The following is a 57,671-nucleotide window of genomic DNA, read 5'->3' as shown; positions in this document are numbered from 1 at the left end:
AATTAGTAAAAGCAGGTGATGTTATAATTGAAGGTATTGATGGGGCTGAAGGTGGGGAATATATTTTGCCGCCAAGAGGAATAGTGATTGCAAATACGTTTTATGAAAAATCTATAAATGTAAAAGTTAGTGGTACTTCTTTAGAAAGAAGTGGAAGAAAAGATAGTGATATTTATATATCTATTTTTGGTAAGAAAATATACTTGAAAAAGGCTATAAAAGATTTTGAACAATATGATAAAATAGAAAAGAGTGGAAAAATATTTAATAAGGTGTTATATTATGAGAGAGTAGAGAAAGAAATTAATTTATCTCAAGATGAGGCAATTGAAAATTCGGTTAAAGAATTAGAAAACTCATTGTTAAATGATTTAAATAGAGATGCAAAGATAGTTGATAAATTAATAGATAATGAAATGCAGGATGAAGAGAATTTATTAGTAAAGGTAGTATTTGTTGTAGAGCAAAACATAGTTAGTGAAGAAACCGTAGGCTATTAAAATTAGGGGAAGATGAGAAGGTGAACTAAATGAAAGATAAAAGTGATGTTTTAAAAAAGGCGCATATGGATAAGTGGAAAAGAATATTTTTATTTACTATTACAGCTATTTTCATTTATTTTATAATGTTGACCGTTGTCACACCAAAGAGATATAAATTAAATGAAGGTGATATTGCAACAGTAGATATTAAAGCACCACGAGATATAATTGATGAAGAAGCTACTAAAGCTAAGGAACAAGAGGTTACGGCAAAGGTAGAAAAAAAATTTACACTTAAAAATGAAATTAAAATAGAAGCAAGTGAGAATATAAAAAGCTTTTTTGATAAGTTAATTAATTTGAAGAGTAATGATATAGACGAAAAAAGTAAGATAAGTGAGTTGAAAAAAATAGATGCATTTAAGCTTTCAGATGCAGAGTATAAAACTTTGCTAGATTTAAATGTAGATAAGGACACAGAATTACAATGGATAGCATTAACTGCTATAGATAAGGGTTATGAAAAGCAAATAGAAGAAGATAATAGCGAGGATATAGCAGAAGCAAAAACAATTGTTGATGATTATTTATCGAGTCAAGAGTTAGAGTCAAATATTGAAGTTATTTTAAGAGAAATGTGTGAAAGTCAAATTAAAGCTAATTATTTTTTTGATCAGTCTAAAACTGACGAAGCTGTAAAAGAAGCATTAAAAAGTGTTTCTAAGGTGATGATTAAAAAGAATCAAACTATTGTTAAAGAAGGAGAGCCGATTACTCAGCAACAAATAAATATTTTGGCAGAACTAGGCCTTGTAGGAGAGGATTTAAGTAAAGATTATATTTATACTTATATAATATTAGCCTTTTTTGTTTTATTTGTATTAGGAATGCAGTATATGTATCTAAAAAAAGAAAAGAAAGAAATCTTAATAGATACAAAATTAGTATTTTTAATTTTATTATTAAATTTATTATCAGTAATTTCGGCAAGAGTATTTACGTTTGTATCATTATTTATAATACCAATAGCTTGTGCTCCTATACTTATGACTGTATTTTTAGATTCAAAGATTTCTATTGTAATAAATTCTTTAAATTTATTGTTTGTAGCAGTTATTGTTGGATTTGATCCACAGGTGATTTTGATTGGGATTGTATCAACTATAGTATCGTCAACTACATTGAAGAAAGTTAGTCAAAGAAATGATATACTATATTCAACTGTTTATGTAGCAGCTGCTGTTGCTGTTGTAATTTTATCTAGTGGAATACTTTTATCTAATAATATAAAACAAATATTATTGGATGTGATATTAGCTGTATTTGGAGCATTTATTTCAGGAATTCTAGCAATGGGGTTATTACCATTTTTAGAATCAAGCTTTAGTTTAGTTACTAATATGAAGTTATTAGAATTGTCTAATCCTAATAATCCATTATTAAAGAGATTATTAATGGAAGCACCAGGAACATATCATCATAGTGTAATGGTAGCTAATTTGGCTGAAGTTGCAGCGGAAGAGGTAGGAGCTAATCCTATGTTAGTTAGGGTAGGAGCCTATTATCATGATGTAGGAAAAATCAAAAGGCCATTTTTCTTTGGAGAAAATCAATTAGGAGGTACAAATCCTCATGATAAAATTTCACCAACATTAAGTACTACAATAATAATTTCACATGTTAAGGATGGTTTAGAGTTAGCTAAGGAATATGATATTCCTAAGGTAGTAAGTGATATGATTGTTCAGCACCATGGAACTACATTAGTAAAGTATTTTTATTATACTTTAAAAAATAGTAGTGAGAATCCAGATGAGATAAGAGAGGAAGATTTTAGATATCCAGGACCAAAACCTCAAAGTAAAGAAGCTGCAATTATTATGATGGCAGACAGTGTTGAAGCTGCTGTAAGATCAATTCAAGAACCAACATTAGAGAAAATTGAAGATATGGTAAATAATATTGTTAAGGATAAAATGAACTCTAATCAATTAAATGAGTGTGATTTAACATTTAGAGAACTAGAAGTTATTAAAGCTTGTTTCTTAAGAGTTTTAAAAGGTATTTATCATCATAGGATAGAATATCCAACTGAAAAGGGGAAAGAGTAAAAAGGGAGGGAAACCTCCCTTTTTATATAAGTTGCGAAGTTCAAATAAAAGACGTATAATGAATAAACGCAAGCAATAATAGTACACATATTATATGATAAGTATAAGGAAGGGAGAAAGTATGTTATATACTGATAATAGACAAAATTCAATTGAGGTAACAGATGACTTAATTAATATTATTAATGAAGTGTGTGATGTGGCATTAAAAGATGAAGAAGTTACAATCCCATATCAAATTTCACTTTTGTTTGTAGATAATAATGAAATAAGAGAAATAAATAATGAAACGAGAGGGATAGATAAAGTAACGGATGTATTATCTTTTCCTATGCTAGATTATCCTGAAAATATGGTATTTAAAAATGTTTATAAAAATAAAAAATTTAATGAAATATATTTAGATGGAGAAGAATTAGTACTAGGTGATATGGTTTTATCATTAGAAAGAGCTAAAGAACAAAGTATAGAATATAATCATTCTTTTGAGAGAGAGGTTTGTTATTTAGTAGTACATTCAATACTTCATTTATTAGGATATGATCACATGAATGATGAAGATAAAGCTAAAATGAGAACTAGGGAAGAAGAGATATTAGGTAAATTAAATATAAAGAGATAGATATGGTAAGAGGGTGAATTTATGGAGATGAAAAAGTTGTTAGAGAGCTTTAATCATGCAATTAATGGGGTAATTGATGCTGTTAGAACACAAAGGAATATGAAAATACATATTGTAGCTTCAATAGGAGTACTTATAGCATGTTTTTTCTTTGATATTTCTAAGGCAGAATTTTTAGCATTAGCAATTACAATTACAATGGTAATTAGTGCTGAACTTGTAAATACAGCAGTAGAAGCTGCTGTAGATTTAAATACTAATTATTATCACCCATTAGCAAAGGTGGCTAAAAACACTGCGGCAGGAGCTGTATTGGTAACAGCAATAAATGCATTGTTAGTAGGATATATTGTGTTTTGGGATAAATTATCGAATTTTTCTTATGAGGTAGTATATAAGATTAAACATTCAGAGCCATATATGATTTTTATTGCGTTAGTAATAGTTATATTAGCAGTATTAATAATTAAGGCTATATTTGGTGAAGGTACACCCCTTAAAGGAGGAATGCCAAGTGGGCATAGTGCATTGGCATTTTCAATATCAACAGCTATTTCGCTTATAACTGAAAAACCTATTTGTATTATATTAGCTTATTTAATGGCATTTATTACAGCTCAAAGTAGGGTTGATTCAGAAGTTCATACTGTTTTTGAAGTAATTGTTGGTGGTGTGTTAGGAATTTTATTAACATTATTAATATTTACTATATTTAAATTATAAAGTTAGTTATAAATATTTAGTTTTTATGAGATATTAAAATTAATATATATGATATACTATTTAAATGGAGGAATAAGAATGGAATATAGAGAATTAATTTTAAGTGCATTAGAAGCAAGGGAAAAAGCTTATTGTCCATATTCAAATTTTAAGGTAGGTGCTGCTGTACTTTTTGAGGATGGAAAAATATATGATGGAAGTAATATTGAAAATGCTTCTTTTGGTGGAACAAATTGTGCTGAAAGAACAGCTATTTTTAAAGGTGTTCATGAAGGGAATAGAGAAATTCAGGCTATAGCAGTAGTTGGTGATATAAAAGCATATACTTATCCGTGTGGAATATGCAGACAGGTCATTGCTGAATTTGCTAAAGATGAAAAGATACCAGTAATAATTATAAAGAATGAAAATGACTATATAGTGAAAACTTTTGAAGAAATACTTCCAGGTGTTTTTTCGAAGAAGGACTTAAAAGGCTAGGAGGATAAAATGTTTAAATCAGGATTTGTAACAATAGTAGGAAGACCAAATGTAGGAAAATCTACATTATTAAATGAAATAATGGGGGAAAAATTATCAATAGTATCTAATAAACCTCAAACAACAAGAAATAATATTCAAACTATATTAACTGGGGATGATTATCAGTTAGTTTTCGTAGATACTCCAGGTATACATAAGCCTAAACATAAATTAGGTGAATATATGGTGAATTCAGCTAAAGATTCAATAAAAGAAGTAGATTTAGTATTGTTTTTAGTTAATCCATGTGAAGAAATTGGTAGAGGAGATAAGTTTATATTAGAAGCTTTAAAAGCTCAAAAGGCACCAGTTTTCTTAGTTGTAAATAAGGTTGATGAAAATTCACATGATAAGGTTGCAAAAACTTTAGAAATGTTTTCTAAGGAATATAATTTTGAAGAATTAATACCAATATCAGCACTAAAGGGGAAAAATGTTGATTCATTAGTAAAATTAATGGTTGATAAAATGCCAGAAGGACCACAATACTATCCAGAAGATATGATTACTGATGTTCAAGAAAGATTTATTGTAGCTGAAATTGTAAGAGAAAAAGCTTTAAAGAACTTAAGAGATGAGGTACCTCATGGAATAGCTGTTGATGTTATTCAAATGAAACAAAACGAGAAAGGTACATATCATATTGAGGTAGACTTGATTTGTGAAAAAGATTCACATAAAGGAATAATAATAGGTAAAAACGGAGCAAGTTTAAAGAAGATAGGTGAAACTTCAAGATATGAAATAGAAAGATTCCTTCGTGCTAAAATTAATTTAAAGATTTGGGTTAAGGTAAGAAAGGAATGGAGAGATAACGGACTTCTACTTAGAGAATTAGGATATAAAAAAAATAAGTAGATAGGAGTTGATTATTCTGTCTATTACAAAAACTAAAGGTGTAATAATTAAATCGATAGATTATAAAGAAAATGATAAGCTAATTTGGGCATATTGTGAAGAGTTAGGGAAAATAACATTCATAGCAAGAGGTGCTAAGAAAAGTAAAAGTAAAAACTTAGCACTTACATTACCATTATGTTTTGCAGATTATATATTTTTCAAGGGAAGAAATTTATATAATTTACAAGAAGGAAGAATTATAAATTCATTTCAAGGATTGTTAGATAATTTAGATAAATTAACATATTCATCATATATTTGTGAATTAATAGATATTTGTGTACAAGAAGGAGAAGTAAATAAAAACTTATTTAGAGATTTCATCACATGCATATATTTATTAAATACAGATGCTATGGAGTATGAATTATTAATAAGAGCTTTTGAACTAAGATTGCTTAATGCTACTGGATACGGTTTGCAATTTGATAAGTGTTCTATATGTAAAAAAGCAATTAATACAAGTGATTATATTTCTTTGTCATATTTTGGTGGAGTTTGTGATACATGTAATAAAGAACATGGAATATATATATCAAGGGCGGGATATAATGCTCTTAGATTTTTAAGTAATACACCAATGGATAAGATATATAGACTAAATGTTACAAAAGAGGTTAAGCAACAAATTGAAAAAGTAACAACGTTTATAATTAATTCAAATTACTCAAGAAAGCCTAAAAGTTTAGAAATGTTAAAATATATAAAGGAGTAGAGAGAGTATGGATATTACATTGGAAAAAGTTGATAAAGTAAAGGAAAGAACTGGAGTTAGCTATAGTGAAGCAAAGGAAGCATTAGAAATATCTAATGGAAGTGTTTTAGATGCAATAATATTTTTAGAAGAAAAATCTAAAAATAATGCAAATAATAATGAAAATATGGAATATAACAAGAAAACTGAAACTATAGATGAATTAAAGGTTTGGTTAAAAGATTTAATAAACAAAGGGAATGTTACTAGAATTAAAGTAAGTAAGGATGGGAAAAAGTTAGTTGATGTACCAGTAAATGCAGGAATAGCAGCAGGAGTTATTGCTATTGTTATTCCACCTATACTAGCATTTGTAGTTGTTGCAGCCGTAGTTACACAAGTAACTATAGAAATAACTAAAGCTGATGGAAGTGTTGAAGTAGTTAACAAATATATTTCTGCAGCTGTAAATGAGGCAAAAGATAAAGCAAGTGATTTTGCAGATAAGGTAAAAGAAAAAGTGCAAGATGTTAATATCGATAGTATTAAAATGCATGGAAAAGGTAATGCCAAAGAAGAGGATGATAGTAACACATTTACTTATACCGTAAATTTTGATGATGAAGATGATAAAAAATAGCAAATCGAAGAAAAACAAAGATATAATATAGATAATTAGAAAAGAATGGGAATATTCAAACGAAATGAAAGAATTTTCTTAAAATTAGGTATAGTAAAAAGATTATAAAATGTTATAATTATACTGTAAATAGAAAAAATTCTTAATTGTCTGAATATTCCTTTAATAGTCGAAAAGAGGGGTAGCATTGAAGTTTACAAACAGACAAGAGGAAATAATTAAAATAGTTAAAGCCGGTGAGCCGGTTACAAGTGAAGCGATAGCTGAAAAGCTAGGCGTAACAAGAGCAGCTTTAAGAGCTGATTTAGCGATACTTACAATGACTGGTACTTTAGATGCTAGACCAAAAGTAGGTTATGTTTATTTAGGTAAAAAGGTTGACGGGGACATATTAGAAAATATATCCAAAATAAGGGTGGGAGACATTATGTCAAAGCCTGTAACCGTTAACGATGCTACGACGGTTTATGATGCAATTGTTCATTTATTTTTACATGATGTAGGAACACTATTTGTTGAGAGTAATGGTAATTTGGTTGGTGCAGCTTCTAGAAAGGATTTCTTAAAGATTGCGATAGGGGGAACTGATATACATAAGGTCCCAGTTGGAGTAATCATGACTAGAATGCCTAATATAATTTATGGTTCACCAGATGATAGTGCTTATTCTTTAGCAAAGAAAATAATAGAACATGAAATTGATAGTATACCGATAGTAGAGAAATCTTGCGATTCAGACGATGGAAAGTTTAATTTAAAAATAGTGGGTAAAATTTCTAAGACTAACATAACTAAGTTATTTGTTAATCTAGGAGAGGCAAAGTAAATTAAAGGGTAACTACAAGATTATAATCTTGTTAGTATATATTTATTGTATGAACGGAGGAGTATTGAGATGGAGAATAAAAAGTATGTTTATCTTTTCAGTGAAGGTGACGGGTCAATGAGAAACCTTCTTGGAGGTAAAGGGGCAAATTTAGCAGAAATGACTAGAATAGGGATTCCAGTTCCTCAAGGATTTATAGTTACAACTGAAGCTTGTAACAAGTATTACGAGGATGGAAAACAAATTACAGATTCAATTGTAGAAGAGATCCATGCAAACATCAAAGAACTAGAAAGAATAACAGGAAAAGAATTTGGAAGCAACACTAATCCATTATTAGTTTCTGTAAGATCTGGTGCAAGGGTATCAATGCCAGGTATGATGGATACAATATTAAATTTAGGATTAAATGACGTTGCTGTAGAAGCTGTTGCAAAGTCAACAAATAATCCAAGATTTGCTTATGATTCATATAGAAGATTTATTCAAATGTTCTCTGATGTTGTTATGGGAATAGAAAAGAGACTATTTGAAAATTTAATAGATGAAGCTAAAGAAGCAAAAGGTGTTAAATATGACACTGAATTAGATGAAAATGATTTAAAAGAATTAGTTGTAAAGTATAAGGAATTATACAAGAAAGAAAAGGGTGAAGACTTCCCACAAAACCCAATAGATCAATTAACAGAAGCTATTACGGCTGTATTTAGATCATGGGATAATCCAAGAGCCATCGTTTATAGAAGATTAAATGATATTCCAGGTGAATGGGGAACTGCTGTTAATGTTCAACAAATGGTTTTTGGTAACAAGGGAGAAACTTCAGGTACTGGTGTTGCATTCTCAAGAAATGCTGCAACAGGTGAAAAAGAAATTTATGGTGAATATTTAATGAATGCACAAGGTGAAGACGTTGTTGCAGGTATTAGAACACCACTTCCAATATCTAAATTAGAAGAACAAAATCCAGCTATATATAAACAATTCATGGATATAGTTCATACTCTTGAAAATCATTATAGAGATATGCAAGATATGGAATTTACTATTGAAGAAGGTAAATTATACTTTTTACAAACAAGAAATGGTAAGAGAACAGCTCAAGCTGCATTAAAGATTGCAGTTGATTTAGTTGAAGAAGGTATGTTAACTAAAGAGGAAGCAATACTTAAAGTTGAACCTAAGCAATTAGACTCTTTATTACATCCAGCTTTTGATGCTAATGAATTGAAAAATGCAAATGCTATAGCTAAGGGCCTTCCAGCATCACCAGGAGCAGCTTGCGGTAAAATTGCATTTACTGCAGAAGAAGCTAAGGAAAGAGCTGAAAAAGGAGAAAAAGTAGTATTAGTAAGACTTGAAACTTCACCAGAAGATATTGAAGGTATGATTGCAGCTGAAGGTATTTTAACTGTAAGAGGTGGTATGACATCTCATGCAGCAGTTGTTGCAAGAGGTATGGGTACTTGCTGTGTTGCAGGTTGTGGAGACTTAAAAGTTAATGAAGAAGCTAGAACTTTAGAAGCTAACGGAAAAGTTTATACTGATGAAGATTATATTTCAATAGATGGATCTACAGGAAATGTATTTGGTGGAGCTATAAAAACAGTTACTCCAGAAATTTCAGGGCACTTTGCAACATTTATGGGATGGGCAGATGATATTAGAAAGCTTAAAGTTAGAACTAATGCAGATAACCCAAGAGATACAAAGCAAGCCGTTGAATTTGGAGCAGAAGGTATAGGACTTTGTAGAACAGAGCATATGTTCTTTGAAGAAGATAGAATTATGTCTATGAGAGAAATGATAGTAGCTAAGAATGAAGAGGAAAGAAGAGCTGCACTTGCTAAATTACTTCCAATGCAAAAGAAAGACTTTATTGGAATGTATGAAGCATTAAAGGGAATGCCAGCTACAATTAGATTTTTAGATCCACCACTACATGAATTCTTACCTCATACTGATGAAGAAATTGCAGATCTTGCAAAAACAATGGGATTAACATTTGATGAACTTAAGGGAACAGTAGAAAGTTTACATGAATTTAATCCTATGATGGGTCATAGAGGTTGTAGATTAGCTGTTTCTTATCCAGAAATTGCTGAAATGCAAACTAGAGCAGTTATTGAAGCTGCAATAGAAGTTAAGAACAATAAGGGATATGATATAGTTCCAGAAATAATGATTCCTTTAGTTGGTGAAGTAAAAGAATTAAAGTTTGTTAAGGATATAGTTGTTAGAACAGCAGAGGAAGTTATGAAAGAAAAGGGAGTTAAATTAGAATACCATGTTGGTACAATGATTGAAATTCCAAGAGCTGCTATAACTGCGGATGAAATAGCTAAGGAAGCTGAATTCTTCTCATTTGGAACAAATGATTTAACACAAATGACATTTGGTTTCTCAAGAGATGATGCTGCTAAATTCTTATCAGATTATTATGAAAGAAAAATATATGAACAAGATCCATTTGCTAAGCTTGATCAAAAAGGCGTTGGGCAATTAGTTAAGATTGCAGCTGAAAAAGGTAGAGCTTCAAGACCAAATATCAAATTAGGTATTTGTGGAGAACATGGAGGAGATCCATCATCAGTTGAATTCTGTCATGATATTGGATTAAATTATGTATCTTGTTCACCATTTAGAGTGCCTGTTGCAAGACTTGCAGCTGCACAAGCACAAGTTAAGAATCCAAGAAATTAAAAATTAAAATAAGAATAAAAATAAAGGAGTGTGAAAACACTCCTTTATTTTTATTCTTAAAATTTTATATCATAGTAACGTTTATATATGTCAATCATATTATTAATATAATCAAGTTGCGCTTCTGAATGATTTAACCCTTTGGTCAATAAAGAAATAAATGAATTTTTATTACACTTATCAATGTTTTTATAGTAATCTCTAGAAATTTTCCAGTATTTTTGAGGAAATGCTAAATAAGCTAAAATATACTTTAAATCTGATTTGCTCAAATTATTATACTTTCTATAAGTATTAAGAATATTAACAGTTAAAGCGGAATTCCAGTTAGTTGTGTTACGCTTAAGTAATCTTCTCAAAAAATAAGAAATATCATGAGCGGAATAATCTATTTTACATTTATCAAAGTCAATAATCCAAACATCATTATTAGATTTATTTATTAATATATTTTTATTTACATAATCACCATGACATAGGGATATACTTAAATCATTATTGTTTATTGATGAAGATATTTCAAGAGATAATTTTGCAAGTGCTAAGTTATTATCAAAGTTTTTTAAATATATTTTAGAAAATTTATCTTTATATGAAAAAGCTAAATTTGCATTTTCTAGGAGTTCATTAAAGTGTTTATTTACAGAAAGATAATAATCTTCTAATCCAATTCTTTTTTCACTACCATCAATTGGGCTGAAGTCTTTAGAACATTTATGTAATTTTGCAAGAGTTTCAATAGACAAATTTAAGTCACTTAGTGAATCAAAATCGCATTTTTCACCTTCAACCCAAGGAGTTAAAATAAAAAGCATACCTTCATAAATAATATATCTGCACTTATCATATGAAGGTAGCAATTTAGGGACCTTGATATTATTTCTATATAACCATTCCATTGCTGAATAAACAAATAGTAAATTCCTTTCATCATAATATACTTTTTTTAAACAATAATTCTTATTATTTGAGCTTATTTTAAATACCGCTCTTTGCTTGTCAGTATCTTTAAATTTAATCATAGTAATATCAGCATTATCTAAAAAAAATTTAGGAAGTATATTTTTCCTTATATTATCAATATCAATGACGTTATTTTCATTGTTCATTATAAATCTCCTTATTAAATTTTCTTATTATAATAATATTATGGAAAATATATAAATATACATAGCTAGGAGAGAGAATAAAATATAATAATGTGATACCTATTATAAAATAGAGGATTTATGAGAAAAATATAGAATAGATTATTTTGAGGTGAGTTATATGGAAATAAGAGAAAGAATAGAAAATAACGAAGACTTGACATTAATTCCAGAAGCTATTCATAGTAATAAAAGTATGGGGAGAGAGATAAAAGAAGAAGCTGATAATATTAGAACTTGTTTTATGGTGGATAGGGATAGAATTATACATTGTAAATCCTTTAGAAGATTGAAGCATAAGACACAAGTATACATACGAACTTTTGGGGATCACTATAGAACTAGACTTACTCACACTTTAGAAGTTGCACAAATAGGAAGAACTATAGGTGCAGGTATAGGATTAAATGAAATGCTTATTGAAGCAATTGCATTAGGCCATGATTTAGGACATGTTGCTTTTGCCCATAATGGTGAAGAGGTACTTAATGAATTTTTAGATGGTGGATTTAGGCATAATGAACAAAGTGTAAGAGTGGTAAAAAAGCTAGAGAAAGATGGAAAAGGATTAAATCTTACTGAAGAAGTTATAGATGGTATACTTAATCATAGTGGATTAGGACAAAAAGAAAATATAGCAAAAACATTAGAAGGTCGAATAGTAAAGTATAGTGATAAGATTGCATATTTAAATCATGATATTGATGATTCAATTAGGGCAGGATTATTACATGAAGAACAATTACCTAAGGAGATTATTAAAGTATTAGGGAAAAATCATTCGGAGAGAATACATGTACTTATTAATGATATGATAAATGAAACAACAGAAAATTTAAAAAATGGTAAATACGATATTAAGCAAAGTGATGAAGTTAAGGAAGCAATGATTGAATTAAGAAGATATATGTTTAAAAATATTTATTTAGCCGATGTTTTAAAGGAGGAGCGTGGTAAAGCAAAATTTATATTGACACATGTAATAGATTATTTTTATAAACATAGTGAAGAATTGCCTAATCTTTATAAAGAAATTGCAAATGAAGAAGGATTAAAAAGAGGCGTTGCAGATTATATAGCAGGAATGACAGATGATTATTGTATTTCAACATTTAATAAAATATATGTTCCAAAGTTTGTAATTTATTAGTAAAAAAGTTGTATAATACAAAAAAATTGGGAACAATAAATTTTGTAGAAGAAAAAGGATTTTAAGAATTGAGATAGAATTAATAATATTAGGGTAGAATAACAATAAAAATTCTATGAGTATGACATAATAAAATAAATTTAATTAAAAAAGTTAGAAGGAATTTATAATAATATGTCGAAATGTATAGAGTGGGAAAAAATATTAGGTAAGGAGGGATCTCCTTGCAGATTTCTGAAGAGATTTTAGAAAAAATAAAATCACAAAATGATATTGTAGATGTAATTTCTGAAAGGGTTAGACTAAAGAAGGCTGGTAGAAACTTCACGGGACTATGCCCTTTTCATAATGAAAAAACACCTTCTTTCTCAGTATCTCAAGAAAAGCAAATTTATAAGTGTTTTGGATGTGGAGAAGCTGGAAATGTCATTTCCTTTGTGATGAAAGATAAAAATTTACCTTTTATTGAAGCTGTTAAATATTTAGCTAATAGGGCGAATATTCCTTTGAAATTAGGAAATGGAGAACAAAGCCAAAGTAATAGAAAAAAAGAGTTGTTATATAAAGTAAATGTTGAGGCAGCAAAGTTCTTCTTTTCAAATCTTATGAATAACCAAAATGCAAAAGAATACTTTTTAAATAGGGGAATTAAAGAAGAAACAATTAAAAAGTTTGGCTTAGGATATGCCAATGATAGTTGGAATAGTTTAATGTTCTATTTAAGAAAAAAAGGCATTAATGATGGGTTATTAGAAGAAGCAGGTCTTATTTCTGTTAATAAAGAAAAAGGTAGAAAATATGATAGGTTTAGAAATAGGGTTATGTTCCCGGTGTTTGATTATCAAGGTAAGGTAATTGGATTTGGTGGAAGAGTATTAGATGATTCAAAGCCTAAGTATTTAAATTCACCTGAAACTTTAGTTTTCCAAAAAGGTACTAATTTATATGGATTAAATTTTGCTTTAAAGCATAATATGAGCGAGAGGTATTTTGTTATCGTAGAAGGATATATGGATTTAATATCATTGCATCAATATGGTATAACTAATGTCGTTGCATCTTTAGGAACTGCTTTAACAATTAATCAAGCAAGATTACTAAAGAGATATGCAGATAAGGTTGTAATTTCTTACGATGCTGATTTAGCAGGGCAGATGGCAACATTAAGAGGTCTTGAAATTTTAAGGACTGCAGGTTTTGATGTTAGGGTATTAAGTATCCCTCAAGGAAAAGACCCTGATGAATATGTCAGAAGTAATGGAAGAGAGGCATTTTTAAAATTAATAAATAATGCGGAGCCATTAATAGACTATAGAATTAAGAAGGCTGAAGAAGGAATTGATTTTAAAAATAGTCAATCCGTAATTTTATATTCAAAGAGAATAATGGATATAATTTCAGATTTGGATCCTATAGAAAAAGATGTTTATATTAAAAAGGCATCTGAAAATACTGGCATAAAAGAGCAGGCGTTGTATGATATCCTTAAAATTAAAATGAAAGATAATAGAGAAAATGATTTTAGGAATAATAAGGAAGAAGATAGGTCAAAATTATATGTAGAACCTGGATTTTTAAAAGCAGAAAGAACACTATTAAAAATGATGCTTGAAAATGAAGAGTATTTACAGTATATAGAGGAAAGAATATCAGAAAACGACTTTATTTTGCTAGAACATAAAGAAATTTTCACTGTTATTATATTGGGAAAAGGGGAAAATATAAATAACATAGAATCATTTATAGAATCAAGACTAAGCAATGCAAAAAGTATTGGAGAATTAGTTAAGATTAAAGAAGAGAATATATTCTTTGCTGATAATATAAAAGTACAAATTGATGATTTAATTAATGAAATACATTCGTATAAATTGAAGCAAAGAATCGATCAACTGAGAAAAGAGCAAAAAGAACTTGAGAATCAAGGTAAAATTGAAGAATCAATTAAATTAGCCATTGAATTAGCAAGTATTACAAAAAAGTTGAAAGAGAGTAAGAGAGTGTAGTTGGTCATATAACGAAAGGAGGTAGTCAGCTAGTGGAAGAAAAAACAAAAGTAAATAAGAATAAGCCTAAGGATGGTCAAGATAGAAATAATAGAATGAGTATCGTAAAGAATTTACTTGACAAAGGTAAAAAGAATGGGGTACTAACATATCAAGAAATATTAGATGAGGTAGAAAATATAGATTTAAGTCCAGAACAAATTGAAAAAATTTATGAGGTACTTGAATCAATGGGAATCGAAGTTCAAGGTGTAGCCAATGATGTTGACATTATTGAAGAGGAGATTGATTTATCAGTACCAGAGGGTATTGCAATTGATGACCCAGTAAGAATGTATTTAAAGGAAATAGGTAAAGTTCCACTATTATCATCTGAAGAAGAAATGGAGCTTGCTAAGCAAATTGAAGAAGGAAGTCAGTATGCTAAAAAGAAGCTTGCTGAAGCCAATCTAAGACTTGTTGTTAGTATAGCTAAAAGATATGTTGGTAGAGGAATGTTATTCTTAGACTTAATTCAAGAAGGAAACCTTGGATTAATTAAAGCGGTAGAAAAGTTTGACTTTAGAAAGGGATTTAAATTTTCTACTTATGCTACATGGTGGATAAGACAAGCGATTACTAGAGCCATAGCTGATCAAGCAAGAACAATAAGAATACCAGTTCATATGGTAGAAACTATTAACAAGTTAATAAGAGTTCAAAGACAATTATTACAAGAATTAGGTAGAGATCCTTTCCCTGAGGAAATTTCTAAAGTTATGGATCTTCCAGTAGAGAAGGTAAGAGAAATTCAAAAGATTGCTCAAGAGCCAGTTTCACTTGAAACACCTATTGGTGAAGAAGAAGATTCTCACTTAGGAGACTTTATACCTGATGATGATGCTCCTGCACCAGCTGAAGCAGCCGCATTTACTATGCTTAAAGAACAATTAATTAACGTTTTAGATACATTAACTCCTAGAGAAGAAAAAGTATTAAGATTAAGATTTGGATTAGATGATGGAAGAGCAAGAACACTTGAAGAAGTTGGTAAAGAGTTTAATGTTACAAGAGAAAGAATTAGACAAATAGAAGCAAAAGCATTAAGAAAGCTTAGACATCCATCTAGAAGTAAGAAGTTAAAAGATTACTTAGATTAGTTAATTAGCACCAGAGTTGGTGCTAATTTTTGCATTAAGTAGGTAAATTTAATTAAATAAAATTTTTAAAATAGCATAACTTAATAAAGTCAAGATAAACTGAATTTTTAGCTTTAGCATAGAGTGTTAACTCTATGTGAAGATTGAAATTTGTTATGTCCCAAGGAAACTAGTCTAGTGGCTTATCTGTTATTACATCCAACCTAAAAACAGGTAGAAGTGTTATAAGAGCTAGCCATAATATAAATAATAAGCTTGGATTTAAAAATAATATAAAATATTAGAGCAAATGATTAAATAATATATATAGAGGTAGTTAAAATGGAAGTTAGTAATAGAATAGAATTTATAATCGAAAATTTAGAAAATGTAGAAGTACTTGCAGATATAGGGACTGATCATGGATATGTTCCGTTAATAGCACTAGAAAGAGGAATATGTAATAAAGCTATTGCTTGTGATATTAATAAAGACCCATTAGATAAGGCGAGATTAAATGCAATACTTGAAGGTGCTGGAGACGAATTAGAATTTAGATTAGGTGGAGGGTTTGAGCCACTAGAAGTAAATGAAGCTAATGAAGTTGTAATAGCAGGTATGGGTGGTAATTTAATCAGAGATATATTAGAAGCTGATTTAGAAAAAGTAAAATCTGCTGAATATTTAATTTTAGTGCCAGCACAAAATCCAGAGGTATTAAGAGAGTATTTATATAAAAATAATTATGAGATTATAAAGGAAGACTTATGCCTTGATGAAGGAATATATTATGAATTATTTAAAGTAAGAAGTGCAGAAGGTCAAACAACTGAACTTGATAGTATATATTATGAAATAAGTCCAATATTATTAAGAAGTAAACATTCATTAATGAAAGATTTCTTACAAAATAAAATAGATGAATATAATAAAATTTTAGGATTTATAACTGAAGCAACTGTAAGTGCAAATAAGAGAAGAGAAGAAATAAAAGAGAAAATTAGTATTATAACTAGTATGTTAAATTATTTATAAGGTGATTTTATGATAAAAGTAAATAATGTTATTAAAGAAATGGAAACATTAGCACCAATATGCTTAAAAGAAGATTTCGATAATGTTGGTTTAATGGTTGGGGATAGAAATAAAGAAGTTAAAAAAGTGTTATTAGCATTAGATTGTACTTTAAAGGTAATTGAAGAAGCAAAAGACGAAAATGTTGATTTAATTATAACTCATCATCCTCTTATTTTTAGAAAGCCTAGTAGTATTACAACTGATACTTTGCAAGGTAAAAAAATAATAGAACTTATAAAAAATGATATTTCTCTTTATGCAAGCCATACCAATTTAGATTCAGTAGAAAATGGATTAAATCATACTATTGTTTCTATATTAGGATTTAATGACTCTATAATATTAGAAAAGAATAATAGAGATGATAGTGCTGGATTAGGGAGATTAGTATCTTTAGATGAAGAAATATCTTTAGAAGAGCTAGTAAGTAAAATTAAAGGTGCTTTAAATATATCTAATTTAAGAGTTGTTAAAGGTAAAGATAAAGTTTCTAAAATTGCAATAATAAATGGTAGTGGTCAAGATTTTATTGCTAAAGCAGTTTCAAAGGGAGCTGATTGTATTATTACTGGTGATACAACATATCATTTTGCTTCTGATTATAAGGAAATGGGAATAAACATATTAGATGTTGGACATTTCGCATCTGAGCAAGTTACTTTCTTTAACGTAATGGAAAGATTAAAGGAAAAGTTTTCTGATGTTGAATTCATAACTTCTAAAGTTGAAGAGGATCCATTTAGTTTTTATTAAAAATATAAGGTATAAGTTTTACTAAAATGTAAGACTTATACCTTTTTTCTTTATTTGAAATTAAATTGTCAGTTTTATAGTAAAAAAGAAAAAACACTAGACTCAAACCTAGTGTTTTTCATGATGCGAGATAATCCGTAAGCGGAGTTCTGTATTAAGCAATCATCTATCTAGGCTTACTGTTACCAGTAAGCTCAAGCGACACACCACATGGCGGGACGGGCAATCCCATAATGCCATTACTCGGTCTTGCTCCAGGTGGGGTTTACATAGCCATGATGTCACCACCATGCTGGTGAGCTCTTACCTCGCCTTTCCACCCTTACCAGTCATATAAAATGAACTCAGTTAAAAAACTTCTGGCGGTATATCTCTGTTGCACTATCCTTCAAGTCGCCTTGACTGGCCGTTAACCAGCACCCTGCCCTATGGAGCTCCGACTTTCCTCTCCTAGCTTAAAGCTAGCAGCGATTGCATGTATTACTCGCAGGATTTATAATAACATAAATTTTTTAATAATACAAATTTTTTTTTAGACAAAAGATAAAATAATAAACAACATGATTATTATTATCCAACTATAGATACCAATTCCAGAAAAAAGTAATGTAATTCCAATAAGTATTAAAATACATATTCGAGCTTTAGGATTTGGACAATTCGGTTGTTTAGGTTTTGAAGAAGGTGTTTTAATAGCACAAATTATATCATTAACAGTTTCCCTGACTACTTTACCCCAATCAGTTTTCTTTGACAATTATTTCAACTCCAGAAATTTATATTACTATAATATATGCATTTTTATTGTGACAATAACAAAAAATTATTAATACTTTATTACGTTAATAGAAATTTAATAGTAAATTAATATGAAATTATGAAAAGTTATTTTATAATAAATAAATGATAAGAAAGTTAATTCATATAAGAGGAGTGGATTATAAATAGTGAATAAAAATAAAAAATCCTATATAGCTATTTTTATTATTATAGCAATTGCATTGAGTATTATAGGGGTTAAAACTTTAGCTAGTAATTTAAATATAGATTTTAGTGTAGATTCTTTAAGGCAGTTGATTGATTCTATGAAATATTCAGAATTTATATTTGTAATATTATGGTGTATTAGATTAATTAGTCTTATTCCCGGTGTTACATTAATGATATTAGGAGGATTGATTTTTGAACCAGAAAAGGCAGTTATACTATCATTAGTGGGAGTTTTAATAAGTGATATAATAGTTTTTTTTGTTGCGAGAATTAATTTATTTAAAGGATTGAAAGAAAAAATCAGCGAAAAGCATCCAGAAATAATAGAACTTATTGATTCATACAATTATAAGATACTTGAAGTAGGTGTTTTGTGCCCTGTGGCGCCTACAGATATAATAGTGTTTGTATCATCATATATGGGGATTAGTTTTAAGAAATTTACCTTAATATTTACAGTGTCAAATATGCCTGCTATATTTTTATATAGTTATTTAGGGGAAAGTTTTGATGGCTCTATTATTAATACTGTAATGATAGTTATTACTTTGATAATAACAGGAGTTTTTTCTATAAAGTTATGGAATGAAATGAAATATAAATTAATAAAAGATAATTGATATAAAAGGCAAGTTAACCTTATAAAGATTAATTTGCCTTTTTCTATTCTATAGTTGTTAATGAATCCATTAGCTCTCTAACTTTCCATTCATTCTTTAAATCAGTCATAGTAAGAATCGTATCGCCAGCTTTAATAAGAGTATTTCCTTTTGGAACAATAGAAACTTCATCACGCTTAATTGAAACAATAAGAGTGTTTTCAGGTAGTTTAAGATTATTTAAGTATGTTTTTTCTATTTTGGAACCAAAGTGAACTACGTTAGTAATAATAATTTTTTTTGTACTTTTACTGTGATATTCATTAATATTATTTTTAAGTAAAAGTCTTTTAAGTAATGAGTCATATATAGGAGTACTTTTTAGTAAATCAGCAACTATATATGAAATTATAGATACCACTGAAAGTGATAATAAATGTGTAAATGACCCAGTCATTTCTGTAATAAGAATTATTCCTGTAATAGGAGCTCTAACTATTGCAGTAAAGTACCCAGCCATAGAAATTATAATAAAATTATTAAATAGTGTAGGACTTATTCCAAGATAATTAATTGCAATATAACCAAATACTGCACCAAAGGTTCCACCAATAATTAGAAGTGGAAAGAAAATACCACCAGGAGCACCAGAACCAAAGGATATAATAGAAAATAAAAATTTTGCTACAAGCATTAATAAAAGTAAGCTTAAAGTTGTTGTTAAAGACAATTCTTCAACTATTGCATGACCACCACATAAAACTATAGGAAATAATAAGCCTAAGATTCCTGCAAGTAAAAAAGGTATCATTAGCTTTATTGAAGTAGAACATTTTAATTTAGCATATAAATCTTGCGTCTTTAATGTTATCCAGTTATAAAAAGCACCGAAAATTCCTAAGCAAATTCCTAATATTAATAATATCCAATAATTATTTAAAGGAATAGCTTGAGAGGTTGAGAAGTTAAATACTGGATTTAATCCGAAAAACTGTTTTGAAATAAAATCAGCAACAACCGCAGCCGTGATTGTTGATATTAATACAAGAGGTGAAAAATATTTATAAATTTCCTCTAGAGAAAATAAGACACCTGATAATGGGGCATTAAATGCTGCAGCTAATCCAGCAGTAGCACCACTGCTTATAAGAAGTCTTCTTTCAAGTCTTGTACTTTTGAATTTTTTACTTACTATATCACCTACGCTGGAGCCAAGTTGTACAGAAGGACCTTCTCTTCCTAGAGATAAACCAGAGACAATACAAAGTGTGCCTCCAATAAATTTATTGATTATAATTGAGAGAGGTCTATTTTTTATATATCCTCCCATTACACCTTTAACTTGTGGAATACCACTTCCACTTATGTAGGGTTCTTTATCTATTAGTTTTCCTATAAAAAAGGCTAATAGTATTAAAATGATGAACCATATTGGTATAAGATATTTTTTATCTTTAATAAATGAATAAATAAAAAATGAAAAATCTTCTGCATAGGATAATGCAAATCTATATAATACAACTACAAAAGCAGCAATAATTCCAACGAGAAGACCTTTAAGGACTAGTTTAGAATGATGTTCTCTATCGTTAGTGATTATATCAAAGTTTTTCATTTTATTATCACCTCCAATTAAATTGATATAATACTAGTATAGCATTAGTAAAAGTTTTCATGAAAATATAAATAAAATAAATATAAGAGGAAATTATTAGAATATAAATTATTGCAACTTCAATAGTTTTATTATTATCAGTTATTGGATAAAGAAATACTATTAATAATAAAAAAGTTTTTTATATAAATAATAAAGGTTATAATAAAAATAAATGAAGTATAATTAGAATTTCTGAATAAAGGCCATTAATTAAGCAATAATTGAGGGGGAAGCAAATGAAAAAATTAAGTCATGGTTGTACATTAGATTGTGCAGATTGTTGTAAATTTAATGTATATATAGATAAAAATGAAGTAGTAAAAATAGAAGGAGATGAAGGACATCCTTATACTAAGGGATTTATATGTAAGAAAGGTTTAGCGCATTTAAAAAGAGTAAATCATGAGAAAAGATTATATAATCCTTTATTGAAAGTAAATGGAGAATGGAAAGAAATATCTTTTAAGGAGGCCATAGATATTATGGCAAAAAGATTAAAAGATTATAAAAATGAATTTGGAAGCAGATCTATTTTATATTATGAGCAATATGGAAATGGTTCATTATTAAAAAGTATAGGTGAAAAATTCTTTAATTTTTATGGTGGTGTTAGTTTAGCCAAGGGTGGACCTTGTTGGAGTGCAGGAATTGCGGCACAAAAATTAGATTTTGGAGATTCTAAAAGTCATTCATTAGAAGATATGATGAATAGTAATAATATTTTTGTATGGGGTAAAAACCCTGCTAATACAACAATACATACTATGCAAATGATAAGAAAAGCTAAAGCAAATGGAAGCAAAATAATAGTTATAGATCCAATAGAAACTGCAACTGCAACCTTAAGTGATAAATATATTAGAATTAAGCCAAATGGAGATTTAGCCCTAGCATTAGCAATAGGAAAGGTAATAATTGAAAATGAATTTTTTGATGAAAAGTATATAAAATCATATGTTAATGGATTTGAAGAATATAAAGAATATGTTTTATCTTTAAATATTGAAGAGTTAAGTCTTGAATGTGGAGTAGAAATTAATGAAATTAATGAATTAGTAAGATTATATTGTGAAAAGTATTCTACTATTTTATTAGGTTTTGGAATGCAGAAATATAAAAATGGCGGAATTACTATTAGAGCAATAGATGCTTTAGGCGCTATAACAGGACAAATAGGATTTAGTGGTGGGGGAGTAAATTATGCTAATAAAGTTTATCCTAAAATATTAAATAGTGATCCTTATAATAGTGAAAAAGCAGCTTCTAATAGATATTTTTATACTAGTGAGATTAATGAGTTTATAGAAAAATGTTCTTTAGGTAAAACATATTACAAGAATGATATTTTTATCTGTAATAAAGATAAGGAAAGTGATTATGACTTAAACATTCCAATAAAAATGGCTGTAATAACTAAAAGCAATTTAGTAAATCAGCTTCCAAATGTAAATAAATTGAAAAAGTCCCTATCTAAGATAGATTTTAAGGTGTGCTTTGATATGTTTATGACTGATACTGCAAAGGTATGCGATTTGATTATACCAACGAGTAGTCAACTTGAAAGTGAAGATTTATTATTTAGTTCAATGATGAATCCTTATTTAATATACAATGAGAAATTAATAGAACCTAGGGAAAAATTAATGGATGAATATTATTTCTTCATGGAATTAGCAAAGGAAATGAACTTAAATGATTATCCCTATGTAGAAAAGACAGATTATTTAGAAAAAGTAATAGAGCCATTAAAACATATTAATAGTAATATAAATTTAGAGTTTATAAAAAGTAACTATCTTACTTTACATAAAAATATTGCTTGGGAAGATAAAAAGTTTATGACTAAAAGTAGGAAATTTGAAATTATAAGATTATATGATCTTAATAATAAAGTTAAATGTAGTGAAAATAAAGCAAAGATAAGATTATTAACTAATCATGGAAGAGATAGTTTATCAAGTCAACATTTTATAGATGAAGAGGGAATGTCTATTGCATATATTAATGAAAATATGTCAAAAAGTTTAGATATAGATAATGATGAAATAGTATATTTAAAGTCAGAGAATGGACAAATAAAAGTAAGGATAAAAATAGATAGTTCAATTAGTGATAAAGTTGTAATGATGTTTGTTGGTTGGTGGGAAAAACATGGTAATCCTAATGTTTTAACTAATAGTGGTATTTCAGATATTGGTGGACAAATTACTTATAATGAAACTTTTGTGGATATAATTAAAATATAGTGATTAATTTATGAGTCAGCATTTTATGCTGACTTTTTCTTTTAAGTAAAGTTGCAAATTTATAATTTTGATAATTGAAATTACTAATATGGTTCAATATGATTATGAGCTTCTCTATGAAATCAATATAAAGCAACAATATAATAAACAAAAGATAAAAATATCTATAAAATAATAGACAAAAATAGAAAGTATCTATATAATAATTTTAAGAGCAAGAAAAGGAGTAAGAGAAAATGAGCAATGAAAATAAAAATGAGTTATGGGATTCAAAGATAGAAGATATAAAAAAGGGCTATATAGAAAGAGATGAGTATTATAAATGTTTAATTTGTAATGAAGTTTATACAAAGGGGAGGATTTATGAAGTTAATTCATATTTATATGAAGCTAAAAAAGCTATGGAACTGCATATAAAAGAATATCATAAGTCTATGTTAGATTATTTGTTAAATATGAATACAGCATATACAGGTATTACTGAAGTGCAGAGAGAGTTAATTGTTTTAATTGTACAAGGATTAAGTGATAAAGAAATAGCTAATAAACTTGGTGTAGCTGCATCTACAGTTAGAAATCATAGATATAAGCTAAGAGAAAAGGAAAAGCAAGCAAAATTATTCTTATCAATGATGGAATTATTAGCGTCTCATACAAGTAAAAATATTTGTAAAATGGATAATGAAGAAATATGTGATTCACATGCTGGTGCAACAACATTAGATGATAGGTATAACATTACAGATAAAGAAAAATTACAAACTGTTAAAAGTTATATGACAGAAGAAGGAGCACTTAAAAATTTCCCTGCAAAGGAAAAAAAGAAAATTATAATTTTAGAAGAAATAATGAAAAATTTTCGTAAGGGTAAAATCTATTCTGAAAAAGATATAAATAAAACATTAAAAAGAATATATGAAGATAATGCTACTATAAGAAGATATTTAATTGAATATGGATTTTTAGATAGATCAAAGGATTGTAGCAAGTATTGGGTAAAGGAATAAAGGATTAGGAAAAAACTTTTGGAAACTGCTATAAAATTTCTAGTTGATAAAAATGTTGATAAAATAGGACTAATAGTAATTGAGAAAAATAAGGTAGCTTATGAACTATATAAAAAGAGAGGATTTATAAAAGAAAATACCATAATTGAGTGGATAGAACTATAAATATAATAAAATCCAAAGATGTAATTAATATATCTTTGGATTTTGTTATTGAAATAATTAAATTACATACTATTGGGGAACTATATTAATGTAGCAAGTATTAATAAGTTTAAGGGAGGTGTAATTTATGCAAATAACATTTAATGGTGATCCTATTACTCTTGTTGGAAACATGCTTAAAGTAGGAGATGATGCACCTGATTTCTTAGTGGTAGATAACACTTTAAAAGATGTAAAGTTGAATGACACAAAAGGAAAAAGAATATTTGTAACTGTACCATCAATAGATACTTCTGTATGCGATATGGAGGTAAGAAAATTTAATGAAGAAGCTTCAAAATTAAATGATGTTACAGTATATGTAGTATCAATGGATTTACCATTTGCACAAGTAAGATGGTGTGGAAATGCTGGTGTTGATAGAGTAAAAACAGTATCAGATTTTAAACAAAAAAGCTTTGGTAAACAATATGGAACATTGATACAAGAGTTTGGATTTTTAACTAGGGCTATATTTGTAGTAGATGAAAATAATAAAATTACATATGTTGAATATTGTAATGATGTAATAAATGAACCCAATTATGAAAAGGTATTGGATGCTGTAAAATAATTTTTATAAAAGGAGATTTTATTATGAGTATAAAAGAATCAATCGAAGAAATGAAAATTCATCATGAAGAAAGAAAAGAAGAGAGACATGAAAGACATGAAGAGAAAAAATTTGCTCATGAAATAAAACATCAAATGAAAGAAGAGGAAAGAGAAGAAAAAAAGGCACAAAGAGAAAAACAACATGAATTAAAGAAGGAATTTAAAGAAGAAGAAAAAGGAGCTGAAAAGATAGCAAAGGATTTAGATAAAGAAATAAGAAAGTATGAAAAAGAAGAAAGAAAGGAACAAAAAGAATTTGCTCATGAATTAAAAAAGCAAATGGAAAAAGAAACTGAATAAAAGAAATTAGCATAAAGGCATATAGAGAGTTGTTTTCTATATGTCTTTTAGTTTATTATATATTATGTAAAAAATATCATTTTAATAATAGTTTTAGATAAATATACAAAATAAAGGTAACATATTTGTAAATATTGCATATGGATGAAAACAGTTACAGGTTGTACAATAAATATATCAAATGAAGTTAATAAATTTAGAAGTTGATTTATGGGAGGAATAAAAAATGGCAAATTTATCATTACAACATATTTATAAAATATATCCAGGGGATGTAACAGCAGTTAAAGATTTTAATTTAGAAATTGAAGACAAAGAGTTTATTGTATTCGTTGGACCATCAGGATGTGGTAAGTCAACAACTTTAAGAATGATTGCAGGGCTAGAAGATATTTCTAAAGGGGAATTATATATAGGGGACAAGCTAGTTAACGATGTTGAACCAAAGGAAAGAGATATAGCAATGGTTTTCCAAAACTACGCATTATATCCACACATGACAGTATTCGATAACATGGCATTTGCATTAAAATTAAGAAAAGTTCCAAAAGCTGAAATAGAACAAAAAGTAACTGAAGCAGCTAAAATATTAGATATTGAACACCTATTAAAGAGAAAGCCAAAAGCTTTATCAGGAGGTCAAAGACAAAGAGTTGCATTAGGAAGAGCTATCGTAAGACATCCAAAAGTATTCTTAATGGATGAGCCTTTATCAAACTTAGATGCTAAATTAAGAGTTCAAATGAGAACAGAAATAACTAAGTTATATAGAAAGTTACAAACTACATTTATATATGTAACACATGACCAAGTAGAAGCTATGACAATGGGTACTAGAATCGTTGTAATGAAGGATGGAGTTATTCAACAAGTCGATTCTCCAATAAATATTTACAATAATCCAGCTAACCTTTTTGTAGCTGGATTCATAGGAAGCCCTCAAATGAACTTCTTAGAAGGAAAAGTAGAAAAATATGGAAATGATGTTTGTGCGGTATTTGGTGAAAATAAAATAATATTACCAGCTGAAAAGGCTCAAATATTAACAAAATCTGGATATGTTGGTAAGTCAGTAACATTTGGTATTAGACCAGAACACTTGAGTGATGATGCAGATTTAATTGCAGCTAATCCAGGAAGCATTGTAAAAGGGCATGTAGAAGTTATTGAACTTATGGGTTCAGAAAGTTATATATATACAAAATGTGGAAATAATCCGCTGAACATTAAAATTGAAGGTAGTACAGAATTAAAGATTGGTGAAGTAGCAAGTCTTTACTTAAAGGCAGAAAAGTTACATGTATTTGATAAGGAAACAGAATTAAGAGTTGTATAATAATTAATTCGTTGGAGGAGATATTGTGAAATGTATTGAGAAACTGGTAAATGAAGTGTATAACAGTTGTAAAATACCTTTCCAATTAATAATGCACGATGTAGGGGAATATTCTACACCGCAATTTGAAATTGCTCAAAATGAAGTTAATAAGAGATTTATTTATAATAACACTGAGTGCTGCATCAAAATAAATGCAGCATTTAGTGTTACACTTGATTTATTACAACTTTATGTAGAAGAAAGGTTAAATAAAGTATTTTTAAGTAAAAAGAGTATTATTTCAGCATTGTTAGATGGTAAGGAAATTGAAGAAGAAATAATTAAAGCTAGTTGGCCAGTGCTAACAAAAGATTTTGATTTAATAAATATATATATTGATAATTATAAGGATGAAATAATATCATATCTTAAACAGGGATATTCATGTAGTAAAGTAGATATTATAAATTATAAAGGTCAAATCCTTATGTTTGGAAAATTTGAAGACATGCTAGAACATGCTAAAAGCATTAAGGATACTATACAAAGTGTAATTACTTGTAAGTGTTATATTAGTTATTGCAATGTTGAAAATTATTTAACATTAAAAAAACATTATGACGATACAAGATATAAAATTGATTTAGCATTTAAATATAATATTATTGATGGAATATTTGATGCAAACAAGATTATTTTAGAGGGTATAATAGACTCAGTTTCGGAAGAAATGAAAAAAGGTGTATATGATAGGTTTGAAAAAGGAATATCAAAGTTAGATAATGAAATGATAAGAACTATGGAAGTTTTCTTTAAATGTGGATTAAATTTAAGTGAAGCTGCAAAAGAATTATATATTCATAGAAATACATTAATTTATAGATTAGATAAGATTCAAAAGTATACAAATTATGATATAAGAGATTTTAATGATGCTGTACTATTAAAGATCATATTCTTTATTTGGAAAGAAAAAAAATCTTGAGAATATTTTGAAAATAGTATATAATAACATTGAAAACGATACCGAAACTGTAAATTTAAGGGTAATTAGAATCTCCTAATATTTCTACCAATTTATTTAATTGGTGGAAATATCCTTAAATTGAGTGGGAATTATTTATCAAAACACCAATAGTATATGGGGTATTAGGAGGAGATAGTTTGAGAAATATTGATACCTTAGTTAATGAAATATATAATAATTCACAAATACCATTTCAATTGAATATTGAAGGAATTGGTAAATATACTACACCAAAATTTAAAAATGCAAATAGTACTGTGGAAAAAGCTATTAAATATAAAGGTGTAGATTATAAGGTTATGGTAAATAATCAACACAATTTAGCAATTGATTTATTAATGTTTTGTTTACAAAGTGCACTTAAAAGCATAATTATTGAAAAAGAAAATTTAATTTCTATGCTCTTAGATGATAATGAGGTGGAAAAGTCAATAATATTAGATATATGGCCACGGTTAAATGGAACATTTCAATTAATGAATATATTTGTTGAAGGAGACACTAACAATATATTAGCATGTATTAAGAAAAGTTATATAAATACCGAAGTAGAAGTTGTATTATATAATGGAAATATAATAGTAATAGGTGATTTACAAGAGACTATTAATCATGCAAAAAAAATAAAAGAAATTATAAATACACAATTTAATAAAAAATGCTATATTAGTTATTGTGAAGTAAGTAATTACAAAAAGATAAGACAAGCATATATTGAAAATCTTAAAAAAATTCAAATAGCAATTAAGTATAAAGTTAATTGTGAAATTTTTGATGACAATGAATTAATATTAGAAGTGATAGTTGATTCAATTTCAGATGAGATGAAACTTAGAATGTATGACAAATTTGCATCGAAAATATCGAATTTAGATGGAGAAATGATAAGAACTATAGAAACGTATTTCAAGTGTGGTTTAAATACAAGTGAAGCAGCTAAAGAATTGTTTATTCATAGAAATACTTTGTTATATAGATTAGATAAGATACAAAAAATAACGTCCTATGATATAAGGGAATTTAACAATGCAATGTTAATGAGGATAATGTTTTTTTATTTAGGAATAAAAAAGCAATTTTAATATTGAAAATATTAAAATTATAAGATACAATTATATTTGGAAACGGTACCGAATGGAGGGTATTTAAAACAAATATATTTAGTGAAAGTATTATTTAATCATGTATAGACATAAGTGACTCATTGGTGTAATATTTAGTAAGATTAATGAATCACTCCAATATAAAAAATGTTTTTGGTGTGGTCCATATCGTATTTTTTTAGATTTTACAGGTAACGATACCATAAATATTTTTTTGAGGAGGTATATTGATGAATATAAGGGATATCGCGAAAATATCCGGGGTTGGAGTTAGTACTGTATCCCGTGTTTTAAATAATCATCCTGATGTTAAAGAAAGTACTCGTGAAAGAGTTTTAGCAGTTATTAGAGAAAGTAATTATGTACCCAATAATAGTGCTAGAATATTAAAACAAAATAATACTAAAAATATAGGTGTTTTAGTAAAAGGGGTTTTTAATCCATTTTTCTCTGAGCTTATTAATGTTATTGGAAGCAAAATTAACGAAAAAAATTATACAATGATTTTACAACAAAATGATTATGTGTTAGAGCATGAAGTAGAAAACATAATTTCATTTGTAAAAGAAAAGAGATTACAAGGGATAATTTGCCTTGGAGGTAACTTTATTGATTTAGATGAAGATAGTTTCAAGAATATTGATGTTCCAGTAGTCTTAACGTCAGTTAATACTGTATCACCTTTAGGTAGAGATAAATATTCTACTGTGGGGATAGATAATCTTCAAGCTTCCTATTCTGCTACAGAATATCTTATAAAAAAAGGCCATACAAACATAGCATTAATGATAGGTGAGGAAAATGACTTTTGTGTTAGTTGGTGGAGATATAAGGGATATATAAAGGCTTTACGGGAATATGATATTGAAGTAAATGATGATAATTTACTTATTGGAGATTATGACACTAAAAAAGCTTACGAAGAAACATTAAAGTTTTTAAAACGTAGAAAAGATATTACTGCAATTTTTGCAATTTCAGATTTTATGGCTATAGGTGCAGCTAGAGCAGTTGTAGATAGTGGATTAGTTGTAGGTAAGGATGTATCTATATTAGGGTTTGATGGTATGGATATTAGTTGTTATTATAACCCAGGAATTTCAACTATAAAGCAACCTAAAAAAGAAATGGCTGAGAAGAGTGTAGAGATATTATTCGAACTTTTAAAGGGCAACGGAGAGAATAAACATATTTTATTAGATACAGAACTTTTAGAGAGAGAATCAAGTTCTTGTATTAATAAAAAATAAAATATTTATTAACGTAAATATAATATAATCAATTAAAATTATCGTGATAAAAGGAGCAGAATTATATGGAAAGAAGTGCAGGGGTTATAATGCATATTGCATCTTTACCAGGGAAGTTTGGTATTGGTACTTTTGGTAAAGAAGCGTATGAATATGTTGAATTTTTATTTAAATCAGGGTTAAAATACTGGCAGATATTGCCTTTGGGACAAACTGGATATGGGGATTCACCTTATCAATCATTTTCAGCATTTGCTGGAAACCCATATTTCATAGACTTTGATATTTTAAATAAAGAAGGAATTCTTAATAAAGAAGATTATGTAAATGAAAATTATGGAGATAATGAAGAATATATTGATTATGGGCGTTTATATGAAGTTAAATATATAGTATTAAAAAGAGCTTATGAAAATTTTAAAAAGCTAAATAATATAGATTTAAAAGCCAAATTTGAAGAGTTTACAAAAGAAAATGATTCATGGTTAGATGATTACTCGCTTTATATGGCAGTTAAGGGTAGATTTGGACTAGTTAGTTGGCAAGAATGGGATGAAGATATCAAGAAGAGAGAACCAGAAGCAATTAATAGATACAAAGACGAATTGTCTGATGAAATAGGATTTTGGTCTTTTATTCAATTCCTATTCTTTAGACAATGGAATGAATTAAAGAGTTATGCTAATGAAAAAGGAATAAATATTATAGGTGATATTCCTATATATGTGGCAGAAGATAGTGCTGATGTATGGAGTAATCCAGAAGCATATTTAATATATGAAGATACGTTAAAACCAATATCAGTAGCTGGATGTCCACCAGATGCTTTTTCAGAAACAGGACAACTATGGGGGAATCCTCTTTACGATTGGAACTATATGGAGAAGACAGGCTATAAGTGGTGGATTAAAAGAGTAGAAGAAAGCTTAAAGCTTTATGATGTAGTTAGAATTGATCACTTTAGAGGTTTTGAAAGCTATTGGGAAATTCCTTATGGTGAAGATACTGCTATTAATGGTAAGTGGGTTAAAGGACCTGGAATTAAATTATTTAAGGCAATTAAAGAAACATTAGGTGAAATAAATGTTATTGCAGAAGATTTAGGGTATTTAACAGATGAGGTTATTGATTTCTTACAAGAAACAGGATTCCCAGGAATGAAAGTATTACAATTTGCTTTTGATGCAAGAGAAGAAAGTAATTATTTACCTCATACTTATACAAGAAATTGTATAGCATATACAGGAACACATGATAATGATACTTTTAGAGGATGGTTTGAGTTAACAGGAAGTAAGAGTGATGTTGAGTATTGTAAAGAGTATTTAGCATTATCAGAAGAAGAAGGATATAACTGGGGCTTTATAAGAGGAGCATGGAGTAGTGTTGCAAATGTTTCAGTAGCATTAATGCAAGACTTCTTAAATCTTGGAAATGAGACAAGGGTTAACTTCCCATCAACTTTAGGAAATAACTGGAAATGGAGAGCTAAAGAAGGTAGTTATAATACTGAATTAGCAGATAAAATTTACAAGTATACAAAAATGTATGGAAGATGTTAATTATAATAAAGGACTATTGCGTAAATGCAATAGTCCTTTGATTTTTTATTCATCATATATCAGTTACATATAACATAAATATAAATATATAAATTTATATTTTATGAGGCAAGGGTATGAATAAGAAATGTGTATATGATTTTTTTATAGGATTGCTTGCGCTTATGTTAACGTTAATGTTGATTATAGAAATTTTCATTAATATTCCCAAAGAGGTAAGTTGGACATTTTATTATATTGATAATATAGTCAGATTGATATTTATAGGTGATTACGTTACAAGACTTGCAATAAGTAAAGAAAAAAGGAAATTTATAAAAGAAAATTTAATAGATTTGTTTTCAATATTTTCTATAAGATTTTATGTTAGAGTTTTAGGTTTTACTATTATTCCTTCAAAAGTTAATTCTTCATATTGTATAAAAGCTATTAAATCTATTATGTTAATTATTTGTGCAATAAAATTTAAAATAAGAGTCAAGGATGAAATTAGAAAAAGTAGGTTAAATTTTTTATTAGTTGTTTCTACTATTTTTATAGTAATAGGGGCTGTATTAATATCTATAGTTGAAGGTATGTCAATAGGAGATGCTTTATGGTGGAGTTTTGTAACATTTACTACGGTTGGGTATGGTGATATTTTATTAAAAACTCAATTAGGTAAAGCAATTGCTGTTTTATTAATGATTATAGGTATAGGTGTTATAGGAGTTATAACAACTAGTATTACATTATACATAATAAATGGCGGTAAAAAGATAGAAAAAACATATGAGGAAAAAGTCATTGAAGATATTAAGAGTATGCTTGATAATTTTGATGATTTAAGTAATGAGGATTTAGACAATATTGTAAAGATACTAAAGGCTTTAAAGAAATAAATGGAAAAATATACTTGAAATTAATTTATTAATAACATAAAATTATATTATAGTTTTTAAATTTTGCGCAGGTGTGCTGGAATAGGCAGACAGGATAGATTGAGGGTCTATTGAGGGATTCCTCGTGTGGGTTCAAGTCCCACCATCTGCACCAATAATAGAACTGCATCAAAGGTATATGTGAATATATTTTTGATGTGGCTCTTTTTTTATAGAAATTTTCGGGAGGATTTATAAATGAAAAAAATAGTAATACTTGATGGTAAAACTTTAGGAGATATTAGTATAGAAAAACTTAATGAAATTGGAGAAGTGCAATATTATGAAGCTACAGATGAAAGTCAAGTAGTTGAAAGAATAAAGGATGCTAATATAATATTAACTAATAAAGTAGTGTTAAATAGAAATAACATGAAAGATGCAAAAAATCTTGAATTCATTGCAGAAACAGCTACAGGATTTAATAACATAGATATAGATTATGCTAAAGAGCATAAAATAGGGGTAGCTAATGTAGCTGGATATTCAACAAATGCTGTAGTTCAACATACATTTGCTAGTGCACTAGGACTATTAGATCAAGTAGTATATTATGATAGGTATGTAAAGGAGGGTGAATATTCAAAATCAGGATCTTTTACATGTTTAAATAAACCTTATTATGAAATTGAAAATAAAGTATGGGGAATTATAGGTCTAGGAGCAATAGGAAATAGGGTAGGAAAGATAGCAGAAGCTTTTGGTGCGGAGGTAATATATTATTCTACTTCTGGCAAAAACTCTTCTACTCAATTTAAAAAAGTATCTTTTGAAGAGTTATTAGAAAAAAGTGATATTATTTCTATACATGCTCCATTAAATGAAAATACAAAGGGATTAATTAATTATGAAGCATTAATTAAGATGAAGAGTAGTGCAATACTAGTAAATATGGGCAGAGGGCCTATTGTTGTAGAAAAGGATTTAGCTAGGGCTATTGAGGAAGAGCAAATAAGAGGGGCTGCGCTAGATGTCTATGAGACAGAGCCAGTTGGTGAAGATAATATTTTATTATCAATAAAAAATAAAGATAAGCTTCTTTTATCACCACATATTGCATGGGCAAGCATAGAGGCGCGTGAAAGATTATTTAATGAAGTTGTAGAAAATATTAAAGCTTTTTATAATGGAAAAGATAGAAATAGAGTTGATAAATAAAATAATTATGTTCATTGACAAATATAAAGCAATATAGTAATATTATAGAAAATAAAATAAATATTGCTAGGAATGAGAGTAGTAAAGAATCCATGGTTTTTCAGAGAGTAGACGGTTGCTGCGAGTCTATAAATTATATTTTTGAACTCGCTCATGAGCTATAAGGGTGAACTTTTAGTAGCTCTTATCGGTTAATACCGTTATTTTAATTAAGTATAAATTTTGGATGGTACCGCGTAAATACGCTCCAATGGAGGGTAATATTACGCGTTTTTTTTATTTATTACAATAATATGTTACTAATTTATTTTGTTTATATATAAGGGGGCATTTATACATGTTAAATTACAGTAAGTATAGGAGATTTGAAACAATCAGTTTGAAGGAAAGAACATGGCCAAATAATGTTATTGAAAAAGCACCAATTTGGTGTAGTGTTGATTTAAGAGATGGAAATCAAGCTCTTATAAATCCAATGAATATAGATGAAAAAGTAGAATTCTTTAATATGTTAGTTAAATTGGGGTTTAAAGAAATTGAAGTTGGTTTCCCTTCATCATCTCAGATTGAATTTGATTTTTTAAGAAGATTAGTAGAGGATAATTGTATTCCTGATGATGTAGTAGTACAAGTATTAACTCAGGCAAGGCCACATTTAATAGAAAGAACTTTTGAAGCTTTACAAGGAGTAAAACAAGCTATAGTTCATATATATAATTCAACTTCAGTTTTACAAAGAGATGTAGTATTCAATATGAGTAAAGAAGAAATAAAGAATATTGCAGTTGAGGGGACAAAGCTTGTAAAAAAATATACTTCTGATTTTGAGGGGAAAATATTTTTAGAATATTCACCTGAAAGTTTTACTGGAACAGAAGTAGAATATGCATTAGAAGTTTGTGATGCAGTTGCTGATGCTTGGGGTGCAACTAGTGAAAATAAGATTATTATAAATTTACCATCAACAGTACAAATGGATACACCAAATGTATTTGCTGATCAAATAGAATATATGTGTCAAAATTTTAAGAATAGAGATAGAATTATTGTTAGTGTTCATCCGCATAATGATAGAGGTACAGGTGTTGCTGATGCTGAGTTAGCTTTATTAGCAGGAGCAGATAGAGTTGAAGGAACATTATTTGGTAATGGAGAAAGAACAGGTAATGTAGATATATTAACGGTTGCATATAATATGTTTTCACATGGAGTTAATCCAATGTTAAATCTTGAAAATATAAATGATATAATTGAGATTTATGAAAGATGTGTAAAAATACCAGTACCGGTTAGACATCCTTATGCAGGAAATTTAGTATTTACTGCATTTTCAGGTTCACATCAAGATGCAATAAATAAAGGGATGAAGAAATATGAAGAAAGAGGCTCAAAAATATGGCAAGTACCATATTTGCCTGTTGATCCAAGTGATCTTGGAAGAGAATATGAACCATTAGTTAGAATTAATAGTCAATCAGGTAAAGGTGGAGTTGCATTTGTAATGGATTATTGTTTTGGATTTAAATTACCTAAATCAATGCAACAGGAATTTGCAGAAGTGGTACAAAAAATTTCTGAGAAAAAAGGTGAAGTTCAGCCAAACGAAATTATGGATGCATTTAAAGAGCAGTATTTATCTTTACAGGAACCTTTTAAATTAATAAGTATTTCTATATCAGATATCAATAGTGATACAGAGAAAACAACGAAAGTAAATGCTGTTATTAATTATAAAGGAGAAGAACGTGAAATAGAAGGTATAGGTAATGGACCAATAGATTCATTAGGTAAAGCATTATCTAATAGTAAATTAATAGATGTTAGTATAATTGATTATAAGGAACATGCATTGAGTACAGGTTCTGAAGCTGAAGCAGCAGCATATGTTTATATGAGTAGAAATGATACTAACAAAAAGACATTTGGTGTTGGAGTTGATAGTAATATTACGAGAGCTTCAATAAAGTCTATAATAAGTGCTTTAAATAGATTGTATGGAAGTAAATAAAAATTTTTATATTGATTGATTTGAAATTTATGTATATAATAAGCTTTATAAGTTAATATGTTCGGTTGAAGGTAATGGGAGAGCGATTTAGATCCACCGAAGAAGTAAATCTTTCAGGTATTAGGACCGTTACTGGACGAGCCTCTGGAGAGACTCATAAGAGCACCGAAGGAGCAAGGTTTAATTTAAAGTTAAACTGAAACTCTCAGGTAAAAGGACAGGGGATTAAGATTAGTTAAAAGTTAATAGTTAATAGTTAGTAGTTAAGGTTTAAACTCATTATTGAGTTTATTAGTTTTATCTTATGGATAGTAATTTACAACCAATTTTTAGGTTAGGGATAACAAGGAATAAGATTTAGATAACGAATTCTAATATTAAGATTGCATAAAAATTTAATCTTAATATTAGAAATTCACTTTATATTAAAAAATTCAGGTTACCTGAATTTTACCTTAGCGCCTAACTAAAAACTCTTAACTAAAAACTAACTCTAATCTCCTCCTATAAATTTATAATTTTAAGGAGGATTTTTTTATGGAATTTTTAAATGGAGTTGAAAAAGTATTAAATAGTATTGATGGGATAGTATGGGGGCCACCTTTGCTAATATTATTAGTAGGAACAGGAATATACTTTACTTTTAAATTAAAGTTAATACAAGTATTTAAATTACCACTAGCACTTAAATATTTATTTGTTAAAGATAATGAAGAAGGTGATGAAGAGGCAAAAGGTGATGTATCAAGTTTTGCGGCATTATGTACTGCTTTATCAGCTACAATAGGGACAGGAAACATCGTTGGTGTAGCAACGGCTATTGCAGCAGGGGGACCAGGAGCTTTATTTTGGATGTGGATTGCTGCATTTTTTGGAATGGCAACTAAATATGCAGAAGGAGTTTTAGCTATAAAATATAGGGAAGTAGATGAAAATGGACAAATGTCAGGTGGACCTATGTATTATATAGAAAAAGGTCTTGGTAATAAATTTTTAGCTAAAATGTTTGCTGTGTTTGGCGTAGGGGTAGCACTTCTTGGAATAGGTACATTTGGACAAGTAAATTCTATATCTAAAGCAGCATTAATATCTTTTAATATTCCTTTATGGTGTACTGCTATTATAGTAACTGTATTAGTTGCATTAGTAACTTTAGGTGGTATAAAAAGAATATCAAATGTTGCTGAAAAGATTGTACCATCAATGGCTATATTATATATATTAGGTGCATTATTAGTATTAGGATTTAATTTAAAAGAAATACCTTCAGCAATAATGTTAATAATAAATAGTGCATTTAATCCAAAGGCAGCATTAGGTGGTACAGCAGGTATTACTGTAGCTTTAGCCATTCAAAGAGGTGTTGGAAGAGGCGTGTTTTCAAATGAAGCAGGTCTTGGTAGTGCACCAATAGCAGCTGCTGCGGCTAAAACAAAATCACCAGTTAAGCAAGGTTTAATTTCAATGACGGGTACATTTATTGACACAATAATAATATGTACTATGACAGGTCTTGCAATTGTATTAACAGGAAGCTTTAACAGTGGTCTTGAGGGTGCTGAAATGACTACATTTGCATTTCAACAAGGATTACCATTTGCAGTTATAGGAAAGTATATAGTAAATATAGGATTAATTTTCTTTGCATTTACTACTATAATAGGATGGAATTATTATGGAGAAAGATGTATTCAATATTTAACAGGTGTAAAGGGCATTATATTTTATAAGATAATATTTATTGTTTTTGTAGCAGTAGGTCCATTCTTATCACTAGATTTAGTATTTATAATAGCTGATATAGTAAATGGATTGATGGCATTACCTAATTTAGTTGGATTAATTGGATTAAGAAATGTAGTAATAAATGAAACTAATGAGTTTTTTCAAGAATTTAAGAGGGAACAAAGTAATGCTTTAGAGAAAGTTTATGAAATAGAATAATGAAAAAGTTGAATCTGTTATAGGTTTTAGATTATAAATTTAGCCTATAACAGATTTTTTTATTATATATGTATTTTTAAAATTATGGTTACTTTAGTAATAAAAATATACTTAAAAAGGTAAAATAAAGTATAGGAGGTAAATATGATTTATAAATATCCAAAGGTGTAGCTTTAAAATATAGATGGAAAAGTGAAGCCACTAAAGAGTATTTTAAAATTATAGGAGAGTTTAAGATGAAAAGTAATATTAAATACAGAGGTTTAAATAGTTATGTTTTATCTGATAAGAAAACTATGCTTTATAAATTTGCTATGATAATTATTTTATCTTCATTGATGATTGTAACTATATTTAGTACAATAAAAATTAAAATTTCTCAAAGTGTTACAAATGTAAGATATATAAGTGAAGAAACAGGAAATGATAACATAAACGATAGTATTGAAGAGGAAAATAGTGCAGATGTAAATTCAGATATAAGTAATGAAAAAGTAGTAGAGGTAAATTTTAATGTTAATTTGGATGATGATAAGATAGAATTTTTAAATAAAATATCTCATGGCGCTATTAAAAGTTATGAGGAGTATGGGATTTTACCATCAATTACTATAGCTCAAGCCATATTAGAATCAGGATGGGGGCAATCAGACCTTGCAGTTACCCATAATAATTTATTTGGAATAAAAGCAGATTCTAGATGGAGCGGAGCCATTGCAACAGTCTCTACAAGTGAAAATTATAATGATACTACTATAGCTAACTTTAGAAAGTATGATAATATTGAAGATTCAATTGAAGATCATGGAAGATTTCTATATGAAAATTCAAGATATGCGGAATCAGGATTATTTTCAGGAAAGAATTATAAAGAACAGGCGCAAGCATTAGAAAATGCAGGGTATAGTACAGTTAGAAATGCAGATGGGGTAGCAGTTTATGCAGATAAATTAATTGCATTAATAGAAAAATATAATTTAATGGAATATGATAATAAAGTTAAATAGTAATATTAATAAAAGAGTTAAATGATTAAGGATTTATAAACATTTAACTCTTATTTTATGTGAATATAATTAATATTTTTCTGTAAATGTACGCTCATTTGGAAGAATTTCAATTTTCTTTTGGTAAAGTTCATCAACTCTAATGAACCTATTACCTTTTTTTATATCTTTAATATATTTAGTTATAGAAGAATCATCTCCTTGAACTTCCATTTCAACCATACCATTTTCCATATTTCTTACCCAACCAGTTAAATCATACTTTCTTGCAGTCATAGTACAAAAAAATCTAAATCCAACACCTTGGACACGACCATCTACTATTATGTAATATCTAACCATAAAATCCTCCTAAAAATAATATAATCTATTATAGATTATATCATATGTGATTTTGATGTTAATAATATGTTTATTTATAATTTTAAATTATAATATTTATAAAAAAACAGAATTATATACTATGAATGTATATAATTCTGTTTTTTATAATACTATTGAGAAAGCACTTCAGTAAATGCTGATTCGTATAATTTTAAAGTTTCTTGATTTAAATTAGTAAATAAGACACATTTATCTAATATAGAATCAGAAGGATATGCAGCTGGATTATTTTTAGTTTCATCATCAAGTAAATCATATGCTGCAGTATTAGGAGTAGAATATCCTATATAATCAACATTTTCTTTTGCGTTTTCAGGATCGCATAAGAAGTTGATAAATGCTTCAGCACCAGCTTTATTAGGAGCATCCTTAGGAATACATAAAGCATCAACCCATTTATTTGAGCCTTCTTCTGGAATAACATATTTCATGTCAGGATTTTCATTCATTATATATATTGCATCTCCAGACCAAACAGCAGCAAGCATTTTTTCACCTGTAATCATATTATCTTTGACTTCATCAACAACGTAAACAGGATTTGTTAATTTTCTTTGTTCTAATAATTCATCTTTAGCTGCATCTATTTCACTAGGAACATCTGAATTAATAGAATATCCAGCTTTAATTAAAGCTATAGCTAAAGAATCTCTTAAAGAATTAAACATATATACTTCATCTTTATATTTGCTATCCCAAAGTATATCCCAACTAGTTACAGGTTCTGTAATTCTAGAACTGTCATAGATAATACCAATAGTACCCCACATATATGGCACAGAGTATTCATTTGTTGGATCGTAAGATAAGTTTTTATAATTTTCACCTATATATTGATAGTTAGGAATATTGTTATAATCTATTGTTTCTAGCAAATCTTCTTGTATCATTTTTTCAATCATATAATCAGAAGGAACTACTAAGTCGTATGTACCAGGATTAGTTTTTACCTTTTGATACATGATTTCATTAGTATCATAAGTTGAGTAATTAACTTTAATTCCAGTTTCTTTTTCAAATTTTCTAATTAGAGCTTCATCAATATAGTCTCCTACATTAAAGAAATTTATTGTTCCATTTTCACCAACATTACTATTTCCACAGCCAGTGAAAAGAGAAGCAGTTAATATTGCAGCAGCTGCTAATGCAACTAAAGATTTTAATTTTTTCAATCTACACACCCCTTGAAGTAAATTCTTTTCTATTAACAATTAATAATAAAATTAATACTGTAATAAACATTAAAGTTGATAATGCATTTATTGATGGATTGATACCTTTTCTAGCCATGGAGTATATTTCTATAGAAAGATTAGTAACTCCAGGACCTGTTGTAAAGAAACTTATTACAAAATCATCAATAGACATAGTAAATGCCATTAATAATCCTGCAAATATCCCCGGCTTTATTTGAGGAAGTATTATTTTCCACATTGCATAACCAGGTGTTGCACCTAAATCTAAAGCTGCTTCAGTTATATTATGAGGTAATTGCTTTAATTTTGGTAATACTGATAATATTACATAAGGAATATTAAAAGTAATATGTGCTAAAAGCATTGTTCCAAATCCAAATTGAGCATTTATCCCTATTTTATTTAAAATAGGAAATATAAAAATAAATAAACTCATAAGTGAAATACCTGTAACTATATCAGGATTTAATACAGGTAGATTATTTATATTTAGTAGTGTTTTTTTAGGAACACCTTTCATTCTATGAATTCCTATTGCAGCTAAAGTTCCAATTATAGTTGCTATAATTGAAGCAAGTACAGCAATTATTAATGTATACTTTAATGCATCCATTATTCTTGTGTTTTGGAAAAGCTCACTATACCATCTTAATGTGAATCCATTCCATTTTGCAGTTGATTTTGAATCATTAAAGGAGAATATCATTAAGGTAACTATTGGTGTATATAAAAACACAAAAATAATTAGTAGATAAAATCTTTTAATGAAAGATTCAAGCTTTTTAACCATAATATACGTCCTCCTTATTATTTATCATCAGTACCTTCAAATTTATTCATGAAGGCCATAGATATTAAAATTATTATCATCATGAAAATTGCAATTGCAGATCCAAAGTTCCAATCATCCATTGAAGTATATTGAGTTTCAATTAAATTACCAAGTAGCATGTATTGGCCTCCACCTAATATTCTTGAAATAACAAAGGTAGAAACAGCAGGCATAAATACCATAGTAATACCAGAAATTATTCCAGGCATACTTAGAGGGAAAATTATTTTTGTGAAAATTTCCTTTCTACTTGCACCTAAATCTGAAGCTGCATTAATTAAATCAGTATCCATCTTTATTAATACAGTATAAATAGGTAAAATCATAAATGGTAAAAAGTTATAAATCATACCTAATAAAACTGCAAAATCATTATAAAGAAGATTAGCGCGTGCAAAGCCTAGGGTAACTAAAAGAGAATTAATTAATCCGTTTTTACCTAGAATAGGTAGCCAAGCATAGGTTCTTAATAAGAAATTCATCCACATTGGTATTATAAATAGCATAATTAAAATATTTCTTTTACCTTCACGCATTTTTGAAATTAAATACGCAACGGGATAACCTAAAATAAGGCAACCTAAAGTAGCTTCTACAGCTAAAAGAATACTTCTTCCAAAAACTTTTAAGTATTTAGGGTCCATTAATCTTTGAAAATTCTCTAGTGAAAAATGATAACTATCTCCAGATTTTATTGTGAAACCAAAAAATACTACTATTAATAGTGGAATAACAATAAAAAGTGAACTCCACACAACATAAGGTGCTGCAGGTAAAGCACTTTGATTATTTTTCTTTCTCATAGTCTTTCACCTTTCTCATTATATGTATTGATTCTGGATCTATTATTAAACCAACAGTGTTTCCGACAGTTGCGCTTTTTATATTATGAATAATCCAAGTATTATTTTCTGTAATAACTTCAATTTCGTAATGAACTCCTTTGAAGGTAACAGAGTTAACTTTACCAGTTAACATTCCTTTATCGGCAGTAGTTATTTCTATATCTTCAGGTCTAATTACAACGTCAATGTCCTCAGATGGATTAAAACCACTGTCTACACATTTAAATATAGTATCTGCAAATTTAACTTTATAATCCTCAAGCATTATTCCATCTAAGATGTTACTTTCTCCAATAAAGTCAGCAACAAAAGCATTTGCTGGTTCATTATAAATATCTTCAGGAGATCCCATTTGTTGTATTTTTCCCTTGTTCATTACAACTATTGTATCAGACATAGTAAGAGCTTCTTCCTGATCGTGAGTTACAAAGATAAAAGTAATACCAAGTCTTTTTTGAATTTTTTTAAGTTCTAATTGCATTTCTTTTCTAAGCTTTAAGTCTAATGCACCAAGAGGCTCATCTAATAAAAGAACTTGAGGTTCATTAACTAATGCTCTTGCAATTGCAACTCTTTGTTGCTGACCACCACTAAGTGAGTCTACAGATCTTTTTTCAAAACCTTCTAATGCTACCATTTTTAGCATTTCATGAACTTTTTTATCAATTTCATTTTTAGGTAGTTTTTTAATTTTTAGACCAAAAGCAATATTTTCATAAATATTCATATGAGGAAATAAAGCATACTTTTGGAATACTGTATTTAATTGTCTTTTGTAAGGAGGTACATCAGAAATATCATTTCCGGCAAAGACAACCTTTCCACTGTCAGCAGTTTCAAATCCTGCTATTATTTTAAGAGTCGTAGTTTTACCACAGCCACTAGGACCAAGCAATGTTAAAAATTCATTTTTTCTTATATTCAGCGAAAGATTATCTAAGACAGTATTATCACCATAAACTTTAGATACACCTTGTATTTCTATAATATTTTGACTCAAAAAAAACACCTCTTTCTTTAATATTAAAAGGAAACACCTTATCACATTTTTCTAATGAGTATATATAAATTTATCTAAAATGATGGGGGAGTAGAAATCCAAATAACCTTAGCTGTAGTTTTACCATCATTACTGATATAGTGATTTGCTCTAGGTTTAAAATAAAAACTTTCGTTTTTACGGACTTTATAAGATTTATCTCCTAAATGTAGAGTTATACTTCCAGATAATACATATCCAAATTCTTCGCCTTCATGAGGTTCTTCTTCTAGATATTTCCCACCAGATTCAATTGTTATCATTATAGGTTCCATTTCATTTTTTTGTGCATTAGGAACTAGCCACATTAATTTATATTTCAAGTCAGAATTTTCAGTTTCAAACATATCTTCGTATGTATAAGTTATTTTTTCATCCTTATCGTCACTAAAAAATTCTTTTAGGTTTGTCCCTAGTATTTCAAGAATGTCTATTAGTGTTGCTATAGAGGGAGAAGTTAAATCATTTTCTACTTGAGATATAAATCCCTTAGATAATTCACATCTATTAGCAAGTTCTTCTTGTGTTAATCCTTTTTCAATTCTCATTCGTTTAATTTTATCACCAATTTGCACAATTTCACCTTGCCTTTCATTTTGTTTGATAATAACTATTACTAAACTAAAGGTTTAAAATTACTAAACAAACAATGTTATTATATAGACATATAAACAAAAAATCAATAATTTTTAAAAAAAATGTTAAAAATATAATTTTGAATTTTCCTTTTAAAATAAGGGGTTAAAGTAAAAGAAATAAACATAAGTTTAACATTTATACATTAAAAGTTTAGTAAAACTAAGAATTGTAGAATTTAAATAAAAAATTTTAAAAAAAGAATTGTAGTGATAGTACAATAATTACTTTAACTAATACTATATAAAGTTATAATGAGTAAACTAAGCAAAAAAAATACTAATATAATAAATAAATATTAAATTAATTATTATGTGAATTATTATTTTAAACAAATAATAATTATTATGAATAAATAATGATTATGATGAAGTATTAACAAATATAAGGTTAAGGTGTATAATGAAAGAAAGAAAAAATTTAATAATTAAATAAAAAGATATAAGTAAAATTAATTGGTTAATAACTTATAGATAAATTGGAGGAAGTATAATGCTAAAAGGAAGAATACATTCAATAGAAACAATGGGCCTTGTGGATGGACCAGGAATAAGAGTTGTAGTATTTATGCAAGGATGTGCACTAAGATGTCAATATTGTCATAACCCTGATACATGGAGCGATAAAGGTGAAGATAATTTAGAATTAACACCAGAAGAATTAGTTAATAGAATAGTTAGATTTAGATCTTACTTTGAAAGATCAGGTGGTGGAGTTACTTTTTCAGGTGGAGATCCTTTAAGACAACCAGAGTTTTTAAAGGAATGTTTAAAGCTATGTAAAGAAAAAGGAATACATACAACTTTAGATACTTCAGGTGTAGGGGCTGGAAATTATGAAGAAATATTAAAATATACAGATTTAGTTCTTTTTGATGTTAAGCATTTAACAGCAGAAGGGTACAAGTATATGACAGGAATTAATATTGATGAAAGTTTAAAATTCCTTGAGGCATGTAAAAAATGTGATACTAAATTATGGATAAGACAAGTAGTTGTTCCAGGTTTAACAGATAATGAAGAATATATTACTGAATTAGGTAAGTTTATAAAAACTTTAAATAATGTAGAAAAAGTTGAATTATTACCATATCACTTATTAGGAGTAAATAAGTATGAAACTATGGGAATAAAGTATAGATTAGAGGGAACTCCAGCAATGGACAAAGAAAAATGTAAAGAACTATACAAGTTATTAGATATATAAAAAATATGTATAAAAGAGGATGTTTTAATTAACATCCTCTTTTTAGGTTTATAATTAAAGTTGACTAGAAAAAAATCCAGGTTTAATATATTTCTTTTTCATACCTTCTATAACTAAAAGATAAACGGCAGCAGTATCAAATCTTGCATCATGATAATTCCCACTACCTTGGAATAATTCATCAGCTTTTTTTGCAATAGTATCGTCAGAGATTCCTAAGAAGTTTATTACTTCAGAAAGCTTAGGGTTTTTTATGCCATTGCCACTTGGAGAAGGAATTTGACAAATGTTTTTATAGTAAGCCATAGTACAAAATGTCTTTTTAGGTTCCCAAGAACAATCAATCATACCAGCTTCATATAGAGAATTAACTTCGTGCTTTAAGAATTTAACATCAAACTGAACATTATGACCAATTACAAAATCAGCATCAAAGAAGTCAGACATAAAATCTTGAATTTGTTCAAGAAATTCTAAACCATTTGATAATTCATACAATTTTTCTAATGAAAAACCATGAACTTCTTCGGCTGCCGGATCCATTTCATCCACTGTAAAGAAGAAATTTTTCCCTGTTGTAGTTTGGGGTTTAGTTGAAGTATCAACTGTTATATAACTTAACTGACATATATGGCCAGGTCTTACACTAGTTGTTTCAGTATCAAAAAATAAAAGTTTCATCTGTGCCTCCAAAAATATTTTTATTGATTTTATAATATCATAAGTTATGTTAATTAACAATTTTTCATAAAAAAATGCTTTTTACTTACTTGAAAGTAAAAAGCATTTTTATTAATTCAATTCACTTGAGATTAACTTTAGTAATTCAACACATGTTTCTTTTGTTTTATTATTTTTATCTAAATCAGGATTATATTCTACAAAATCCATAGAACTTACTAAGCTTGTACTCATAATTCCTTGAAGAAGTTCTTTACTTTGTGAATAACTTAATCCATCGCTTACAGGAGTTCCTGTCCCAGGAACATAATCAGGATCTAAACAATCAATATCATAAGAGAGATGAATATTTTTTATATTCTTTTCTTTAATTAATGATAATAATTGATTTAATACTTCTTTTGTACCTAAGTTATTGATTTGTTCATTAGTCCATACATGCATATTTAATTCATTTATTAAATCTACTTCACCTTTGTCTAAATCACGACAAGCCAAAATAAAAACATTTTCTGGTTTGATTTTAGCTTTATCAAAGAAAATTGAAGTTAATTTTTCATAACCATAACCCATTGAAGCAGCTAAAGGCATACCATGAATATTTCCTGAAGGTGAGGTCTTGTCTGTATTAATGTCTCCATGAGCATCTATCCAAATTACTGCTAAATCATCTCCAAAATATTTACTTGCACCAGCAAGTGATCCTAAAGCTAAAGAATGATCTCCACCAACTATAAATGGGAAGGTATCATTTTCTAATGCTTCTAAAACTTTAGAAGCTAGTCCATTATTTGCATTAACAACTTGTGTTAAATATTTTAATTTTAAATCACCTTTATATTTTTCTTTTTCGCTAACTTTTTCAACTTCTATATCTCCTAAATCATAAACATTATGATTCTTTTCGAATATATCAATGAGGTTGTTTTTTCTTAACTCTTCAGGGCCCTTTTCTACTCCAGGTTTATCACAACCATAAAAAAGAGGCATTCCAATAATACTTATATTCATAAAAAGACCTCCAAATCTATTAATTTTTCACATTACTTATAATAATACTTTAAGATATATAAGTAAATATTAAAATTTTTTTATTTTAAAATATTCAATAAATAATATTTTCTTTAATAATAGTTTATCCAAAACAAGTAGAATAATGTTAAAATAATTAAAGTATATAAGTAATAAACTACAAAATAATATATAAAAAGAATAAAAAAGACTAGATACAACTTTAATGTGTAATATATACCACTTTTTTGAAAAAAAATTCTAAATCTCTAAAAATTTAATAAAACTTTGAAAGAAATTGTGGTATTATTATATTTATTATTTTATAATTATATAATGTAAGTTGTATAAACTACATTTAGAAAATAATAATAATGCAATATTTAACTTAAAAAAATGAATAAACATTTTCGAAGGGATGGCACAGCTATGAATGAACAAAATAAAAATAGAAAAAAGCGTTCTAGTAAAAAAAGATGGTCTACAAAAAAGAAAATAATATTATCGACTGTAGTTGTTTTTGCATTAATAATCGGTATGTTAGCTTCTGGATATCTTTATATAAGGAGTAGAATATATTCAGGGTTAAATCCATCAGAAATAACAAGCGATATTGACTACCAAGAAGTTGATGGTATAACAAATGTTTTATTACTTGGAACAGATGCAAGAACGTTAGATGAAGCTGCAAGAGCGGATTCAATTATTATAGCAACATTAGATAATAACAATAAAAATATAAGATTAACATCATTATTTAGAGATACATTAGTAAATATACCTGGACATGGCGAAGGAAAATTAAATGCAGCTTTAGCATATGGTGGACCAGAGTTACTAATAGAAACTATTAGAAATACATATGGAATAAATTTAGATAAATATATTATTATTAACTTTTGGGGATTTGAAGCTATAATCGATCAAATGGGAGGATTAGAATTTGATGTTGAAGATTATATGCTTGAGGAGTTAAATAAATATATTGGAGAATCTACTGGTGGAAATGATTGTCCAGTAACTGAAGCAGGAGTACAGATTTTAAATGGTAAACAAGCACTATCATATGCAAGAATAAGAAAAGGTGTTGGAGATGAATATGCTAGAACCGATAGACAAAGAGAGGTTTTAATAAAAGTTGCAGAAAAGTTAAAAGAAACAAAACCAAGTAAGTATTTAGGAATTATGAATAGCATGCTTGATTATATTAAAACCAATATTGATCCAATAGAAGCATTAAATATGGCTTATACTATTTATAAATTCCCGGCTTTAGAAATAGAACAATTACAAATACCTATACCAGAATTAGCAGATGGAAGATTATATAAAAATTTAGGTTGGGTATTTTTAATGGATACGGAGCAAAATGCAAAATACTTAAGAGAATTTGTTTTTGAAAATAAAATACCAGATTCATCAACATATGATTATGATTCTTTTAATGAAGCAATGTCAGATTACAAAGCAGAAGAAAGTGATTATAATGATAGACATAATATAAATCCTGAAGACTATGAAGAAAATAGTGTAGATGTTACTGAACCACCAGCATCTAATAATAGTAATCAAGGTGGAAGTACTGGGGGAACACCAACAACGCCACCAGTAAGTGATGAAAAGAAAGAGGAAGTAACACCTCCAACAACACCACCAGTAAGTGATGAAAAGAAAGAGGAAGTAACACCTCCAACAACACCACCACCAACAGAAGAACAAAAGCCAGAAACAACACCAAGTGAGGATATAGGTGAACAAGAAACTAATCCAAATGAAGTAAAACCAGCTGAATAGTAGAAGATAAAGCGATGAATTTAGTTCATCGCTTTTATTTTATTAAATTATTTTAAATAAGATATTATGTACCATAATATGTGATATAATGTTTTTAAAAGAAATGAAAGGAGAGGAAAGATGAGCTCATTTAGAATGCAATTACTTTACCTTATTTTAAAAATTCCGGCTATATTAATAGCTTTTACTGCACAAGGATATGCAAAAGCTTTGGTTGCAGATAAATTAGGTGATAAAACACCTAGATTTCAAGGAAGATTAACTTTAAATCCAGCAGCACATATAGATTTAATAGGGTTTATAATGATTTTAATAGCTGGATTCGGATGGACTAAACCATTAAATACGAATCCTAGTGCATATAAAAGGGGGTATAAAGATGCTATAAAGGTTTCTATTGCAGCACCTTTAGCAAATTTATTCGTAGGTTTTATAGGTATAATTTTACTTGTATTTACATCAAAGTTTTTATCAAGTATATTACCTGAAACAATATTCTTTATATTATTTTATATGTTAAAGTTTATAACTTCAATAAACATAAGTTTATTTGTATTTAATTTATTACCATTACCAGGATTAGCTGGGTTTGAAATATTTAGAGATATATGGCCAAAAACATTTTATAAGGTTTCAGATAAGATATATCAATATCAATTTTTAATACTTATATTAATTATTTTTGCTGGTGGAACTATATTATCAATTCCAGTTAACTTAATTTATAACTTTTTCTATACTATAGCTAAATTAATTTTTGGAATGTAATAAAAAAGGTGGCAATTAATTTTGCCACCTTTCTTTTTCTATAAATAAATCTCTATGATATATTTCTTTAAAGAAATTCTTTCCTCTCAAAGCTTGATGAATTTCAACATCTAAGTTAGAAGGCGATGATACAGTAATTATTACTTTTTCATCATCATAATAAACATTTAACTTTTTAACAACACCAACTAAACTTCTATCTAGACCTTCAGCAATTTTAACTAAAGCACCTAATTTATTAATTATATCAATATCTAATTTGTTAATTAAATAAGAAAACTGAGCTAAAGGTAAATGATAGTCGTTAAATCTATGCGAAGCTGCAACGGCTGCACTCATTAAATGTTCTTTATGAGTTAACTCATTAATTAAGGAATTTAAAATTATATAAAATGAATGCTTATGATGATTTTGATAGTTTATACTAGTACCACAATCATGAAGCATTGAACCTGCTTTTAATATATTTAAATATTTATCATCTAATCTGTGAAGAGGTTTTAATTCTTCAAACAATTGAGCAGATATAAAATACACTTGTTCAGCATGAGGAATATTAGCATTTAGAGAATTTAAAATACCATATATACTATAATCTAAAATATCATCCATAACATTATAATTTTTATAAAGATAATCATAAAGAATACCTTCTCTTATAGTATTATTACAAATTCTAATAACTTCAGGTGAAACCTTTTTTACTAATTCATTTAGGATTAGTAAAGAGCTAAACATGCTATCAACCATATCTAGATCAATTCCATCTATTTTTCTACGTAATTTTAAGTCTTTGCATTTTATTGTATTATAAATTTCATGTATTCCTACAGGAGTAATTTCGTAATTATTGATTATTTCTAAAGGATAATGAGTTTTAAATTTATCCATTTTAACTATGGTTTTAGCTAAATCACCTAGGAATATTATTGATTCATAATTATCATTTAGCCAAGAGATATCATCTAATTTATCTTTTACATATGAAGATGAAACATCTAAATTAGTATTTAAAATTCTATCATTAATATTAAAAGTATATGCTAAATTTATTCCACCAAAAGGAAGAATAGTAAAGTTATTTATTTTACCATCTTTGATATCAATTAAATTAGTTGATGTGCCAGTTATTTCTACAATAAGTGAATTGTTTAATTTCATGCTTCTATTTACTGCTAACACAGTGAATTTAATTTCTTCTTCTTGTGATAGTATTTTTAAATCTAAGTTAAGATTTAGTTTAATCATAGAAACAATAGATTCACTATCTTTTAAATCATGAAAGAAGCTAGTTGTTATTGCAAAAATTTCTTTTGCGCCAGAAGCTTCGCAAAGAGATTTATATGTTTTTATTGTAGATAATATATAATTTAACTTTTCTGAGCATAAAATACATTCCTTTGATAATTCATAACAGATTTTAAATGGAGTTTTCAATTCATCAATAACTTTAAAATAGCCCATTTCTTCTACTTCAGCTAATATCAATCTAATTTTACTAGAACCTATGTGTATTACACCTACTCTAATCATATTTAATCATTCCTATCAAAATACTTTATATAATTCTATCTTATATAAAAACTATATAAAAATAAAGGGGAGTTGACAAAAAATATTTTTAATACCTAAAATATTATGTACATGGGAGAAGATAATATGGATTATAAGATATATATAGCAAAAAAAATAAATGAGTATATTAATTTATCTATTGAAGAAATAGAAAGTATGTTGGAGGTTCCAGTAAAATATGAAAATGGAGACTATTCATTGCCGTGCTTTCACTTAAGTAAAATATTAAAAAAACCTCCTAACTTAATTGCTAAAGAATTAAAAAAACAAATAAAAGATGATATCTTTGAAAAAATAGAGAATTTAGGACCATACCTGAATTTTTTTCTTAATAAAGGGATTTATATTAGGAATACATTAGAGCGTGTTATACAGCAAGGAGAAGCGTTTGGATACAGTTGTATGGGAGAAGGGAAAATTATTTGTATTGAACACTTATTTTGTAAAAAATCAGGATGTTTTGATATAAGTAATCCTTTTACTATTGTAGTTGGCAATTCATTATGCAATTTATTTAGAAATAGAGGTTTTAAGGTAATAGATATTAATAATATAAGTAAAATCTGGAGTGAAGTTGATAAATTAATTTTAACTCAGTTTGATTATGAAAATACTTTTTTCAATTATGAAGTGGATTTATATTATAATGAGTTAATATCGAAATTAAGAAAAAAGAATTTATTAATAAAATTTAATGAAACTTATGTAGTAAATCTTGAAAATTATAATATGCCTCCATATATAGTGAGTAATGAATATAAAATAGATAAAAAAGTATTAAAGATAGCAGATTTATTGCACATAAATAGTAAATATAACTTTTATAAATATTTATATATATCCAGTAATTCGGAAAAAGTGAATGTAAATCAGAAATTTAAAGTGTTAGAATTATTAGATTATGAGTGGGTTAAACAATGTGAACATGTAAAACTTGGGCTTGTTAAATTTGCTAAAAGTGATACATTTATTAAGAATGAAAAATATTTAAATTTTAATGAGTTACTAAGTAATAGTTGTAACGAAATAATGGAAAATCATATAGAATTAAAAAAAGATAAAGGATTATTAAAAGCTATATTACAAAGTGCACTAGTATTTACTTATTTAAGTGATTATAGAATAGGAAATAAAATAATAGATTTTAATAAAATATTTTCAACTGAATATAAAACGGGTGCATATATTATATATTCATATATTAAATTAAAAAGTATGTTGTTAAAGTTTGAGAATTTAAATTGTAACTGTAATTATAGCAAATTGAATTTTAAAGAAGGATTAGAATTAGTAAAGTTGTTAGATGTATATGAATATTTTATACAAACAGCTACTGATGAATTAGAACCAGCAATAATAAGTAGATATATAATTAAGATAACAGATTCAGTTAATGAAATTTCAAATTCTATATTTGACTTGGAGAATGAGAAACTTATTAAACCTAAATTACAATTAATTAAAGCTACGAATATAGTAATAAAAAATGCATTAAGATTACTAGGAATATATATTGATTAGTGTTTTAAATTTGAGAAAGAACCTAAATGATGAATAAAGGTTGTTTTTTTTATAAATATCAATATTTAAATAATGGTATATTTGATATAATTAACATAATAATATTATTAAAGGAAAAAGGAGGAGAGAAAGTAATTGATTTTTAAAAATAATAAATATAAGAGTTTAATAATAGCTGTATTAATTACTATTATAGTTGGAATTTTTGCATTTAAGTTAATTGATAATATAGGTATGCTTATTGATATTATAAGGAAATTTATTTCACTTTCAATGGTATTTGTTTATGGGATAATTATTGCTTATATATTAAGTCCAATAGTCAGTTTTTTCGAGAAAAGAGTAAAATTAAGTAGAAACATTTCTATAACTTTAACGTATGCAATATTATTGGGTTCAATAATTTTATTGGCTGTATATGGTATACCAGGTTTAATAGAAAATATAAAAGAAATAGGTAGTGATGTGCCTAGTTATATATCATCAATAGAAGATTTTATTAATAATATACTTGAAAAGGATGATGTAAGTAAGTTTATAAATACAGCTGGTATAAAAGTGAATATAGATATGTATATTGATAAAGCAGGAAATCTTGTAATGACTGCTATTGAAGGATCATTATTGAAAATGGTAACATTTTCATCGGTGATTGTTAAATTTATTATTGGATTGTTAGTAGCAATTTACATATTGATAGATAAAGAACGATTATTATTTGAGTGTAAAAGAGTTTTATATTTAGTAATAAAAAAAGAAAAAAGTGAAAAGATAGTTGAGTTCATTAAAACGTATAATTCAATGATAGGTACATACATAGGAATAAAAGCAATTGATTCATTAATAATTGGAATTATGGCATTTGTGTTATTAAATATAGTGAAATCTGAGTATGCTATTTTATTAGCAATATTAGTGGGGATAACAAATATGATTCCTTATTTTGGACCATTTGTAGGAGAAATTATAGGGTTTTTAATAAATGTATTTGTATCACCAGCTAAAGGGATAATTGTTTTTTTGACTTTATTTGGATTGCAAATGTTTGATGGTTGGTATTTAGATCCTAAACTTATAGGAGATAAGGTTGGGGTTAGACCTTTTTGGATTATATATTCAGTAGTTATAGGTGGAGGATTCTTTGGGCCATTAGGAATGCTTTTAGCATCACCTACAGCTGCAACAATAAAAATATATTATGGAAAACTTTTAGACAAAAATAAAGATATTATAGATGAATTAACTGATTATGATCATAAAAAGATGAATGTTAAAAAAGAGAAATGTAAAAATACAAAAAAAGAAGAGTAGCGAGAATTCTCGCTACTCTTACTTTTTACAACTAGAGCAATTTGATGAACAGCTTCCGCAGTTACAATTACCTTTAGATGATTTTTTTATATTTTTAAAAATTATATATCCAGAAGCAATAACTAAAATTGCAGTTATTATTATTTCCAAATAAATTCACCTTCTTTATAGAATCAGTTTAAAAAAATAATGAACCGATATTAAATACTAAGAATGAAACTATCCAAGCCAAAATTAATTGATAAGCTACAGAGAATAATGTCATCTTAGTGCCAAATTCCTTTTTCATAGTACCAACAACTGTTATACATGGTGTGTAAAGTAATACAAATACCATAAATGATAAAGCTGAAAGTGCTGTAAAATGAAGAGGAAGAAGTGTTTGAAGATTTCCTCCAAATATTACACCCATAGAAGAAACAACTGTCTCTTTAGCAATTAAACCTGTTAATAGTGACACTGATGCTTGCCAGTTACCAAAGCCAAGTGGTTTAAATATTGGAGCAATAAATCCTCCAATTGAAGACAATATGCTATTATTAACATCTGTCATTCCAGTAAAATTAAAGTTTGATAAGAACCATAAAACTATGCTCATTGCAAATATTAATGTACCAGCTTTTATTATAAAGCTTTTACTCTTTTCATAAAGTTGATTAAGTAAATTCCTTAGTGATGGTAATTTATATTCTGGCAATTCAATAAGTAGAGGTTCTTCTTCATTTTTAAATATTGTATGTTTAAAAATAACACCAAGTATGAATGCTAAAACAATACCTAAGAAGTATAGTGAAGCAACTACTAATCCAACGTATTTAGGGAAAAATACGGCTGCAAATATACTATAAACAGGTAATCTTGCATTACAGCTCATAAGTGGTATTAATAATGCTGTTAATTTTCTATCTTTTTCGCTTTCCAATGTTCTTGCTGTCATAATTGCAGGAACAGAACATCCAAAGCCAACAATCATAGGGATAAATGCTTTGCCTGATAACCCCATTTTTCTCATAATCTTATCCATTATAAATGCAACTCTTGCCATATATCCACTATCTTCTAATACTGTTATACATGCAAATAAAGATAAAATAATAGGTAAAAGAACTAATATTCCACCAACTCCACCAATTATACCATCAATGATAAGTGATTGAAACCAAGGGGAAGTAGTATTAATTAAGCCTTCTATTATTGGAACTAATGAATCATTTAATAATGAATCAAGTAAATCTGAAAGAGGTTGTCCAATCCAAGCAAATGTAACTTGAAATGTTAATGCCATTATTGCAAAGAATATAGGATAAGCAAGCCATGGATTTAACATAATATTATCTAACTTTTCTTTAATAGGCTTCTTAGAAGTATTAGATTTTTTTGTGCATTTACTTAATATGCTTTCTATGTAATCATAAGTTTCTTTTTCATCTGAAAAAGAATAGTTAAGAGTATCAATTTTTTTGTAATCAATAGTACTTAGAGCTGTCTTAATATCATCTATTCCCATTTCTTTTGAAGCTTGAATAGGAACTACAATAACATTTAATAATTCTCCAAGTTTTTTATAATCTATGTTTATACCTTTTTTCTCTGCTACGTCAATCATGTTAACTGCTAAAACAATAGGTTTTTTAAATTGTTTTAACTGCATAGTTAAATATAAATTTCTATCAATGTTAGAAGCATCAATAATGTTTAAAATTAAGTCAACTTTTTCATTTTCTAGAAATTCTTTTGATATTTTTTCTTCATTAGAGTAGGTATCCATAGCATATATACCAGGTAAGTCTACTATAGCAAAATCTCCAAAGAATCCTTCTTTTTTATCAACAGTAACACCAGCCCAGTTTCCAACTCTTTGATTAGAACCAGTTAAACTATTGAATAACGTAGTTTTGCCTACATTAGGATTACCAAGTAAAGCTATATTCTTCATTTTGTCATCTCCCTTTATACTTAAGCTGTTAATAATATATTTTTAGCATCTTTTTTACGGATTGCTAAATCAAATCCTCTCAAATTTACAATTAGTGGATCGCCTAATGGAGCAACTCTTTTTAATTCAATTTCTGTTCCTTGAATTAATCCTAAAGCTGAAAGCCTCTTAGAAAGTTTATCATTTCCACTTATAGCATGGATTGTTGCTTTTTCTCCAAGTTTTAAATCACAAATGCACATAAAATTCACCTCAAATTGAAAATCATTCTCACATTTTTTATACATTTATAATAACAAAAAATGTATAGTGGGTCAAGCATAAGGGGATGATAAAAATAATTTCCAGTAAATTTTGAAAAAAGTATGAAGCTCAAATAGTATTCACTACAGTAATAACATGATATAATAAAAAGATATAAGCAATAGTAAAAAAATTAATACAGGAGATAAAATTTATCGAGGAAAGAGTGATATTGTGTGATTATTCGAGAGAATATTGTGGATGTAGAAGAATATAGACTTGAAAGAATGTTGGAATGTAAGGAGGGAAGTTGTAAGCCAGAAGAAAGTATTTATTTTGATTTAGAACATTACGTATATAAAAAACCAAAATGTATAGGAGTCTTTGGAGCATGTGTATACAATAAAGCAGATAATAAAATTTATGTAACTCAATATATGATTGAAAATAAAAATGAAGTTGTAGAAATTTTATTGCTTGCAAAGAGATATTTTATACGTATGAAAAAAGCAGGTAAAAAAACTATAGTTACATTTTCTGGAAATAATGATTTTACAGTAATAAAATACTTATTTAATAAATATAATATTTATTTTGATTTTGACAAGGAATTTAAATCAGTTGATATTCAAAAAGAATACGAAAAAGATATGAACACATCAATTGGATTAAAAAAATTAGAAAAAATATTTGAAATTTATAGAGAAGGCGATGTAATAAGCGGGTCAAATTTAGCTAAAACTTTTCATAAGGTTCTTAAAGATAAAGAATATATTGAAAGAATGCCTAAAGAAAAAATTGAAACTATATTACAGTATAATGAACAAGATGTAGTTAATTTATATAAAATATTTGTTAATTGGAAAAAATATATTAATGTTGAAAGTGAAGATGAAGAAAATATTAATATAAAAGAGGAAAATGTTGATATAAAATTAGATGAAAATGATATATATAATGAAGAACATAGTGATGAAGAAATATTTGAATTAAAAGATGATAAAACTGTAGAAAAAGTAATTGAAAATCAAGATATTGATGACAATATAGAAGAGAAAGAAGAAAGTTCTCCAGAAGAAAATATATTATAAATTAAGAAGATAATTTTATATTATTGATTTAAGGAAATAATCCTTAAATGATAGATGCTCCTAAGAAATTAGGAGCATCTATCATTTATAGGAGAAATTAGTCTTTTAATGAGTCTATAGATATAGTATTACCATTTGAAGTAACTATTATTGTACCATTTAAATCTGTTCTATAAGTTTGTATATTCATTAGTTCAAGATTTAATAGGGTATCCATGCTAGGGTGGTCATATGTATTATTTTCACCTACAGAAATTATTGCAAAGGATGGATTAACTTCATGTAAAAAATTATAAGAGGTAGAAGTTTTAGAACCATGATGACCTATTTTAATTATATCAGATTTTAAATCTATATTATCAGAGAGAAGTTGATTTTCAGTGTAAACTTCAGCATCTCCTGTAAATAAGAAAGAATTATTGTGAAACGTTAATTTAATAACTGAAGAATAATCATTATAATTATCACTAATCATATTTTTCAATGGTGAAAATATCTCTACGTTAGTATTTTCACCAAGGTTTATCTTACTTGCATCTTTTGCTAAAATATTAATATTTAGAGATTTATCTATTAATGCATTTACCATATTTTCGAAGCAGATAGAGGGATGAGTTACTTTAGGAGAATAAAATTTATCAACATCGAATCTTTTTATAATTGTATCCATATTACCTATATGATCTTCATGAGGATGTGTGGCAATAATGTAATCAAATTTTTTTATCTTTAATTTATTTAAATAATTCAATAATTCATTTCGGTTGCTAGATGAACCAGAGTCAATTAATAAATTTTTTTCGTTAACTTGAATTAATATACAATCACCTTGGCCAACATCTATATAATGAATAATCATTTCATTATTTAAGGATGAGTTTGAGTATAGTTGAAAATAATTAAGAGAACAAATAATAAAAACTAGAATTAAATTTAAAATAAATAGTTTACGTTTTTTCATTAAATTTCTCCAATAAAAAATATAGTTATTATTAATTATTGCCTATTAAATAGAGTTAATAACAGTGTTTATAAATAATTAACACTTAAATAATGGGAAATTATAGAATAATATGCTATAATTGTATAATATATTAATTTACTGATGGAAATAAAAAAATAGAATCTGTTAAGCTGATATGAAAAAATAGCTTGATTTTTCATAGAATTGCTCGCTCTTTGAAAATTATATAAGTTTGAATTTTTTATTGT

At 27.6% G+C, this 57,671-nt stretch carries 53 protein-coding genes, 1 tRNA gene, 1 other RNA gene, 2 riboswitches and 1 other annotated feature (1 of these 58 running past the window's edge); of the genes, 38 read left to right on the top strand and 17 right to left on the bottom strand.

Annotation, left to right across the window (positions count from 1 at the left end):
- From yqfD to ppdK, 10 genes are all read left to right on the top strand, one after another.
- On the top strand, positions 1-500 hold the 3' portion of the coding sequence (yqfD, locus tag ABUA17_RS04220) for a sporulation protein YqfD (protein ID WP_195948615.1). The gene continues 640 nt to the left of window position 1, outside the view; the window shows 500 of its 1,140 coding nt (coding positions 641-1,140); its start codon lies off the left edge, out of view; its stop codon occupies positions 498-500.
- Positions 501-529: 29 nt separating this feature from the next.
- Positions 530-2,593 carry an HD family phosphohydrolase gene (locus ABUA17_RS04215; protein WP_042396389.1) on the top strand — a complete coding sequence of 688 codons (2,064 nt, stop codon included), beginning with the start codon at positions 530-532 and terminating at the stop codon, positions 2,591-2,593.
- Positions 2,594-2,714: 121 nt separating this feature from the next.
- Positions 2,715-3,215: an rRNA maturation RNase YbeY gene (gene ybeY, locus ABUA17_RS04210; protein WP_042396387.1), complete on the top strand. Its 501-nt coding sequence runs from the start codon at positions 2,715-2,717 to the stop codon at positions 3,213-3,215.
- 21 nt (positions 3,216-3,236) lie between these two features.
- The gene (locus ABUA17_RS04205) at positions 3,237-3,938 is read left to right on the top strand and encodes a diacylglycerol kinase (RefSeq protein ID WP_042396386.1); all 702 of its coding nucleotides are present in this window, start codon (positions 3,237-3,239) and stop codon (positions 3,936-3,938) included.
- A gap of 78 nt (positions 3,939-4,016) precedes the next feature.
- A complete protein-coding gene (locus tag ABUA17_RS04200) occupies positions 4,017-4,418 on the top strand; it encodes a cytidine deaminase (RefSeq protein WP_042396384.1) in 402 nt (133 codons plus the stop codon).
- 9 nt (positions 4,419-4,427) lie between these two features.
- Positions 4,428-5,318 carry a GTPase Era gene (era, locus tag ABUA17_RS04195; protein ID WP_042396383.1) on the top strand — a complete coding sequence of 297 codons (891 nt, stop codon included), beginning with the start codon at positions 4,428-4,430 and terminating at the stop codon, positions 5,316-5,318.
- Between the two features lie 7 nt (positions 5,319-5,325).
- The gene (recO, locus tag ABUA17_RS04190; RefSeq protein ID WP_042396381.1) at positions 5,326-6,075 is read left to right on the top strand and encodes a DNA repair protein RecO; all 750 of its coding nucleotides are present in this window, start codon (positions 5,326-5,328) and stop codon (positions 6,073-6,075) included.
- Between the two features lie 7 nt (positions 6,076-6,082).
- On the top strand, positions 6,083-6,694 hold the full coding sequence (locus ABUA17_RS04185; RefSeq protein ID WP_042396380.1) for a DUF4342 domain-containing protein: 612 nt from the start codon (positions 6,083-6,085) through the stop codon (positions 6,692-6,694).
- 187 nt (positions 6,695-6,881) lie between these two features.
- Complete coding sequence (gene ccpN, locus ABUA17_RS04180; protein WP_042396378.1) at positions 6,882-7,520, top strand: transcriptional regulator CcpN; 639 nt, start codon at positions 6,882-6,884, stop codon at positions 7,518-7,520.
- Between the two features lie 69 nt (positions 7,521-7,589).
- A complete protein-coding gene (ppdK, locus tag ABUA17_RS04175) occupies positions 7,590-10,223 on the top strand; it encodes a pyruvate, phosphate dikinase (protein WP_042396377.1) in 2,634 nt (877 codons plus the stop codon).
- A gap of 56 nt (positions 10,224-10,279) precedes the next feature.
- On the opposite strand, the gene ABUA17_RS04170 is transcribed toward ppdK, so the two are convergent.
- Complete coding sequence (locus ABUA17_RS04170) at positions 10,280-11,332, bottom strand: CotS family spore coat protein (RefSeq protein ID WP_042396375.1); 1,053 nt, start codon at positions 11,330-11,332, stop codon at positions 10,280-10,282.
- A 160-nt stretch (positions 11,333-11,492) separates the two neighbouring features.
- On the opposite strand from ABUA17_RS04170, the gene ABUA17_RS04165 reads away from it, so the two are divergent.
- The 5 genes from ABUA17_RS04165 (at position 11,493) to ABUA17_RS04145 (ending at position 17,475) form a co-directional block, all read left to right on the top strand.
- Positions 11,493-12,521 (top strand): deoxyguanosinetriphosphate triphosphohydrolase, encoded by a 1,029-nt coding sequence (locus ABUA17_RS04165; RefSeq protein WP_042396373.1) that lies wholly within the window; start codon positions 11,493-11,495, stop codon positions 12,519-12,521.
- Positions 12,522-12,745: 224 nt separating this feature from the next.
- A complete protein-coding gene (gene dnaG / locus ABUA17_RS04160) occupies positions 12,746-14,527 on the top strand; it encodes a DNA primase (protein WP_042396371.1) in 1,782 nt (593 codons plus the stop codon).
- Positions 14,528-14,535: 8 nt separating this feature from the next.
- On the top strand, positions 14,536-15,666 hold the full coding sequence (gene rpoD, locus ABUA17_RS04155) for an RNA polymerase sigma factor RpoD (protein ID WP_042396369.1): 1,131 nt from the start codon (positions 14,536-14,538) through the stop codon (positions 15,664-15,666).
- Positions 15,667-15,987: 321 nt separating this feature from the next.
- Positions 15,988-16,680 carry a tRNA (adenine(22)-N(1))-methyltransferase gene (locus tag ABUA17_RS04150; RefSeq protein WP_042396367.1) on the top strand — a complete coding sequence of 231 codons (693 nt, stop codon included), beginning with the start codon at positions 15,988-15,990 and terminating at the stop codon, positions 16,678-16,680.
- A gap of 12 nt (positions 16,681-16,692) precedes the next feature.
- The gene (locus ABUA17_RS04145; protein WP_172676148.1) at positions 16,693-17,475 is read left to right on the top strand and encodes a Nif3-like dinuclear metal center hexameric protein; all 783 of its coding nucleotides are present in this window, start codon (positions 16,693-16,695) and stop codon (positions 17,473-17,475) included.
- A gap of 122 nt (positions 17,476-17,597) precedes the next feature.
- Here the strand turns inward: ABUA17_RS04145 and rnpB are convergent.
- Both rnpB and ABUA17_RS04135 read right to left on the bottom strand, forming a co-directional pair.
- An RNA gene (gene rnpB / locus ABUA17_RS04140) (RNase P RNA component class A) lies at positions 17,598-17,962 on the bottom strand.
- A gap of 45 nt (positions 17,963-18,007) precedes the next feature.
- Positions 18,008-18,232: a hypothetical protein gene (locus tag ABUA17_RS04135; RefSeq protein ID WP_042396364.1), complete on the bottom strand. Its 225-nt coding sequence runs from the start codon at positions 18,230-18,232 to the stop codon at positions 18,008-18,010.
- Between the two features lie 190 nt (positions 18,233-18,422).
- On the opposite strand from ABUA17_RS04135, the gene ABUA17_RS04130 reads away from it, so the two are divergent.
- Positions 18,423-19,085, top strand: a complete 663-nt coding sequence (locus ABUA17_RS04130; protein ID WP_349817955.1) for a TVP38/TMEM64 family protein — start codon at positions 18,423-18,425, stop codon at positions 19,083-19,085.
- 43 nt (positions 19,086-19,128) lie between these two features.
- On the opposite strand, the gene ABUA17_RS04125 is transcribed toward ABUA17_RS04130, so the two are convergent.
- The gene (locus ABUA17_RS04125) at positions 19,129-20,679 is read right to left on the bottom strand and encodes a ClC family H(+)/Cl(-) exchange transporter (RefSeq protein ID WP_055291491.1); all 1,551 of its coding nucleotides are present in this window, start codon (positions 20,677-20,679) and stop codon (positions 19,129-19,131) included.
- A gap of 278 nt (positions 20,680-20,957) precedes the next feature.
- Between ABUA17_RS04125 and ABUA17_RS04120 the strand changes: the two genes are divergently transcribed.
- The 16 genes from ABUA17_RS04120 (at position 20,958) to ABUA17_RS04045 (ending at position 38,390) form a co-directional block, all read left to right on the top strand.
- The gene (locus ABUA17_RS04120) at positions 20,958-22,967 is read left to right on the top strand and encodes a molybdopterin-dependent oxidoreductase (protein WP_055291492.1); all 2,010 of its coding nucleotides are present in this window, start codon (positions 20,958-20,960) and stop codon (positions 22,965-22,967) included.
- Between the two features lie 236 nt (positions 22,968-23,203).
- Entirely contained in the window at positions 23,204-23,974 is a 771-nt protein-coding gene (locus tag ABUA17_RS04115; protein WP_055291493.1) for a DUF2087 domain-containing protein, read from the top strand.
- Positions 23,975-23,992: 18 nt separating this feature from the next.
- A complete protein-coding gene (locus tag ABUA17_RS04110) occupies positions 23,993-24,139 on the top strand; it encodes an N-acetyltransferase (protein ID WP_207743371.1) in 147 nt (48 codons plus the stop codon).
- 127 nt (positions 24,140-24,266) lie between these two features.
- Positions 24,267-24,752 (top strand): thiol peroxidase, encoded by a 486-nt coding sequence (tpx, locus tag ABUA17_RS04105; protein WP_042396355.1) that lies wholly within the window; start codon positions 24,267-24,269, stop codon positions 24,750-24,752.
- 23 nt (positions 24,753-24,775) lie between these two features.
- Positions 24,776-25,093 (top strand): hypothetical protein, encoded by a 318-nt coding sequence (locus tag ABUA17_RS04100; RefSeq protein WP_042396353.1) that lies wholly within the window; start codon positions 24,776-24,778, stop codon positions 25,091-25,093.
- Positions 25,094-25,319: 226 nt separating this feature from the next.
- A complete protein-coding gene (locus ABUA17_RS04095) occupies positions 25,320-26,429 on the top strand; it encodes an ABC transporter ATP-binding protein (protein ID WP_055291494.1) in 1,110 nt (369 codons plus the stop codon).
- 25 nt (positions 26,430-26,454) lie between these two features.
- Entirely contained in the window at positions 26,455-27,396 is a 942-nt protein-coding gene (locus ABUA17_RS04090; protein ID WP_195951061.1) for a PucR family transcriptional regulator, read from the top strand.
- 179 nt (positions 27,397-27,575) lie between these two features.
- Positions 27,576-28,520, top strand: a complete 945-nt coding sequence (locus ABUA17_RS04085) for a PucR family transcriptional regulator (protein WP_055275778.1) — start codon at positions 27,576-27,578, stop codon at positions 28,518-28,520.
- 251 nt (positions 28,521-28,771) lie between these two features.
- The gene (locus tag ABUA17_RS04080) at positions 28,772-29,791 is read left to right on the top strand and encodes a LacI family DNA-binding transcriptional regulator (RefSeq protein ID WP_042396347.1); all 1,020 of its coding nucleotides are present in this window, start codon (positions 28,772-28,774) and stop codon (positions 29,789-29,791) included.
- A gap of 65 nt (positions 29,792-29,856) precedes the next feature.
- On the top strand, positions 29,857-31,353 hold the full coding sequence (gene malQ / locus ABUA17_RS04075; RefSeq protein ID WP_042396345.1) for a 4-alpha-glucanotransferase: 1,497 nt from the start codon (positions 29,857-29,859) through the stop codon (positions 31,351-31,353).
- Between the two features lie 116 nt (positions 31,354-31,469).
- Complete coding sequence (locus ABUA17_RS04070; RefSeq protein ID WP_042396343.1) at positions 31,470-32,234, top strand: potassium channel family protein; 765 nt, start codon at positions 31,470-31,472, stop codon at positions 32,232-32,234.
- A gap of 67 nt (positions 32,235-32,301) precedes the next feature.
- A tRNA-Leu gene (locus ABUA17_RS04065) sits at positions 32,302-32,388 on the top strand.
- Between the two features lie 83 nt (positions 32,389-32,471).
- The gene (locus tag ABUA17_RS04060; protein WP_042396341.1) at positions 32,472-33,431 is read left to right on the top strand and encodes a D-2-hydroxyacid dehydrogenase; all 960 of its coding nucleotides are present in this window, start codon (positions 32,472-32,474) and stop codon (positions 33,429-33,431) included.
- Positions 33,432-33,490: 59 nt separating this feature from the next.
- Positions 33,491-33,684 (top strand) — a binding site (T-box leader).
- A gap of 84 nt (positions 33,685-33,768) precedes the next feature.
- Positions 33,769-35,439: a 2-isopropylmalate synthase gene (gene leuA, locus ABUA17_RS04055; protein ID WP_349817956.1), complete on the top strand. Its 1,671-nt coding sequence runs from the start codon at positions 33,769-33,771 to the stop codon at positions 35,437-35,439.
- A 65-nt stretch (positions 35,440-35,504) separates the two neighbouring features.
- Positions 35,505-35,578, top strand: a riboswitch (glycine riboswitch).
- Positions 35,579-35,670: riboswitch (glycine riboswitch) on the top strand.
- Positions 35,671-35,976: 306 nt separating this feature from the next.
- Positions 35,977-37,383, top strand: a complete 1,407-nt coding sequence (locus ABUA17_RS04050; RefSeq protein WP_349817957.1) for an alanine/glycine:cation symporter family protein — start codon at positions 35,977-35,979, stop codon at positions 37,381-37,383.
- Between the two features lie 236 nt (positions 37,384-37,619).
- Positions 37,620-38,390, top strand: coding sequence for a glycoside hydrolase family 73 protein (locus tag ABUA17_RS04045; protein ID WP_052330618.1), 771 nt, complete (start codon positions 37,620-37,622; stop codon positions 38,388-38,390).
- Positions 38,391-38,459: 69 nt separating this feature from the next.
- Here ABUA17_RS04045 and ABUA17_RS04040 read toward each other — a convergent pair whose 3' ends face one another.
- The 6 genes from ABUA17_RS04040 to ABUA17_RS04015 all read right to left on the bottom strand — a co-directional run bounded on the left by ABUA17_RS04040 (position 38,460) and on the right by ABUA17_RS04015 (position 43,261).
- A complete protein-coding gene (locus ABUA17_RS04040) occupies positions 38,460-38,732 on the bottom strand; it encodes an acylphosphatase (protein ID WP_042396335.1) in 273 nt (90 codons plus the stop codon).
- 152 nt (positions 38,733-38,884) lie between these two features.
- Positions 38,885-39,946: an ABC transporter substrate-binding protein gene (locus ABUA17_RS04035; protein ID WP_042396333.1), complete on the bottom strand. Its 1,062-nt coding sequence runs from the start codon at positions 39,944-39,946 to the stop codon at positions 38,885-38,887.
- Between the two features lies 1 nt (position 39,947).
- Positions 39,948-40,760: an ABC transporter permease gene (locus tag ABUA17_RS04030; RefSeq protein ID WP_042396331.1), complete on the bottom strand. Its 813-nt coding sequence runs from the start codon at positions 40,758-40,760 to the stop codon at positions 39,948-39,950.
- A gap of 17 nt (positions 40,761-40,777) precedes the next feature.
- Positions 40,778-41,605, bottom strand: coding sequence for an ABC transporter permease (locus ABUA17_RS04025; RefSeq protein ID WP_042396329.1), 828 nt, complete (start codon positions 41,603-41,605; stop codon positions 40,778-40,780).
- Positions 41,589-42,647: a spermidine/putrescine ABC transporter ATP-binding protein gene (potA, locus tag ABUA17_RS04020; protein ID WP_055275772.1), complete on the bottom strand. Its 1,059-nt coding sequence runs from the start codon at positions 42,645-42,647 to the stop codon at positions 41,589-41,591. The genes ABUA17_RS04025 and potA overlap by 17 nt, the downstream gene beginning before the upstream one ends.
- A gap of 74 nt (positions 42,648-42,721) precedes the next feature.
- Positions 42,722-43,261, bottom strand: coding sequence for a helix-turn-helix domain-containing protein (locus ABUA17_RS04015; protein ID WP_042396324.1), 540 nt, complete (start codon positions 43,259-43,261; stop codon positions 42,722-42,724).
- A gap of 553 nt (positions 43,262-43,814) precedes the next feature.
- Between ABUA17_RS04015 and pflA the strand changes: the two genes are divergently transcribed.
- Entirely contained in the window at positions 43,815-44,528 is a 714-nt protein-coding gene (gene pflA, locus ABUA17_RS04010; RefSeq protein ID WP_042396321.1) for a pyruvate formate-lyase-activating protein, read from the top strand.
- Positions 44,529-44,582: 54 nt separating this feature from the next.
- Here pflA and ABUA17_RS04005 read toward each other — a convergent pair whose 3' ends face one another.
- Together ABUA17_RS04005 and rocF are read right to left on the bottom strand one after the other, a co-directional pair.
- The gene (locus tag ABUA17_RS04005) at positions 44,583-45,209 is read right to left on the bottom strand and encodes a 3'-5' exonuclease (protein ID WP_042396320.1); all 627 of its coding nucleotides are present in this window, start codon (positions 45,207-45,209) and stop codon (positions 44,583-44,585) included.
- Positions 45,210-45,320: 111 nt separating this feature from the next.
- A complete protein-coding gene (gene rocF / locus ABUA17_RS04000; RefSeq protein WP_195951060.1) occupies positions 45,321-46,220 on the bottom strand; it encodes an arginase in 900 nt (299 codons plus the stop codon).
- A gap of 429 nt (positions 46,221-46,649) precedes the next feature.
- Between rocF and ABUA17_RS03995 the strand changes: the two genes are divergently transcribed.
- Together ABUA17_RS03995 and ABUA17_RS03990 are read left to right on the top strand one after the other, a co-directional pair.
- Positions 46,650-48,014 (top strand): LCP family protein, encoded by a 1,365-nt coding sequence (locus ABUA17_RS03995; RefSeq protein WP_221697696.1) that lies wholly within the window; start codon positions 46,650-46,652, stop codon positions 48,012-48,014.
- A 120-nt stretch (positions 48,015-48,134) separates the two neighbouring features.
- Positions 48,135-48,782, top strand: a complete 648-nt coding sequence (locus ABUA17_RS03990) for a site-2 protease family protein (RefSeq protein WP_078061299.1) — start codon at positions 48,135-48,137, stop codon at positions 48,780-48,782.
- Between the two features lie 15 nt (positions 48,783-48,797).
- On the opposite strand, the gene ABUA17_RS03985 is transcribed toward ABUA17_RS03990, so the two are convergent.
- Positions 48,798-50,315: a Ppx/GppA phosphatase family protein gene (locus ABUA17_RS03985; RefSeq protein ID WP_042396317.1), complete on the bottom strand. Its 1,518-nt coding sequence runs from the start codon at positions 50,313-50,315 to the stop codon at positions 48,798-48,800.
- Positions 50,316-50,441: 126 nt separating this feature from the next.
- Between ABUA17_RS03985 and ABUA17_RS03980 the strand changes: the two genes are divergently transcribed.
- Together ABUA17_RS03980 and ABUA17_RS03975 are read left to right on the top strand one after the other, a co-directional pair.
- Entirely contained in the window at positions 50,442-51,878 is a 1,437-nt protein-coding gene (locus tag ABUA17_RS03980; RefSeq protein ID WP_055277971.1) for a DALR anticodon-binding domain-containing protein, read from the top strand.
- A gap of 135 nt (positions 51,879-52,013) precedes the next feature.
- A complete protein-coding gene (locus ABUA17_RS03975; RefSeq protein WP_349817958.1) occupies positions 52,014-53,189 on the top strand; it encodes an AI-2E family transporter in 1,176 nt (391 codons plus the stop codon).
- Between the two features lie 18 nt (positions 53,190-53,207).
- Here ABUA17_RS03975 and ABUA17_RS03970 read toward each other — a convergent pair whose 3' ends face one another.
- Genes ABUA17_RS03970 through ABUA17_RS03960 form a run of 3 tightly spaced genes read right to left on the bottom strand, consistent with a single transcriptional unit; the run spans position 53,208 to position 55,367 of the window.
- On the bottom strand, positions 53,208-53,339 hold the full coding sequence (locus ABUA17_RS03970; RefSeq protein ID WP_198133978.1) for a FeoB-associated Cys-rich membrane protein: 132 nt from the start codon (positions 53,337-53,339) through the stop codon (positions 53,208-53,210).
- A gap of 28 nt (positions 53,340-53,367) precedes the next feature.
- Positions 53,368-55,125 (bottom strand): ferrous iron transport protein B, encoded by a 1,758-nt coding sequence (gene feoB, locus ABUA17_RS03965; protein WP_042396313.1) that lies wholly within the window; start codon positions 55,123-55,125, stop codon positions 53,368-53,370.
- Between the two features lie 20 nt (positions 55,126-55,145).
- Positions 55,146-55,367, bottom strand: coding sequence for a FeoA family protein (locus ABUA17_RS03960; protein WP_042396311.1), 222 nt, complete (start codon positions 55,365-55,367; stop codon positions 55,146-55,148).
- 237 nt (positions 55,368-55,604) lie between these two features.
- On the opposite strand from ABUA17_RS03960, the gene ABUA17_RS03955 reads away from it, so the two are divergent.
- Positions 55,605-56,459: a ribonuclease H-like domain-containing protein gene (locus ABUA17_RS03955; protein WP_042396309.1), complete on the top strand. Its 855-nt coding sequence runs from the start codon at positions 55,605-55,607 to the stop codon at positions 56,457-56,459.
- A 97-nt stretch (positions 56,460-56,556) separates the two neighbouring features.
- Here ABUA17_RS03955 and ABUA17_RS03950 read toward each other — a convergent pair whose 3' ends face one another.
- A complete protein-coding gene (locus ABUA17_RS03950; RefSeq protein ID WP_349817959.1) occupies positions 56,557-57,420 on the bottom strand; it encodes a ComEC/Rec2 family competence protein in 864 nt (287 codons plus the stop codon).
- Between the last annotated feature and the right edge of the window lie 251 nt (positions 57,421-57,671).

The organism is Clostridium sp. RTP31139st1_H3_RTP31139_211217, from assembly GCF_040227035.1.
Taxonomy (GTDB): Bacteria; Bacillota; Clostridia; order Clostridiales; family Clostridiaceae; genus Clostridium; species Clostridium saudiense.
Note: the sequence above shows the minus strand (reverse complement) of the source record. Positions and strands in the feature narration are given on the sequence as shown.

Coding starts and splice junctions, on each gene's coding strand:
- ABUA17_RS04215 (WP_042396389.1), top strand. CDS start 530: ATGAAAGATAAAAGTGATGTTTTAAAAAAGGCGCATATGGATAAGTGG.
- ybeY (WP_042396387.1), top strand. CDS start 2,715: ATGTTATATACTGATAATAGACAAAATTCAATTGAGGTAACAGATGAC.
- ABUA17_RS04205 (WP_042396386.1), top strand. CDS start 3,237: ATGGAGATGAAAAAGTTGTTAGAGAGCTTTAATCATGCAATTAATGGG.
- ABUA17_RS04200 (WP_042396384.1), top strand. CDS start 4,017: ATGGAATATAGAGAATTAATTTTAAGTGCATTAGAAGCAAGGGAAAAA.
- era (WP_042396383.1), top strand. CDS start 4,428: ATGTTTAAATCAGGATTTGTAACAATAGTAGGAAGACCAAATGTAGGA.
- ABUA17_RS04185 (WP_042396380.1), top strand. CDS start 6,083: ATGGATATTACATTGGAAAAAGTTGATAAAGTAAAGGAAAGAACTGGA.
- ppdK (WP_042396377.1), top strand. CDS start 7,590: ATGGAGAATAAAAAGTATGTTTATCTTTTCAGTGAAGGTGACGGGTCA.
- ABUA17_RS04170 (WP_042396375.1), bottom strand. CDS start 11,332: ATGAACAATGAAAATAACGTCATTGATATTGATAATATAAGGAAAAAT.
- ABUA17_RS04165 (WP_042396373.1), top strand. CDS start 11,493: ATGGAAATAAGAGAAAGAATAGAAAATAACGAAGACTTGACATTAATT.
- ABUA17_RS04150 (WP_042396367.1), top strand. CDS start 15,988: ATGGAAGTTAGTAATAGAATAGAATTTATAATCGAAAATTTAGAAAAT.
- ABUA17_RS04125 (WP_055291491.1), bottom strand. CDS start 20,679: ATGAAAAACTTTGATATAATCACTAACGATAGAGAACATCATTCTAAA.
- ABUA17_RS04120 (WP_055291492.1), top strand. CDS start 20,958: ATGAAAAAATTAAGTCATGGTTGTACATTAGATTGTGCAGATTGTTGT.
- ABUA17_RS04115 (WP_055291493.1), top strand. CDS start 23,204: ATGAGCAATGAAAATAAAAATGAGTTATGGGATTCAAAGATAGAAGAT.
- tpx (WP_042396355.1), top strand. CDS start 24,267: ATGCAAATAACATTTAATGGTGATCCTATTACTCTTGTTGGAAACATG.
- ABUA17_RS04100 (WP_042396353.1), top strand. CDS start 24,776: ATGAGTATAAAAGAATCAATCGAAGAAATGAAAATTCATCATGAAGAA.
- ABUA17_RS04095 (WP_055291494.1), top strand. CDS start 25,320: ATGGCAAATTTATCATTACAACATATTTATAAAATATATCCAGGGGAT.
- ABUA17_RS04080 (WP_042396347.1), top strand. CDS start 28,772: ATGAATATAAGGGATATCGCGAAAATATCCGGGGTTGGAGTTAGTACT.
- malQ (WP_042396345.1), top strand. CDS start 29,857: ATGGAAAGAAGTGCAGGGGTTATAATGCATATTGCATCTTTACCAGGG.
- ABUA17_RS04070 (WP_042396343.1), top strand. CDS start 31,470: ATGAATAAGAAATGTGTATATGATTTTTTTATAGGATTGCTTGCGCTT.
- ABUA17_RS04060 (WP_042396341.1), top strand. CDS start 32,472: ATGAAAAAAATAGTAATACTTGATGGTAAAACTTTAGGAGATATTAGT.
- leuA (WP_349817956.1), top strand. CDS start 33,769: ATGTTAAATTACAGTAAGTATAGGAGATTTGAAACAATCAGTTTGAAG.
- ABUA17_RS04050 (WP_349817957.1), top strand. CDS start 35,977: ATGGAATTTTTAAATGGAGTTGAAAAAGTATTAAATAGTATTGATGGG.
- ABUA17_RS04045 (WP_052330618.1), top strand. CDS start 37,620: ATGAAAAGTAATATTAAATACAGAGGTTTAAATAGTTATGTTTTATCT.
- ABUA17_RS04040 (WP_042396335.1), bottom strand. CDS start 38,732: ATGGTTAGATATTACATAATAGTAGATGGTCGTGTCCAAGGTGTTGGA.
- ABUA17_RS04030 (WP_042396331.1), bottom strand. CDS start 40,760: ATGGTTAAAAAGCTTGAATCTTTCATTAAAAGATTTTATCTACTAATT.
- ABUA17_RS04025 (WP_042396329.1), bottom strand. CDS start 41,605: ATGAGAAAGAAAAATAATCAAAGTGCTTTACCTGCAGCACCTTATGTT.
- pflA (WP_042396321.1), top strand. CDS start 43,815: ATGCTAAAAGGAAGAATACATTCAATAGAAACAATGGGCCTTGTGGAT.
- ABUA17_RS04005 (WP_042396320.1), bottom strand. CDS start 45,209: ATGAAACTTTTATTTTTTGATACTGAAACAACTAGTGTAAGACCTGGC.
- rocF (WP_195951060.1), bottom strand. CDS start 46,220: ATGAATATAAGTATTATTGGAATGCCTCTTTTTTATGGTTGTGATAAA.
- ABUA17_RS03995 (WP_221697696.1), top strand. CDS start 46,650: ATGAATGAACAAAATAAAAATAGAAAAAAGCGTTCTAGTAAAAAAAGA.
- ABUA17_RS03990 (WP_078061299.1), top strand. CDS start 48,135: ATGAGCTCATTTAGAATGCAATTACTTTACCTTATTTTAAAAATTCCG.
- ABUA17_RS03985 (WP_042396317.1), bottom strand. CDS start 50,315: ATGATTAGAGTAGGTGTAATACACATAGGTTCTAGTAAAATTAGATTG.
- ABUA17_RS03980 (WP_055277971.1), top strand. CDS start 50,442: ATGGATTATAAGATATATATAGCAAAAAAAATAAATGAGTATATTAAT.
- feoB (WP_042396313.1), bottom strand. CDS start 55,125: ATGAAGAATATAGCTTTACTTGGTAATCCTAATGTAGGCAAAACTACG.
- ABUA17_RS03960 (WP_042396311.1), bottom strand. CDS start 55,367: ATGTGCATTTGTGATTTAAAACTTGGAGAAAAAGCAACAATCCATGCT.
- ABUA17_RS03950 (WP_349817959.1), bottom strand. CDS start 57,420: ATGAAAAAACGTAAACTATTTATTTTAAATTTAATTCTAGTTTTTATT.